This is a genomic window from Variovorax nitratireducens (genome assembly GCF_051216545.1).
In the GTDB taxonomy this organism is placed as follows: Bacteria; Pseudomonadota; Gammaproteobacteria; order Burkholderiales; family Burkholderiaceae_C; genus Variovorax.
In genome coordinates this window covers 111204-164370 of the sequence record NZ_JBPJZO010000006.1, presented here as the reverse complement: position 1 = coordinate 164370, position 53167 = coordinate 111204, and the positions used below count along the sequence as shown (strand labels likewise).

60 protein-coding genes and 1 tRNA gene (2 of these 61 only partly in view) are annotated in these 53167 nt (G+C 67.2%); 32 read left to right on the top strand and 29 right to left on the bottom strand.

Annotation, left to right across the window (positions count from 1 at the left end; genetic code table 11):
• On the bottom strand, window positions 1-532 hold the 5' portion of the coding sequence (locus ACSFA8_RS16800; protein ID WP_435480636.1) for a crotonase/enoyl-CoA hydratase family protein. Its footprint begins 242 nt before the window's first position; the window shows 532 of its 774 coding nt (coding positions 1-532); it begins with the start codon at window positions 530-532; its stop codon lies beyond the left edge, outside the window.
• 102 nt (window positions 533-634) lie between these two features.
• Between ACSFA8_RS16800 and ACSFA8_RS16795 the strand changes: the two genes are divergently transcribed.
• Entirely contained in the window at window positions 635-1507 is an 873-nt protein-coding gene (locus tag ACSFA8_RS16795; RefSeq protein ID WP_435480635.1) for an amidohydrolase family protein, read from the top strand.
• A gap of 606 nt (window positions 1508-2113) precedes the next feature.
• On the opposite strand, the gene kefC is transcribed toward ACSFA8_RS16795, so the two are convergent.
• Window positions 2114-3961: a glutathione-regulated potassium-efflux system protein KefC gene (kefC, locus tag ACSFA8_RS16790; RefSeq protein ID WP_435480634.1), complete on the bottom strand. Its 1848-nt coding sequence runs from the start codon at window positions 3959-3961 to the stop codon at window positions 2114-2116.
• Window positions 3962-3963: 2 nt separating this feature from the next.
• Complete coding sequence (gene kefF, locus ACSFA8_RS16785) at window positions 3964-4695, bottom strand: glutathione-regulated potassium-efflux system oxidoreductase KefF (RefSeq protein WP_435480633.1); 732 nt, start codon at window positions 4693-4695, stop codon at window positions 3964-3966.
• Between the two features lie 72 nt (window positions 4696-4767).
• Here kefF and ACSFA8_RS16780 point away from each other — a divergent pair, with 72 nt between their 5' ends.
• Together ACSFA8_RS16780 and ACSFA8_RS16775 are read left to right on the top strand one after the other, a co-directional pair.
• On the top strand, window positions 4768-5388 hold the full coding sequence (locus ACSFA8_RS16780) for a ParA family protein (protein WP_435480632.1): 621 nt from the start codon (window positions 4768-4770) through the stop codon (window positions 5386-5388).
• A 67-nt stretch (window positions 5389-5455) separates the two neighbouring features.
• Window positions 5456-5911, top strand: a complete 456-nt coding sequence (locus ACSFA8_RS16775; RefSeq protein WP_435480631.1) for a MaoC family dehydratase — start codon at window positions 5456-5458, stop codon at window positions 5909-5911.
• Between the two features lie 70 nt (window positions 5912-5981).
• Here ACSFA8_RS16775 and ACSFA8_RS16770 read toward each other — a convergent pair whose 3' ends face one another.
• Window positions 5982-6272, bottom strand: coding sequence for a DUF4148 domain-containing protein (locus ACSFA8_RS16770; RefSeq protein WP_435480630.1), 291 nt, complete (start codon window positions 6270-6272; stop codon window positions 5982-5984).
• A 161-nt stretch (window positions 6273-6433) separates the two neighbouring features.
• Here ACSFA8_RS16770 and ACSFA8_RS16765 point away from each other — a divergent pair, with 161 nt between their 5' ends.
• The gene (locus ACSFA8_RS16765; protein WP_435480629.1) at window positions 6434-7363 is read left to right on the top strand and encodes a LysR family transcriptional regulator; all 930 of its coding nucleotides are present in this window, start codon (window positions 6434-6436) and stop codon (window positions 7361-7363) included.
• On the opposite strand, the gene ACSFA8_RS16760 is transcribed toward ACSFA8_RS16765, so the two are convergent.
• The gene (locus ACSFA8_RS16760) at window positions 7356-7817 is read right to left on the bottom strand and encodes a tRNA (cytidine(34)-2'-O)-methyltransferase (RefSeq protein ID WP_435480628.1); all 462 of its coding nucleotides are present in this window, start codon (window positions 7815-7817) and stop codon (window positions 7356-7358) included. The genes ACSFA8_RS16765 and ACSFA8_RS16760 overlap by 8 nt on opposite strands.
• Window positions 7818-7839: 22 nt before the next feature.
• Window positions 7840-8559: a ComF family protein gene (locus ACSFA8_RS16755; protein ID WP_435480627.1), complete on the bottom strand. Its 720-nt coding sequence runs from the start codon at window positions 8557-8559 to the stop codon at window positions 7840-7842.
• Between the two features lie 21 nt (window positions 8560-8580).
• Between ACSFA8_RS16755 and ACSFA8_RS16750 the strand changes: the two genes are divergently transcribed.
• The 8 genes from ACSFA8_RS16750 (at window position 8581) to ACSFA8_RS16715 (ending at window position 15099) form a co-directional block, all read left to right on the top strand.
• Window positions 8581-9486 (top strand): biotin synthase, encoded by a 906-nt coding sequence (locus tag ACSFA8_RS16750; protein ID WP_435480626.1) that lies wholly within the window; start codon window positions 8581-8583, stop codon window positions 9484-9486.
• A 216-nt stretch (window positions 9487-9702) separates the two neighbouring features.
• Window positions 9703-10179, top strand: a complete 477-nt coding sequence (locus tag ACSFA8_RS16745; protein ID WP_286539288.1) for a DUF2244 domain-containing protein — start codon at window positions 9703-9705, stop codon at window positions 10177-10179.
• Between the two features lie 69 nt (window positions 10180-10248).
• Window positions 10249-11427 carry a cytochrome c oxidase subunit II gene (gene coxB / locus ACSFA8_RS16740; RefSeq protein ID WP_435480625.1) on the top strand — a complete coding sequence of 393 codons (1179 nt, stop codon included), beginning with the start codon at window positions 10249-10251 and terminating at the stop codon, window positions 11425-11427.
• A gap of 31 nt (window positions 11428-11458) precedes the next feature.
• The gene (ctaD, locus tag ACSFA8_RS16735; RefSeq protein ID WP_286539284.1) at window positions 11459-13096 is read left to right on the top strand and encodes a cytochrome c oxidase subunit I; all 1638 of its coding nucleotides are present in this window, start codon (window positions 11459-11461) and stop codon (window positions 13094-13096) included.
• A gap of 13 nt (window positions 13097-13109) precedes the next feature.
• Window positions 13110-13220: a cytochrome oxidase small assembly protein gene (locus ACSFA8_RS16730; protein WP_435480624.1), complete on the top strand. Its 111-nt coding sequence runs from the start codon at window positions 13110-13112 to the stop codon at window positions 13218-13220.
• 122 nt (window positions 13221-13342) lie between these two features.
• On the top strand, window positions 13343-13963 hold the full coding sequence (locus ACSFA8_RS16725; protein WP_435480623.1) for a cytochrome c oxidase assembly protein: 621 nt from the start codon (window positions 13343-13345) through the stop codon (window positions 13961-13963).
• The gene (locus tag ACSFA8_RS16720; RefSeq protein WP_435480622.1) at window positions 13960-14175 is read left to right on the top strand and encodes a DUF2970 domain-containing protein; all 216 of its coding nucleotides are present in this window, start codon (window positions 13960-13962) and stop codon (window positions 14173-14175) included. Before ACSFA8_RS16725 ends, ACSFA8_RS16720 begins: the two co-directional genes overlap by 4 nt.
• Window positions 14176-14217: 42 nt before the next feature.
• Complete coding sequence (locus ACSFA8_RS16715) at window positions 14218-15099, top strand: cytochrome c oxidase subunit 3 (protein WP_435480621.1); 882 nt, start codon at window positions 14218-14220, stop codon at window positions 15097-15099.
• A 77-nt stretch (window positions 15100-15176) separates the two neighbouring features.
• Here ACSFA8_RS16715 and ACSFA8_RS16710 read toward each other — a convergent pair whose 3' ends face one another.
• Window positions 15177-15398: a twin transmembrane helix small protein gene (locus ACSFA8_RS16710; protein ID WP_286539273.1), complete on the bottom strand. Its 222-nt coding sequence runs from the start codon at window positions 15396-15398 to the stop codon at window positions 15177-15179.
• A 36-nt stretch (window positions 15399-15434) separates the two neighbouring features.
• On the opposite strand from ACSFA8_RS16710, the gene ACSFA8_RS16705 reads away from it, so the two are divergent.
• Genes ACSFA8_RS16705 through ACSFA8_RS16685 form a run of 5 tightly spaced genes read left to right on the top strand, consistent with a single transcriptional unit; the run spans window position 15435 to window position 19662 of the window.
• On the top strand, window positions 15435-16223 hold the full coding sequence (locus ACSFA8_RS16705) for an SURF1 family protein (protein WP_435480620.1): 789 nt from the start codon (window positions 15435-15437) through the stop codon (window positions 16221-16223).
• The gene (locus ACSFA8_RS16700) at window positions 16174-16887 is read left to right on the top strand and encodes an SCO family protein (RefSeq protein ID WP_435480619.1); all 714 of its coding nucleotides are present in this window, start codon (window positions 16174-16176) and stop codon (window positions 16885-16887) included. Before ACSFA8_RS16705 ends, ACSFA8_RS16700 begins: the two co-directional genes overlap by 50 nt.
• Entirely contained in the window at window positions 16884-18128 is a 1245-nt protein-coding gene (locus ACSFA8_RS16695) for a COX15/CtaA family protein (protein WP_435480618.1), read from the top strand. Before ACSFA8_RS16700 ends, ACSFA8_RS16695 begins: the two co-directional genes overlap by 4 nt.
• On the top strand, window positions 18125-19033 hold the full coding sequence (gene cyoE, locus ACSFA8_RS16690) for a heme o synthase (protein WP_435480617.1): 909 nt from the start codon (window positions 18125-18127) through the stop codon (window positions 19031-19033). The genes ACSFA8_RS16695 and cyoE overlap by 4 nt, the downstream gene beginning before the upstream one ends.
• Window positions 19034-19044: 11 nt before the next feature.
• Window positions 19045-19662 carry an SCO family protein gene (locus tag ACSFA8_RS16685; RefSeq protein WP_435480616.1) on the top strand — a complete coding sequence of 206 codons (618 nt, stop codon included), beginning with the start codon at window positions 19045-19047 and terminating at the stop codon, window positions 19660-19662.
• Window positions 19663-19719: 57 nt separating this feature from the next.
• Here ACSFA8_RS16685 and ACSFA8_RS16680 read toward each other — a convergent pair whose 3' ends face one another.
• Window positions 19720-20706, bottom strand: coding sequence for a Bug family tripartite tricarboxylate transporter substrate binding protein (locus ACSFA8_RS16680; RefSeq protein ID WP_435480615.1), 987 nt, complete (start codon window positions 20704-20706; stop codon window positions 19720-19722).
• Window positions 20707-20799: 93 nt separating this feature from the next.
• Window positions 20800-21741 carry an RNA polymerase sigma factor RpoH gene (rpoH, locus tag ACSFA8_RS16675; protein WP_286539261.1) on the bottom strand — a complete coding sequence of 314 codons (942 nt, stop codon included), beginning with the start codon at window positions 21739-21741 and terminating at the stop codon, window positions 20800-20802.
• 257 nt (window positions 21742-21998) lie between these two features.
• Between rpoH and ACSFA8_RS16670 the strand changes: the two genes are divergently transcribed.
• A complete protein-coding gene (locus tag ACSFA8_RS16670) occupies window positions 21999-22334 on the top strand; it encodes an FHA domain-containing protein (protein WP_435480614.1) in 336 nt (111 codons plus the stop codon).
• Window positions 22335-22340: 6 nt separating this feature from the next.
• Here the strand turns inward: ACSFA8_RS16670 and ACSFA8_RS16665 are convergent, their stop codons facing one another.
• A complete protein-coding gene (locus tag ACSFA8_RS16665; protein ID WP_435480613.1) occupies window positions 22341-22802 on the bottom strand; it encodes an Mpo1 family 2-hydroxy fatty acid dioxygenase in 462 nt (153 codons plus the stop codon).
• Between the two features lie 64 nt (window positions 22803-22866).
• Window positions 22867-23985 (bottom strand): signal recognition particle-docking protein FtsY, encoded by a 1119-nt coding sequence (gene ftsY, locus ACSFA8_RS16660; RefSeq protein WP_435480612.1) that lies wholly within the window; start codon window positions 23983-23985, stop codon window positions 22867-22869.
• Window positions 23986-24014: 29 nt separating this feature from the next.
• On the opposite strand from ftsY, the gene ACSFA8_RS16655 reads away from it, so the two are divergent.
• The 8 genes from ACSFA8_RS16655 (at window position 24015) to ACSFA8_RS16620 (ending at window position 31090) form a co-directional block, all read left to right on the top strand.
• Window positions 24015-25451 (top strand): M16 family metallopeptidase, encoded by a 1437-nt coding sequence (locus tag ACSFA8_RS16655; protein WP_435480611.1) that lies wholly within the window; start codon window positions 24015-24017, stop codon window positions 25449-25451.
• Window positions 25452-25465: 14 nt separating this feature from the next.
• Window positions 25466-26824: a M16 family metallopeptidase gene (locus ACSFA8_RS16650; RefSeq protein ID WP_435480610.1), complete on the top strand. Its 1359-nt coding sequence runs from the start codon at window positions 25466-25468 to the stop codon at window positions 26822-26824.
• 37 nt (window positions 26825-26861) lie between these two features.
• A complete protein-coding gene (locus tag ACSFA8_RS16645) occupies window positions 26862-27521 on the top strand; it encodes an RsmD family RNA methyltransferase (protein WP_435480609.1) in 660 nt (219 codons plus the stop codon).
• Window positions 27522-27562: 41 nt separating this feature from the next.
• Window positions 27563-28063, top strand: a complete 501-nt coding sequence (coaD, locus tag ACSFA8_RS16640) for a pantetheine-phosphate adenylyltransferase (RefSeq protein ID WP_435480608.1) — start codon at window positions 27563-27565, stop codon at window positions 28061-28063.
• The gene (gene pxpB / locus ACSFA8_RS16635; protein ID WP_435480607.1) at window positions 28060-28722 is read left to right on the top strand and encodes a 5-oxoprolinase subunit PxpB; all 663 of its coding nucleotides are present in this window, start codon (window positions 28060-28062) and stop codon (window positions 28720-28722) included. Before coaD ends, pxpB begins: the two co-directional genes overlap by 4 nt.
• Window positions 28719-29717, top strand: a complete 999-nt coding sequence (locus tag ACSFA8_RS16630; RefSeq protein ID WP_435480606.1) for a 5-oxoprolinase subunit C family protein — start codon at window positions 28719-28721, stop codon at window positions 29715-29717. The genes pxpB and ACSFA8_RS16630 overlap by 4 nt, the downstream gene beginning before the upstream one ends.
• 43 nt (window positions 29718-29760) lie before the next feature.
• The gene (gene pxpA / locus ACSFA8_RS16625) at window positions 29761-30501 is read left to right on the top strand and encodes a 5-oxoprolinase subunit PxpA (protein WP_435480605.1); all 741 of its coding nucleotides are present in this window, start codon (window positions 29761-29763) and stop codon (window positions 30499-30501) included.
• Window positions 30502-30688: 187 nt separating this feature from the next.
• Window positions 30689-31090 (top strand): RNA recognition motif domain-containing protein, encoded by a 402-nt coding sequence (locus ACSFA8_RS16620; RefSeq protein WP_435480604.1) that lies wholly within the window; start codon window positions 30689-30691, stop codon window positions 31088-31090.
• 76 nt (window positions 31091-31166) lie between these two features.
• Here the strand turns inward: ACSFA8_RS16620 and ACSFA8_RS16615 are convergent, their stop codons facing one another.
• Window positions 31167-31871, bottom strand: coding sequence for an alpha/beta fold hydrolase (locus ACSFA8_RS16615; RefSeq protein ID WP_435480603.1), 705 nt, complete (start codon window positions 31869-31871; stop codon window positions 31167-31169).
• 66 nt (window positions 31872-31937) lie between these two features.
• Here ACSFA8_RS16615 and ACSFA8_RS16610 point away from each other — a divergent pair, with 66 nt between their 5' ends.
• On the top strand, window positions 31938-32618 hold the full coding sequence (locus tag ACSFA8_RS16610; RefSeq protein ID WP_435480602.1) for a histidine phosphatase family protein: 681 nt from the start codon (window positions 31938-31940) through the stop codon (window positions 32616-32618).
• Window positions 32619-32809: 191 nt separating this feature from the next.
• On the opposite strand, the gene ACSFA8_RS16605 is transcribed toward ACSFA8_RS16610, so the two are convergent.
• Both ACSFA8_RS16605 and ACSFA8_RS16600 read right to left on the bottom strand, forming a co-directional pair.
• Window positions 32810-34159, bottom strand: a complete 1350-nt coding sequence (locus ACSFA8_RS16605; protein ID WP_435480601.1) for a tetratricopeptide repeat protein — start codon at window positions 34157-34159, stop codon at window positions 32810-32812.
• A 29-nt stretch (window positions 34160-34188) separates the two neighbouring features.
• Window positions 34189-34587 (bottom strand): tautomerase family protein, encoded by a 399-nt coding sequence (locus ACSFA8_RS16600; protein ID WP_435480600.1) that lies wholly within the window; start codon window positions 34585-34587, stop codon window positions 34189-34191.
• Window positions 34588-34697: 110 nt separating this feature from the next.
• On the opposite strand from ACSFA8_RS16600, the gene ACSFA8_RS16595 reads away from it, so the two are divergent.
• On the top strand, window positions 34698-35564 hold the full coding sequence (locus ACSFA8_RS16595; protein ID WP_435480599.1) for a LysR family transcriptional regulator: 867 nt from the start codon (window positions 34698-34700) through the stop codon (window positions 35562-35564).
• Window positions 35565-35611: 47 nt separating this feature from the next.
• Here ACSFA8_RS16595 and ACSFA8_RS16590 read toward each other — a convergent pair whose 3' ends face one another.
• From ACSFA8_RS16590 to ACSFA8_RS16560, 7 genes are all read right to left on the bottom strand, one after another.
• Window positions 35612-35839 carry a hypothetical protein gene (locus ACSFA8_RS16590; RefSeq protein ID WP_435480598.1) on the bottom strand — a complete coding sequence of 76 codons (228 nt, stop codon included), beginning with the start codon at window positions 35837-35839 and terminating at the stop codon, window positions 35612-35614.
• Between the two features lie 127 nt (window positions 35840-35966).
• Window positions 35967-37376 (bottom strand): amidase, encoded by a 1410-nt coding sequence (locus ACSFA8_RS16585; protein WP_435480597.1) that lies wholly within the window; start codon window positions 37374-37376, stop codon window positions 35967-35969.
• Window positions 37373-38857, bottom strand: coding sequence for an ABC transporter substrate-binding protein (locus ACSFA8_RS16580; RefSeq protein WP_435480596.1), 1485 nt, complete (start codon window positions 38855-38857; stop codon window positions 37373-37375). Before ACSFA8_RS16580 ends, ACSFA8_RS16585 begins: the two co-directional genes overlap by 4 nt.
• A 32-nt stretch (window positions 38858-38889) precedes the next feature.
• Window positions 38890-39702 carry an ATP-binding cassette domain-containing protein gene (locus ACSFA8_RS16575; protein ID WP_435480595.1) on the bottom strand — a complete coding sequence of 271 codons (813 nt, stop codon included), beginning with the start codon at window positions 39700-39702 and terminating at the stop codon, window positions 38890-38892.
• A 61-nt stretch (window positions 39703-39763) separates the two neighbouring features.
• Window positions 39764-40753, bottom strand: coding sequence for an ABC transporter ATP-binding protein (locus tag ACSFA8_RS16570; protein WP_435480594.1), 990 nt, complete (start codon window positions 40751-40753; stop codon window positions 39764-39766).
• A gap of 5 nt (window positions 40754-40758) precedes the next feature.
• Entirely contained in the window at window positions 40759-41634 is an 876-nt protein-coding gene (locus ACSFA8_RS16565) for an ABC transporter permease (RefSeq protein WP_435480593.1), read from the bottom strand.
• Entirely contained in the window at window positions 41631-42581 is a 951-nt protein-coding gene (locus tag ACSFA8_RS16560; RefSeq protein ID WP_435480592.1) for an ABC transporter permease, read from the bottom strand. Before ACSFA8_RS16560 ends, ACSFA8_RS16565 begins: the two co-directional genes overlap by 4 nt.
• Before the next feature lie 74 nt (window positions 42582-42655).
• Between ACSFA8_RS16560 and ACSFA8_RS16555 the strand changes: the two genes are divergently transcribed.
• Entirely contained in the window at window positions 42656-42952 is a 297-nt protein-coding gene (locus tag ACSFA8_RS16555; RefSeq protein ID WP_435480591.1) for a YfhL family 4Fe-4S dicluster ferredoxin, read from the top strand.
• On the opposite strand, the gene ACSFA8_RS16550 is transcribed toward ACSFA8_RS16555, so the two are convergent.
• The 8 genes from ACSFA8_RS16550 to ACSFA8_RS16515 all read right to left on the bottom strand — a co-directional run bounded on the left by ACSFA8_RS16550 (window position 42939) and on the right by ACSFA8_RS16515 (window position 49287).
• Complete coding sequence (locus tag ACSFA8_RS16550; RefSeq protein ID WP_435480590.1) at window positions 42939-43349, bottom strand: hypothetical protein; 411 nt, start codon at window positions 43347-43349, stop codon at window positions 42939-42941. The genes ACSFA8_RS16555 and ACSFA8_RS16550 overlap by 14 nt on opposite strands.
• Before the next feature lie 36 nt (window positions 43350-43385).
• Complete coding sequence (pth, locus tag ACSFA8_RS16545; RefSeq protein WP_435480589.1) at window positions 43386-44036, bottom strand: aminoacyl-tRNA hydrolase; 651 nt, start codon at window positions 44034-44036, stop codon at window positions 43386-43388.
• A gap of 75 nt (window positions 44037-44111) precedes the next feature.
• Window positions 44112-44819 (bottom strand): 50S ribosomal protein L25/general stress protein Ctc, encoded by a 708-nt coding sequence (locus tag ACSFA8_RS16540; protein ID WP_435480588.1) that lies wholly within the window; start codon window positions 44817-44819, stop codon window positions 44112-44114.
• An 80-nt stretch (window positions 44820-44899) separates the two neighbouring features.
• The gene (locus ACSFA8_RS16535; RefSeq protein ID WP_435480587.1) at window positions 44900-45874 is read right to left on the bottom strand and encodes a ribose-phosphate pyrophosphokinase; all 975 of its coding nucleotides are present in this window, start codon (window positions 45872-45874) and stop codon (window positions 44900-44902) included.
• Window positions 45875-45965: 91 nt separating this feature from the next.
• A tRNA-Gln gene (locus ACSFA8_RS16530) sits at window positions 45966-46042 on the bottom strand.
• Window positions 46043-46085: 43 nt separating this feature from the next.
• Entirely contained in the window at window positions 46086-46955 is an 870-nt protein-coding gene (gene ispE / locus ACSFA8_RS16525; RefSeq protein ID WP_435480586.1) for a 4-(cytidine 5'-diphospho)-2-C-methyl-D-erythritol kinase, read from the bottom strand.
• Window positions 46952-47452: a lipoprotein insertase outer membrane protein LolB gene (locus ACSFA8_RS16520; RefSeq protein WP_435480585.1), complete on the bottom strand. Its 501-nt coding sequence runs from the start codon at window positions 47450-47452 to the stop codon at window positions 46952-46954. Before ACSFA8_RS16520 ends, ispE begins: the two co-directional genes overlap by 4 nt.
• On the bottom strand, window positions 47449-49287 hold the full coding sequence (locus ACSFA8_RS16515) for a tetratricopeptide repeat protein (protein ID WP_435480584.1): 1839 nt from the start codon (window positions 49285-49287) through the stop codon (window positions 47449-47451). Before ACSFA8_RS16515 ends, ACSFA8_RS16520 begins: the two co-directional genes overlap by 4 nt.
• Before the next feature lie 84 nt (window positions 49288-49371).
• On the opposite strand from ACSFA8_RS16515, the gene mutM reads away from it, so the two are divergent.
• The 3 genes from mutM to mutY form a co-directional block, all read left to right on the top strand.
• Entirely contained in the window at window positions 49372-50187 is an 816-nt protein-coding gene (gene mutM, locus ACSFA8_RS16510; RefSeq protein ID WP_435480583.1) for a bifunctional DNA-formamidopyrimidine glycosylase/DNA-(apurinic or apyrimidinic site) lyase, read from the top strand.
• An 85-nt stretch (window positions 50188-50272) separates the two neighbouring features.
• Window positions 50273-52228: a dynamin family protein gene (locus tag ACSFA8_RS16505; RefSeq protein ID WP_435480582.1), complete on the top strand. Its 1956-nt coding sequence runs from the start codon at window positions 50273-50275 to the stop codon at window positions 52226-52228.
• Window positions 52218-53167 carry the 5' portion of an A/G-specific adenine glycosylase gene (gene mutY / locus ACSFA8_RS16500; RefSeq protein WP_435480581.1) on the top strand. 118 nt of this gene lie beyond the right edge of the window, so 950 of the gene's 1068 nt are visible here — the first part of the coding sequence; its start codon is at window positions 52218-52220; the stop codon falls past the right edge of the window. Before ACSFA8_RS16505 ends, mutY begins: the two co-directional genes overlap by 11 nt.

Below are 53167 nucleotides of genomic sequence, written 5' to 3'. Positions count from 1 at the left end.
ACTGCGCGAAGCCGGCGCGCTCGCCATCTTCCGCGTTGTAGACCCGGCCGGTGAGCATCATGTCGGTCATGCGTGCGGCGCCGATGAGCTTCGGGATGCGCACCGAGCCGCCACCGCCCACGAAGATGCCGCGCGAGCCTTCGGGCAGCGCATAGAAGGTCGACGCATCGGCCACCCGGATGTGGCAGGCGCTCGCCAGTTCGAGCCCGCCGCCAACCACGGCGCCGTGCAGCGCTGCGATCACCGGCACCGGGCCGTACTGCACGCGCTCCAGCGCGGCATGCCACAGGCGCGAATGGTGCAGGCCCTGGCCGGCGTCGCGCTCCTTCAGCTCGCTCAGATCGAGCCCGGCGCAGAAGTGGGGGCCTTCGCCATCGACGACGGCGGCACGCACGGTGTCGGGCAGGTTGTCGAAAGCGTCGCGCAGCGCCAGGATCAGCCCGTCCGACAGCGCATTGCGTTTGGCGCCGCGGGTCAGGCGGATGACGGCGACGGTGTCGCGAAGCTCGATGTGGAGGTCGGGGTGGTTCATGATTGCATTCCGGTGTGGCTTCGATTATGGTTATGAAAAATAACCAATTCAAGGCCGCGCAGGGCGGTCGATCTCAGTACTTACCCGAATCTGGAGACAGCCATGGACTACGAAAACCTGATCGCGATCGATACCCACACGCACGCCGAGGTGAGCTGCTGGAATCCGTTCGACAACTACGGCGAGGAGTACGACCGCGCGGCGGACAAGTACTTCAGGTCAAGCCGCCGCCCGACCATCCAGGAAAGCATCGATTACTACCGCGAACGCAAGATCGGCCTGGTGATGTTCATGGTCGACGCGGAGTCGAACATGGGCCGGCGCCGCATCCCGAACGAGGAGATCGCCGAGGCCGCGCAAAAGAACAGCGACATCATGATCGCCTTCGCGAGCATCGATCCGCACAAGGGCAAGATGGGCGCGCGCGAGGCGCGGCGCCTGATCGAGGAGTACGGCGTGAAGGGCTTCAAGTTTCACCCGACGGTGCAGGGCTACCACCCGTACGACAAGATGGCCTGGCCGATCTACGAGGTGATCGCCGAGTACAAGCTGCCGGCCGTTTTCCACACCGGCCACAGCGGCATCGGATCCGGCATGCGCTGCGGTGGCGGCCTCCGGCTGGAGTACAGCAACCCGATGCACCTGGACGACGTGGCGATCGACTTTCCCGACATGCAGATCGTGATGGCGCATCCGAGCTTTCCGTGGCAGGACGAGGCGCTGTCGGTAGCCACGCACAAGCCCAATGTGTGGATCGATCTGTCGGGCTGGAGTCCGAAGTACTTTCCGAAGCAGTTGGTGCAGTACGCCAACACGCTGCTGAAAGACCGCGTGCTGTTCGCGAGCGACTACCCGCTGATCACGCCGGATCGGTGGCTGAAGGATTTCGAGGATGCGGGGTTCAAGCCGGAGGTAGTGCCGGGGATTCTGAAGGGGAATGCGGTGCGGCTGCTGGGGTTGGACAAGACAGCCTGATTTGCCGATAGCCGATAGCCGATAGCCGATAGCCGATAGCAGTTGCAGGTTGCAGGTTGCGCGCGGTGGATGCAGCGCCCGGTGAGCGGTACGGGCTGTCCGACCCTGCTGCGCCGGCCGCTTCGCGGCTGCCCTGCGGTGCTCGCGTTTTGCGGGGTCTCGCAGAACTCGCCTGCGGCTCAAACAGCTGCGAGCCCTGATCCGCAAAACGCTGCGCTCCTCGGCGGCGCAGAAGGGATCGGCCAGCCCGTACCGCTCACCGGGCTTGGTGGTGGTTCGACGGTCTGGCCTTCCGGATACAACCCCAAGGTGTCCACGTCGGTGGGTGGTATGCGCTGGGGCGGCCGTTGAGGCACCGCCGAGCAGCACAGCGGCAGGCGGATCAGGGCCGCGTGCTGTTTGAGCCGCAGGCGAGTTCACGCGGACCCCGCCTGCCGCGAGCAGCGCAGGGCAGCCCGAAGGGCCGGTGACGTCGGCCGCCCCAGCGCATACCACCGCCGACGCACCCGCCGACGCACCCGCCGACGCACCCGCCGACGCACCCGCCGACGCACCCGCCGACGCACCCGCCGACGCACCCGCCGACGCACCCCGGACGAAGTCAGTTCACGGCGCCTGCTCTTCCGCCGCTTCCTCTTCCCACCCCCGCCCCGAACGTTCCTTGCGCAGGGCACGTTCGCGCGCCATCTGCTGCTCGAACTGCTGGCGCCCCTCCTTGGCCACCGCGATCACCTTGGCGCGATCCTTGTAGTGGGGGTAGGTCTCGCTCGTGATCTGTTCGTTGCCGCGGCGAAAGCGCATCGCGGCTTCGCGGGCTTCGTGCGCGGGCCAGCCCAACACCTCGAGCACCGAGCGGCCACTGCGCAGCGACGACTCGAACAACTCGCGTTCGATGTACGCCACATTGCGGTCGCGCAACTTGTAGAGGTGGGTGATGTTGCGGGCCCGCGCAATGACCTGTGCCTGCGGAAAGTGCTCGCGCACCAGATCGACGATCTCCAGCGACTGCTCGATGTCGTCGACCGCCACCACGATCGCCTTTGCCGTGGCTCCGCCGGCCACGCGCAGCAGGTCGAGCCGGGTCGCATCGCCGTAGAACACGCGAAAGCCGAACTGGCGCAGGCCTTCCACCGTATCGGCATCGTGGTCAAGCACCGTCACGGCCTTGCCTTGCGACATCAGCAGCCGGCCGACGATCTGGCCATAGCGGCCGAAGCCGCAGATCAGCACCTTGGCGTCCTGTTGTTCCGAGATTTCGTCCAGCGCCGGGCCGTTCGCCCGGTCGTAGCGCGGCAGGAGCAGCTTGTCGATCGCCACCAGCAGCAGCGGCGACACCAGCATCGACAAGGCCACCGCGCCGATCAGCAGCGACGTGACCTCGGGCGGAAGCACGTTCGGCCCGGCGGCCTGGAACACCACGAACGCGAATTCGCCGCCTTGCGCCAGCAGCAGCGTGAAGACTGGCCGCTGCTGGTAAGAGATGCCCATCGCTTTACCCAGCGCGTAAATCACGCCGAGCTTGATCACCATGAAGCCAACCACCAGCAGCAGCATCAGGCCCGGCTGCTTGATCAGCACGCCGAAGTCGATGCTCATGCCCACGGCGATGAAAAAGAGACCGAGCAGCAGGCCCTTGAAGGGCTCGATGTCGGTTTCGAGTTCGCGCCGGTATTCGCTTTCCGCCAGCAGCACGCCGGCCAGGAAGGCACCCAGCGCCATCGACAGGCCGATGAACTGCATCAGCGCCGCGATCGCCACCACCAGCAGCAGCGAGGCGGCGGTGAAGATCTCGGGCGTGTTGCTGCGCGCAATCCAGCGCAGCAGCGGGCGCAACGCGAGCCGGCCGCCCAGGATGATGCCGCCGATCACGCCGATGATCTTCAGCCCTTCGAGCAACCGGTCGAGGCCGCTCATCGATGCCTCGGCAGCGGTGCCGACCGCCAGCAGCGGCAGCAGGGCGAGGATGGGGATCGCGGCCACGTCCTGGAACAGCAGGATCGAGAAGCCGGCCTGGCCGCTCGCGGTCTTCAGCAGGTTGCGCTCGCCGAACACCTGCAGCGCGATGGCGGTGGACGACAGCGCCAGGCCGAGCGCTGCCACCAGCGCCACGCGCCAGCTGGCGCCCGCGGCCCAGCCGGCCGCGAACAGCACCGCGGCACAGCTGAGCACCTGTGCCGCGCCCCAGCCGAAGATCGGGCGGCGCAGGTTCCACAGTCGCTTGGGCTCGAGTTCGAGGCCGACCAAGAACAGCATCAGCACCACGCCGAACTCGGCAAAGTGCAGGATGTCCTCGACGTTGCTCACCAGGCCCAGGCCCCAGGGCCCGATCGCGATGCCGGCCACGAGGTAGCCGATGATCGAGCCGAGCCCGAGCGCCTTCGAAAGCGGCACCACGAACACTGCGGCGCCGAGGTAGATGAGGGAGTTGACCAGCCAGGCGGGTGCGTGCTCCATGGTCAGGCGGCCCCGGCGTTGCTGTTGCTGCTGGTGGAAGAGGCGCGTGCGAGTGCGTCTTTCACCGCGCTCTGCAGGGTGGCGGCGCCGACCTTGGCGAAGTCGTCGACCTCGACCGGCCGGTCGGTCTCGGGCACCACGCAGGCCGGGCAGGCGTCGATTTCGTCCATCTCGGGCCAGTTCGGATAGCTCGCGAGGCGCTCCTTGAACACGTCGAGGTGCGCGACCACGTCCTCGTGCGACGCGCTGCGCGCGCCGTGGAACAGCAGCGGTGGCAGGAAGCGCATGCCGCAGAGCGCTGCGGTCTGCTCGTAGGGCGGCAGGAAGGCGTCGAAGAAATAGCGGTTGTAGCTGTGCGGGTGGTAGCTCGACTCCGGCCCGCCCGTGGTCGCCACCAGCCAGCAGTCCTTGCCCTGCAGCGCGCTGCCGCCTGGGCCGTAGGCCCAGCCCCAGGCCAGCACCTCGTCGAACCAGAGCTTTTGCAGCGGTGGCATGGAGTACCACTGGATCGGATGGAGCAGCACCAGCAGGTCGGCCTGCGCGACGCGGGCCTGTTCGGCTTCGATGTCGATCGCGTAGTCGGGGTAGCTGCTGTAGAGGTCGTTCACGTCCACGTCCGGCAGCGCCTGCGCCGCCTGCATGAGCTGGCGGTTGACGCGCGAATCGCGCCAGTGCGGATGCGCGGCGATCACATAGATGCGCGGCGGAGTGTCCAGGGGTGTTGGTGTCGGCATGCCGCGAACATAGCGCAATCGCGGGCCCGACACGGCTACGATGGCGCGTCTTCCGTACCCAAGGAGCATCCCATGCCGGTGGTTCTGGTCGCCAACCCCAAGGGTGGCGTCGGCAAATCCACGCTTGCGACCAACATCGCGGGCTATTTCGCCAACCGCGGCCACGCGGTGATGCTGGGCGACGTCGACCGCCAGCAGTCGTCCGGGCTCTGGCTGGGGCTGCGGCCACCGAAGGCTGCGCCGATCGCGACCTGGGAGGCCAGCGGCGATGGCAATGTGGTTCGCCCGCCGCGCGGCACCACGCACGCCGTGCTCGACACGCCTGCCGGCCTGCACGGCTGGCGCTTCAAGGAAGTGCTGGCCATGGCCGACCAGATCCTGGTGCCTTTGCAGCCCAGCATCTTCGACATCTACGCGACGCGCGATTTCCTGGATCGCCTGATGGCGCAACGCCAGGCCGGCAAGGCGCGGATCGGGCTGGTCGGCATGCGGGTCGGCGCCCATACGCTGTCGGGCGACCGGCTGCGCGAGTTCGTGTCCCAGCTCGGCGTGCCGATGGTGGCGGAGCTGCGCGACACGCAGAACTACGTGCAGCTCGCGGCGCGCGGGCTCACGCTGTTCGACATCGCGCCGGGCCGCGTCCAGCGTGATCTGGAGCAGTGGCAGCCGGTTCTGCGCTGGCTCGATCAGTGAATCCCCGGGGTGCCGTTGTCGCCGCTGCTACAGGCGGGCAACCCGGCACGCGACTAGAGTCCGCTCCATGAAAACTTTTCAAACCCTTCAGGACATGGCCGCCTGCGTCGGCCAGGAGGTCGCGCAAAGCGACTGGATCACCGTGACCCAGGAGCAGGTGAACCAGTTCGCCGAAGCGACGGGCGACCACCAGTGGATCCACGTCGACGTGGAGCGCGCCAAGGCCGGCCCGTTCGGTGCGCCGATCGCGCACGGCTTTCTGACACTGTCGCTGCTGCCCAGGATCTTCGAGACGGCGGTCGAGGTGGTGGAGTCACGCATGGGCGTCAACTACGGCCTGAACCGGGTGCGTTTCATGTCGCCGGTGCCGGTCGGCAGCCGGCTGCGGGGCCGCATGAAGCTGCTGGCCAGCGAGCCGATCGACAACAACGGCGTGCAGATGGTGTGGGAAACCACCATCGAGCTCGAAGGTGTCTCCAAGCCGGCCTGCGTGGCCGAGTCCGTGGTGCGGCGCTACCCCTGAGCCCCGGGTTCGCTCGAAAGGAAAAGCCGCCCCCGGGCGGCTTTTTCCATGGCGGTGGCGGGGCGGTCGATCACATGCGGCGGTCGGTCACTTCGCCGTAGGTGGCGGCGCCGGCGCGCGTGATCGACCGGGCGCTTGCCCGCACCGCCGCGCGATCCGTCGACGTGTCTCGGCTGGCCATGACGCCGGTGCCGCCGTTGCTGATCTTCACCGGCGTGCGCGCTTCGGCCTGCACGGTGCTGCGATCCAGGGTCGACTGGAACGGCTGCGGCGGCAGCGGGTTTTGCTCGCCTTGGAAGGCCTGCGCGCCGAAAGCGGCAAAACCGGAGAGGGCGGCGATGGCGATGAGCTTGGTGTTCATGGTGAGGACTCCTGGAAAAACGTTGAAAGGCGGGCTGCGATTCGATGCCGGCAAGGGAATCGCTGCATCGATGGCTGAAATGTAGACTTGTAAGTATTAAAAATAAACTGCATAGTCTTCAATTGAACATTTCAGTAATAGCAATGATCAAGGGGTATTGAATGGACAGATTGCTCTCGATGCGTGTTTTCCAGCGGGTGATCGACGACGGCGGGTTCGCTGCGGCGGCGCGGGCGCTGGAGCTGTCCCCGGCCGCCGTGACCCGGTTGATCGGCGATCTCGAAACTCATCTCGGGGCCCGCCTGATCCAGCGCACCACCCGCAAGATCAGCCTGACCGAGGCCGGCGAGCGCTACCTCGAACGGCTGCGCGCCATCCTGCGCGAGATCGACGATGCCGAATCGGCGGCGGTTGCCAGCACCCGGGAGCTGCAGGGCACGCTGCACATCCTGTCGACACCGGTGCTCGCCACCCACCTGCTGGCGCCGCGCATCGCGCGCTGGCGGGCGCTGCATCCGGGCGTGGCGCTCGACATCGTGGTCGACCCGTTCCCGCAACACCGGGTCGAGGCCTTCGACCTGAGCTTTCTGCTGCTGGAAGACGGCATCGACCTCAACGTGGTGGTGCGGCCGCTGGCCCGCACCGACATGATCGTCTGCGCCGCGCCTTCCTATCTGCAGCGCGCCGGCACGCCGACCCTTCCCGAGGAGCTGGCGCACCACCAGTACCTGAAGTTTCCCTGGCAGCAGACCACCGGCCACAGTGCCCGGCGGTTTCGGCTGCAGCGGCGCGACGGGCAGGGCGGGCCGGTCGAGGTCGACATGCCGGTGGCGGTGCAATCGGCCAGCTTCGACGTGCTCTACCGCGCGGCGCTCGAGGGTGCGGGCGTCGCCGCGCTGTCGACCGCGCTGGTGGCGCCGCATATCGAAAGCGGGGCGCTTGTGCAGTTGCTGCCCGACTGGATCTTCGGGCGCTTCACCATCTACGCGGCGTTGCCGAGCCGCAAGCTGTTGCCGGCGCGCACGCGCGCCTTTCTGGATTTCATGGGCGAGCCGGCGCCGCAGCGGCGGGCGCGCGGCGCCGTCACCTGAAGCCGTTCTGCCGCCAAGCCTCGAACACTGTCACCGCCACCGCGTTCGACAGGTTGAGGCTGCGCTGCCCCGCACGCATCGGCAGGCGAAGCCGCTGCGCCGGCGCAAAACTTTCGCGCAACTCGGGGGCCAGGCCGCGCGTCTCGGCGCCGAACACCAGCCAGTCGCCCGGGGCGAACGCGGCCTCGTGCACGAACCGCGTGCCGCGCGTGGTCAGCGCGAAAAGCCGGTCGGCCGGCGGATGCTCGGCCTCGAGCAGCGCCTGCCAGCTCGCATGGCGGCGCACCTCGGCGTACTCGTGGTAGTCGAGCCCGGCCCGCCGCAGCAGCCGGTCGTCCATCGAAAATCCCAGCGGCTCCACCAAGTGCAGCGTGCAGCCGGTGTTGGCGGCGAGGCGGATCACGTTGCCGGTGTTGGGGGGGATCTCGGGCTCGACCAGGACGATATGGAACATTGCAGGGCTGACGAAGGGTGCCCTATTGTTGCGGAGCGTCGGTGCGGGCCAGCACGAGCGCGGTGATGTGGGCGGCGCCGGCGCTGCGCAACACCTCGGCCGCAGCGAAAACCGAGGCGCCGCTGGTCATCACGTCGTCCACCAGCACGACGCGGCGCCCGTGCACCTCGGCCGCCCGCAGCGGCTCGATCGCGAAGGCGCCGCGCAGGTTGCGCAGCCGCTCGGCGCGCGTCAGGCCGCTCTGGGCCGGGGTTTCGCGGGTGCGCAGCAGCAGCGTCGCGTCGGTTTTGTCCGGTGCCAGGCGCCGCGACAGCTCCAGCGCCTGGTTGAAGCCGCGCTCGCGCAGCCGCGCCGGCGCCAGCGGCATCGGCAAGGCCAGGTCGCATTGCTCCAGCGCCGGTTCGACCCAGGGCGCGCTGCGCAGCAGCGTCGCCAACGGCGCTGCCCAGCCCGCGTCGCCACGGAACTTGAACTGTGCGATGCAGTCGGGCCAGGGCCATTCGTAGGCGCAGGCCGCCAGGCAGGCGTCGAGCGGTGGCGGGTGCAGCAGGCAGTCGCCGCACCCGGCAACCCCGGCCGGCACCGGCAGCGCGCAGGTGCCGCAGCGCAAGGCCGGCGGCGCGAAGCGCGCCACGCAGGCGTCGCAAATCGGGCGCGCCGGCCAGACACGGCACACCGCGCACTGGCTGGGTATCGCGTCGAGCAGTGCGGTGAAGCGGCGTGAAGTTCGGAGGCCGGGCATGGCTCAATATACTGGCCGCCCATGGCCACCGATCCCGCCCAGCGCCCGCCCACCATCGACGCCGCTGCGGCAGCCCGCTGGTCGCGCCTCGCCCCTGCCGAGGGCTCGCCCTGGCTGCACGAGGAAATCGGCCGGCGCATGGAAGACCGGCTGCAATGGATCAAGGCGCGGCCCGAAAGCTGGGCCGACTGGTCGCCCCTGAAGGGCGGGCTCGAAGCCCATGCGCTGGTGGCGCGGCGCTATCCGGCGGCCGCGCAGTACGTGATCGAGCCCGATGCCGCGCTCGCCGCGCGCACGGCCGGCGTGCTGGGCGCGCCCTGGTGGAGCGCCCGGCGCTGGCAGGGCGCGCAGGCGCGCTTCGACGCGACGCCCGAGGACGGCGTCGACCTGCTCTGGGCCAACATGGCGCTGCACATGGCGGCCGACCCGCAGGCGCTGATCGGCCGCTGGCACCGCACGGTCGCGACCGATGGCTTCCTGATGTTTTCCGCCCTGGGCCCCGATACGGTGCGCGAGTTGCGCGCGCTCCATGCCCGGCTCGGCTGGCCACCGGCCGGCCACGAGTTCACCGACATGCACGACTGGGGCGACATGCTGGTGCACGCCGGCTTCGCCGAACCCGTGATGGACATGGAGCGCGTGGTCTTGACCTGGCCCACGCCGGAGGCCGCGCTGGCCGAACTGCGCACGCTGGGCCGCAACCTGCATCCGGCCCGCTTCGGCGGGCTGCGCGGGCGGGGCTGGCGCAACACACTCGGCGCCGCGCTGGCCGCCACCGCGGCGCCGGAGCGAAACGACGGCCGCATCGCGCTCAGCTTCGAAATCATCTACGGCCATGCCTTCAAGCCTGCGCCGCGCGTCGCCCTGGCCGCCGAGAGCGCCGTCTCCCTGCGCGAAATGCGCGCCATGCTCCAAAAGGGGCGATAAGTCGGGAACACCATGGAACCGGCTTTGCCGGGCCATCGGTATTGCCCCCGGAAGGGGGTTGGCGCAGCGGACACGCAGTGCCGCGCAGCCTGGGGGTGAGACGAATTCCCCCGCTACAATCCGCCGTTGCGTGAACTCGCGGGTATGGTCCCGCGATCGCGGCCTGTCAAACCCCGGTTCGGCGGCTGTCGGCGCACCGATTTGCTGAACTCGCCCGTGTCGAATTCCGTGTTTCGTTTTGCCACCGTCTCAGGCCAGAGCATCCACTGGTTCCTGAAGCGCAATTGCTCGGTCACGCCGAGCCAGCTTGGCTGGCTCTACGCGTCGTTGTGCGTGGTGTCGCTCGGCATCGGCAGCGTGTTCTGGTGGCATGGTGCACGGCTGGTGTTGCCGTTCGCCTGGCTCGAACTGGCCGCGGTCGGCTTTGCGTTCATGCTGTATGCGCGGCATGCGACGGACGGCGAAAAGATCGCGCTGCAGGAGGGTCGCCTGGTGGTGGAGCTGGAAAACGGCGGCCACTACGAGCGCACGGAGTTTTTGCCGCATCAGGTGCGGGTCGAGCCGCAGGACAGCGACCGTTCGCTGATCGAGGTTTCGGGGCAGGGTCGTTCGGTGAGGGTGGGGCGCTATGTGCGCCCCGAATTGCGTGCGGCACTGGCGCGCGAGATTCGCATGGCACTGCGCAGCGCCTGAGCGGCGCGCAGCGCCGGCATCGACGATGACGGGCCGATGGGTTAACTGGTAATTGAAGAAGCAAACACGATGAAGAGCATTTGGCGCAACAAGAACTGGCCGGCAAACCTGCTGCTGGCAGCCGGCGCGACGATTGGCGGTGCAGCGCACGCAGTCAGCGATCTGCCGGGCGGCCCGTCGGTTCGTCAATTGAACATGCCCTTCGGCGTGACCAAGATCGCCCAGGAGCAGCATTTCCTGCACACGGTCATGATGATCCTCTGCACGGTGATCTTCATCGCCGTCTTCGCGGTCATGTTCTATTCGATCTGGAAGCACCGCAAGTCGGTCGGCCACAAGGCGGCCAACTTCCATGAGTCGGTGGTTGTCGAGGTCATCTGGACCATCGTGCCCTTCATCATCGTGATCCTGATGGCGCTGCCTGCGACCAAGGTGCTGGTCGCGCAGAAGGACACCACCAACGCCGACCTCACGGTCAAGACCACCGGCTACCAGTGGAAGTGGGGTTACGACTACATCAAGGGCGAAGGCGAGGGCCTGGCCTTCATCTCCACGCTCGACAGCAGCCAGCGCGCGATGTCCGACGCCGGCGCCAAGGGCGAGATGCCGGTCGATTACCTGTTCAAGGTCGACAATCCGCTGGTCGTTCCGGTCAACAAGAAGATCCGGGTGATCACCACGGCCAACGACGTGATCCATGCGTTCGCCGTGCCGCAGCTCGGCGTCAAGCAGGACGCGATTCCGGGCTTCGTGCGCGACACCTGGTTCCGTGCCGAGCAGGTCGGCGACTACTACGGCCAGTGCCAGGAACTGTGCGGCAAGGAACACGCCTACATGCCGATCCACGTGAAGGTGGTTTCGGCCGCCGACTACACCGCCTGGGTCGACACCAAGAAGAAGGAAGCCGCTGCCAAGCTCGACGACCCCACCAAGGTCTGGGCCCTGCCGGAAATGCTCGCACGCGGCGAGAAGGTCTACGCAGCCAATTGCGCCGCCTGCCACCAGGCCAACGGCAAGGGCGCCGGCCCGATCAAGCCGCTCGACGGCGCTGCGATCGTGCTCGACGCCGACCATGCCAAGCAGATCCAGGTGCTCCTGAAGGGACAGAACAACGGCGCGATGCCGTCGTGGAAGCAGCTCAGCGACACGGATCTCGCGGCCGTGGCGAGCTTCACGAAGAACAGCTGGTCGAACAAGACGGGCCAACTCATCCAGCCCGCCGAAGTGCTCGCGCAGCGCGGCAAGTAAGCCGCCGCCCCCGATACCCGAAGGAAGATTCATGAGCGCAGTTCTCGACCCCCACGGCCACGCACACGGTCACGATGACCACAGTCACGACGAGCATCACGGCGCCCCGGCCGGCTGGCGCCGCTGGGTGTTCGCAACCAACCACAAGGACATCGGCACGCTGTACCTGCTGTTCAGCTTCACCATGCTGATGGTCGGCGGCATCCTGGCCCTGCTGATCCGCGCCGAGCTGTTCCAGCCCGGCCTGCAGCTGGTGAACCCCGAACTCTTCAACCAGTTCACCACGATGCACGGGCTGATCATGGTGTTCGGCGCCATCATGCCGGCCTTCGTGGGCTTCGCGAACTGGATGGTTCCGCTGCAGATCGGCGCGTCCGACATGGCGTTCGCGCGCATGAACAACTTCAGCTTCTGGCTGCTGATCCCGGCGGCGCTGATGCTGGTGGGTTCGTTCTTCATGCCCGGCGGCGCACCTGCCGCGGGCTGGACGCTCTACGCGCCGCTGACGCTGCAGATGGGCCCCTCGATGGACGCCGGCATCTTCGCGATGCACATCATGGGCGCCTCGTCGATCATGGGCTCGATCAACATCATCGTCACCATCCTCAACATGCGCGCCCCCGGCATGACGCTGATGAAGATGCCGATGTTCTGCTGGACCTGGCTCATCACCGCCTACCTGCTGATCGCCGTGATGCCGGTGCTGGCCGGCGCCATCACGATGACGCTGACCGACCGCCACTTCGGCACCAGTTTCTTCAACCCCGCCGGCGGCGGCGATCCGGTGATGTACCAGCACATCTTCTGGTTCTTCGGCCACCCCGAGGTCTACATCATGATCTTGCCGGCCTTCGGCATCATCAGCCAGGTCGTGCCCGCGTTCGCGCGCAAGCGCCTGTTCGGCTACGCCTCGATGGTGTACGCCACCTCGTCGATCGCCATCTTGTCGTTCATCGTGTGGGCGCACCACATGTTCACGACCGGCATGCCGCTCACCGGCCAGCTGTTCTTCATGTACGCGACCATGCTGATCGCAGTGCCCACGGCCGTGAAGATCTTCAACTGGATCGCGACCATGTGGCAGGGCTCGATGACCTTCGAGACCCCGATGCTGTTCGCCGTCGGCTTCATCTTCGTGTTCACCATGGGCGGCTTCACCGGGCTCATCCTGGCCGTTGCGCCGGTCGACACGCAATTGCAGGACACCTATTACGTCGTGGCCCACTTCCACTATGTGCTGGTCGCAGGCTCGCTGTTCGCCATGTTCTCGGGCTTCTACTACTGGGCGCCCAAATGGACCGGCGTGATGTACAGCGAAACGCGCGGCAAGGTGCACTTCTGGTGGTCGCTGATCTCGTTCAACATCACCTTCTTCCCGATGCACTTCCTGGGCCTCGCGGGCATGCCGCGACGCTATGCCGACTACCCGATGCAGTTTGCCGACTTCAACGCGGTGGCGTCGATCGGTGCGTTCTTCTTCGGCTTCGCGCAGGTCTACTTCTTCCTGTTTATCGTGCTGCCCGCCATGCTTGGCAAGGGCGAGAAGGCCACGCAAAAGCCGTGGGAAGCTGCCGAAGGCCTCGAGTGGGAAGTGCCTTCGCCGGCTCCGTTCCACACTTTCGAAACGCCGCCGCGCCTGGATGCCACGGCGACCCGGGTGATCGGCTGACCGGTTGCACACGATGACACCGGAACAGAAGAGGAACAACCGACGCATGGGGCTCACGCTGGCCTCGATCGCGGTGCTGTTCTTCATCGGTTTCATCATCCGCATGGTCTGGATCGGGCGCTGATATATGCTGCTCCCCCCCAGTCTTCGCGCACTTCGTGTCGCTTCGCCAACCCCCTGCCGGGGGCAACGCCAGCGGACCGGCAAAGCCGGTTCCGCGGCGTTCCGCGCTCATGGAGAGCGTTCATGAGTTTGGGTGCACGAATCCGCCGGGCCAACGTCAAGATGGTGGGCAAGCTCGCCGTGGTGGCCTGCGGCATGTTCGCGTTCGGCTACGCGCTGGTGCCGCTTTACCGCGCGATCTGCGAAATGACCGGCATCAACGTGCTGGCGCTTTCCGAACTGCAGGTGCCGGGTGGCGCTGCGGGCGGCAAGGACGTGAAACTGCCGGCCAACACGCAGGTCGACACGAGCCGCACCATCACGGTCGAGTTCGATGCCAATGTGCGCGGCCTCTGGGACTTCAAGCCGGCGCAGAGCTCGATGCAGGTGCATCCGGGCGAGTTGCATACCGTGATGTACGAGTTCCAGAACGTGCAGAACCGCCGCATGGCCGCGCAGGCCATTCCGAGCTATGCGCCGCAACAGGCCGCACCGTACTTCAACAAACTCGAGTGCTTCTGCTTCAACCAGTACACGCTCGACGCGGGCGAAAAGAAGCAGTGGCCGGTCGCGTTCGTGATCGATCCGAAGATCTCGAAGGACGTGAAGACCATTACCCTGTCGTACACTTTTTTCGAGGTCGGCGGCAGGACACCGGCGGCGCCGACCGCGGCGGCCCCAATCCAGACGGAGCCACGCTCATGAGCGCCGCCGATGAAGCCGGTGCCCGCAAGGGCTCGCTGCTTCGCACCGTCAAGGCGGTGGGCTGGGGCTTCTTCGGCGTGCGCAAGGACAGCGACTACCAGGAAGACATCGCGAAGCTCACGCCGCTGCACATCATTGCCGTCGGGCTGGTGGCGGCCATGTTGTTCGTCGGCGGCCTGATACTGCTGGTCAAGTTCGTGGTCGCGCCCTGACCCCCAAGATTCGAATCGAGAGAAGAAAGCCAGGACCCTGATATGAGTTCAACCACCCACGGCACCACGCCCTACTACTTCGTGCCCGGCCCGTCGGCCTATCCGGTCATGGCCGCGACCGGCCTGCTCTTCGTGATCCTGGGCGCCGCCCAGTGGATCAATGGCCACGAGTGGGGCGCCTGGTCGCTGCTGCTCGGCATGGTGGCCTGGCTCGGCACGCTGTTCGTCTGGTTCCGGCAGGCCATCGGCGAAAGCGAAAGCGGCCAGTACGGCCACAAGGTCGATCTGTCGTTCCGCTGGAGCATGAGCTGGTTCATCTTCTCGGAGGTGATGTTCTTCGGCGCGTTCTTTACTGCGCTCTGGTGGACGCGTACCCATGCATTGCCCTCGCTCGGCAGTCTCGACAACGCCTTGCTCTGGCCCGGCTTCAAGGCGGTGTGGCCCACTGTCGCGGCCGGTGTGACCGGGTCGCCGGCCGGCATCGTCGAGCCGTTCCAGACCGTCGGCCCGTTCTGGCTGCCGACCATCAACACCGCGCTGCTGCTGAGCTCGGGCGTCACTCTCACCTTCGCCCACCATGCGCTGCGTGCCGGCCACCGTGCCCAGTGCATCCGCTTCATGTGGGTCACGGTGCTGCTCGGCATGTTGTTCCTCGGCGTGCAGGGCTACGAATATCACCACCTCTACACCGAATTGAACCTCAAGCTGAGTTCGGGTGCGTACGGCTCGACGTTCTTCATGCTGACCGGCTTCCACGGCCTGCACGTGTTCATCGGCATGTTGATGCTGCTGTTCATCACCATCCGCCTCATGAACGGCAACTTCACGTCCGAGCGCCACTTCGGCTTTGAAGGCGCCGCCTGGTACTGGCATTTCGTCGACGTCGTGTGGCTCGGCCTCTACCTGCTGGTTTACTGGCTTTGAGGGATTTGGACGGCACAACAAAAAAGCGCCGCAAGGCGCTTTTTTCATGGCTGGCCGGCGATGCCGCGCGGCCCGATCTACTTGCCGACCGGAAGGCCCCCTGGCTGGATGTAGCCGAGTTTCCAGGCAATCAAAACGCACAGGAACAAAAGCACCGACAGGCCGATCCGAACCGTGAGCGCGCGCGCCATGCCACCGGTTTTGGCGCGCCCGTCGCGCCCGTCCTTCAGCATGTAGAACAACGCAAATCCGAGGCTCGCCAGAATGCCGACAAAGGCGAGGGCGACAACGTATTTCATGATGCCCATTATCGGCCGCCGCAGCCGTCCCGTCCCTTGACCCCCACACCCATTCCGAGCCCTCGATCCGCACGCCGCGGCGGTTTCTGGCTGGTCACGATCGCTGCCGTGCTCACGCTCGCGGCCACCGCGTCGCTGGGCCGCTGGCAGCTGTCGCGCGCTGCGCAAAAAGAGGCGCTGCAGGCCGAGATCGAACTGCAGAAAAACCAGCCGCCGCTCGACCAGCAAGCCTTTCTCCTGCTGACGCGGCCGACCGAGGCCATGCACCGATCGGTGCGGCTGCGCGGGCTCTGGCTCACGCCGCAAACGGTTTACCTCGACAACCGGCAGATGCACGGTGTGCCTGGCTTCTATGTGCTGACGCCGTTCGCGATCGAAGGCAGCGAGCAGACCGTGATGGTGCAGCGCGGCTGGGTCCAGCGCAACTTCGAGAACCGCACGCAGCTGCAGGCCGTTCAGACCCCCGCCGGGCTGGTCGAGATCGAGGGCCGCATCGAGCCTCCGCCGTCGCATCTGCTCGAGCTGGCCAAGGCCGCCGCGCCGGCCGCCGGAGCGCAGGATGCAGTGGGGTCTTCGCCCATCCGGCAAAATCTCGACCTCGAAGCATTCCGCACCGAAACCGGACTGCCATTGCGGGCCGATGTGTCGCTGCAGCAAACCGACGCGGCCTCCGAAGGCTTGCAGCGTGACTGGCCGGCGCCGGCACTCGGCATCGAAAAGCATTACGGCTACGCGTTTCAGTGGTTCGGCCTCGCGGCCCTCGTCACCATCCTCTATGTCTGGTTCCAAATCGTTGCCCCGCTCCGGCGTGCCCGCCGTGGCTGACGAGCCGCTCGGGCTCACCGTGCATTCGATGCCGTCGCCGCAGGCGCTCGGTGACGCATCGGGTCGCCGCACGGTCATGGGCCGCTGGAAGATGGTCGCGGTGCTGCTGATGTGTGCGGCACCGGTCATCGCCTCCTACTTCACCTACTACGTCATTCGACCTGAAGGCCGCCGCGTGTACGGCGAACTGATCGAGCCACAACGTCCGCTGCCGGCGTGGACGGTCGCCACGCGCGATGGCGCGCCGGTTCCGCTGGCCTCGCTCAAGGGGCAATGGCTGCTGGTCGCCGTCGGCGACGCCGCCTGTGACAAGTTGTGCGAGCAGCAGCTCTATCTGCAGCGCCAGTTGCGCGAAAGCCTCGGGCGCGAAAAGGACCGGATGGATCGCGTCTGGCTCGTCAGCGACGCCAATCCGCCGCCCGCACGTCTGGACAACGGCCTGCATGGCGCGACGGTGCTGCGCGTGCCGGCAGCGCAGCTGTCGCAATGGCTCGCGCCCGAAGCCGGCCACACGCTGGCCGAGCACCTTTACGTGGTCGACCCGATGGGCAACTGGATGATGCGTTTTCCGGCGCGCATGGACGCCGCGGGCGCGGCCAGGGCCAAGAACGACATCAACCGGCTGCTGCGCGCCTCCGCGTCCTGGGACGAACCCGGAAGATGAACACCCCCGCGCCCTACGACCTCGCGCCGATCGCATGGCTGATGGGCATGGGTGTGCTGATCGCGCTCGGTCCGCTGGTGTGGGTCTGGCGCCGCAATGCGGGCCATGGCGCGGCGCGGCGCCTGCATGCGCTGACCGTGCTCGTGCTGTTCCTGACCTTCGACCTCACGCTGTTCGGAGCCTTCACGCGCCTGACCGATTCAGGCCTCGGCTGCCCCGACTGGCCCGGCTGCTACGGCAACGCGAGCCCGCTGGGCGCGCGGCATGAGATCGCGATGGCGCAAGCCGCGCAGCCGACCGGCCCGGTGACGCACGGCAAGGCGTGGATCGAGATGGTGCACCGCTACCTGGCCACCGGCGTCGGCGTGCTGATCGTCGTGTTGGCGATCGCCACTTTCGTCGCCTGGCGTCGGCAACGGCGGTCGCCGGCCATTGCCGCGCCGCAGGTCGCGCTCAAGCCCTGGTGGCCGCTGGTCACGCTGGTCTGGGTCTGCCTGCAGGGCGCCTTTGGCGCGCTGACCGTGACCATGAAGCTCTACCCCGCGATCGTCACGCTGCACCTGCTCGGCGCCGTCGTGCTGCTCGCGCTGCTCTGCATGCAGGCGGTGCGCTACCAGCAAGCCGCGAGCGAGCGGCTGCCCACCGCCTTGCCCGGTGGGTTGCGCAGCCTGCTGGTGGCCACGAGCCTGCTGCTCGGGTTGCAGATTGCGCTGGGCGGTTGGGTCAGCACCAACTATGCGGTGCTGGCCTGCACCCAGTTTCCGACCTGCCAGGACAGTTGGTGGCCGCCGATGAACTTTGCGCAGGGGTTCGAGATCTGGCGCGCCCTCGGCGTCACCTCGGCCGGCAACCCGGTCGACTTCTCGGCGCTGACCGCGATTCACTACGTGCACCGGCTGATGGCCTATGTCGTGTTCGTGGCGATCGGTGTGCTGGCCTGGCGGCTGCTTCGCGTCGCGCCCCTGCGCCTGCAGGCGAAATGGCTGGCCGGCCTGGCGCTGCTGCAGCTCGCCACCGGCCTCGGCAACGTGTTGCTCGGTTGGCCGCTGCTGGCGGCCGTGCTGCACACCGGGGGCGCCGCGGCGCTGGCCGTGGTGCTGGTCTGGACGCTGTGCGAAACCAGGCGCAGCCCCAGTCTCCGCGCACTTCGTGTCGCTATGCCACCCCCCTTGCAGGGGGTAACACCAGTGGCCGGGCAAAGCCCGTTCCGCGGTGTTTCTGCAAAGATGCGAAAGACATGAGCACGCCCTTGCCCGTCACCGAAGCCACCAGCACCGCCAACGTGCTGCGCCAGTTCTATGCGCTGACCAAGCCGCGCGTGGTGCAGCTCATCGTGTTCTGCGCGCTGATCGGCATGGTGCTGGCGGTGCCCGGTGTGCCGGGCTGGGCCGACCTGCAGCGCGGCCTGCTCGCCTGCATCGGCATCTGGCTCGTGGCCGGCGCGGCCGCGGCATTCAACTGCCTGGTCGAAAAGGGCATCGACGCGAAGATGAAGCGCACGGCGTGGCGCCCCACCGCGCGCGGACAGCTGAGCGACAGGCAGGCGCTGATCTTCTCGGGGATGCTCTGCGCGGCCGGCTCGGCACTGCTGTGGTTCACGGTGAATCCACTCACGATGTGGCTCACCTTCGCCACCTTCGTCGGTTACGCGGTCGTCTACACCGTCATCCTGAAACCGCTGACGCCGCAGAACATCGTGATCGGCGGCGCCTCAGGCGCGATGCCGCCGGTGCTCGGCTGGGCCGCGATGACCGACAACGTCGGGCCTGAAGCGCTGATCCTGTTCCTGATCATCTTCCTGTGGACGCCGCCGCATTTCTGGGCGCTCGCGCTGTACCGCGTCGAGGATTACCGCAAGGCCGGCCTGCCGATGCTGCCCGTGACCCACGGCAATGAATTCACGCGGCTGCAGGTGTTGCTCTACACCTTCATCCTGTTCGCGGCCTGCCTGATGCCGTTCATCTACGGCATGAGCGGCTGGCTCTACCTGGCGGTGGCGGTGGCGGTGAGCATCGGCTTCACCGGCTATGCGTTCGCGCTCTGGCGTCACTACTCCGACACGCTGGCGCGCAAGACCTTCCGTTTTTCGCTGATCCACCTGAGCGTGCTGTTCGCGGCGCTGCTGGTCGACCATTACCTGTTTTGAGAACCTTTGCGATGAACAAGCGAAATGCTATTAAATTGATAGCGGGAAGCGCAGGATGGGTAGCCGCTGCAGCCGCTATGGGTTTGAATCTTTCAGGGTGTACCGAGGCCCGGCAGAGCTTCAATGCGGTCGACCTCACCGGCGCCGACTACGCCAGGGACTTCTCGCTGGCCGACACCGACGGCAAGGTGCGCACGCTGGCCGACTTCAAGGGCAAGGTGGTCGTGCTGTTCTTCGGCTATGCGCAGTGCCCCGATGTCTGCCCGACCACGATGACCGAGATGGCCCAGGTCAAGCAGCAGCTCGGCGCCGACGGCGACAAGCTGCAGGTGGTGTTCATCACCGTCGACCCGGCGCGCGATACGCCGACCGTGCTGAAGGCCTACATGGGCGCGTTCGATCCGGGCTTCGTGGCCTTGATCCCGACGCCCGAACAACTGGCCGCCACCGCCAAAGACTTCAGGGTCTACTACAAGAAGGTCGACGGCTCGACACCGACCAGCTATTCGATGGATCACTCGGCCGCCAGCTACATCTACGACCCCTCGGGCCGGCTGCGGCTGTATGCGCGCTACGGCGCGGGCGCCGCGCCGATGCTGGCTGACGTCAAGGCGCTGCTGAAGTCCTGATTCCGTCGTGGCCGGCTCCGTCGAGCACCTGAAGCGCCGCAAAGGGCCTGACGGCAATCACTCGTTCTTGATTCCGCGCGCCCTGATCACGCCGCCGAGCTGCGCCGTGTCGGCCTTGATGCGGTTGGCCAGCCCTTCGGACGACGAGCCCACCGCCTGCCAGCCCTGCTGGAACAGCTTGGCGCGCACCTCCGGCGAGCGCACGATCTCGCTTACCAGCGCCGACAGTTTCGCGACGATCGGCTTCGGCATCGAGGCTGGGGCCGCCACCGCGTTCCAGATCTCGAGCTGGAAGCCCGGCAGGCCGAGCTCGGCCAGGCTCGGGTACTCGGGCACCAGCGTGCTGCGACCGGTGCTGGTCACGCCGATCACCTTGAGCTTGCCGGCGCGCGCCTGCGCACCCGCCAAAGCCGGCGGCAGCAGCGCCCACTGCAGCTGGCCGCCGATCATCCCGTTGATCACCTGCGGGTAGCCGGGGTAGGGCACGTGCACCGACTGGGTCTTGAGCTGCGCGTTGAGCAGCTCCATGCCCAGATGCCCCACAGTGCCCACGCCCGGGGTGCCATAGCTCCAGCTGTTGCCGGATGCGCGTGCGGCCTTCAGCAACTCCTGTGGCATGTTGCCCGGCGTGGCAGCCGGCACGGCCAGCACCAGCGGCGCCGTGCCCACCAGGCTAACGGGCTGCAGATCGGTCAACGGGTCGTAGCCAAGCTTGCTGTTGAGCAGCTTCGCGATCGTCATGTTGCCGTTGATCATCACGCTGATCGTGTGGTTGTCGGTCGCGTGCGCCACCACTTCGCCGGCGATGTTGCCGCCGGCGCCGACGCGGTTTTCCACGATCACCGGCTGGCCGAGCGCCTTCGACAGCGGCTCGGCGATCGTGCGGGCCGACAGGTCGGGCGTCGAGCCGCCCGGAAACCCCACCACGATGCGCAGCGGCTTGTTCGGCCAGCCGTCGAGCGGCGAGGCCGCGATGGCGGGGCCAGCGGCGAGCAGTGCGGCGGCCAGTGCGGTGAACGAGCGGCGCGAGCGTGAAGCGATCATGTGGTGTTGTTCCGGTGAGTTCGGCGGACGCAAAGCCGACGAGTATAAAAAAGCCCGGCACGCGGCCGGGCTGTTCCTGGAGTGCAGCGGACTTCAGGCGAAGGTTGCGAGCGACTTCTTCATCTTCTTCATCGCCGCCACTTCGATCTGGCGGATGCGCTCGGCGCTCACGCCGTACACCGCTGCCAGGTCGTGCAGCGTCATGCCGCCCGAGCCGTCGTCGTTCACCTTCAGCCAACGCTCTTCCACGATGCGTCGGCTGCGCTCGTCCAGCGCCTCCAGCGCGGTCGAGATGCCGTCGCTCGAGAGGCGGTCGCGGGCGCGCGATTCAAGTTGCGCGGTCGGCTCCTGCGTGGCGTCGGCCAGGTAGGCGATCGGGCCGAACGATTCTTCGCCGTCGTCCGACGGGCTCGGATCGAGCAGGATGTCGCCACCCGACAAGCGGGTTTCCATCTCGAGCACTTCTTCGGGCTTCACGTTCAGCCGGGCCGCGACCTGGCCGACCTCGTCGGGGCTCAGCGTGTCGCGGTGCGTGCCTTCGTCCAGCGCGGCGGACTCGGCCTTGAAGCCCTGCTTCATGGACCGCAGGTTGAAGAACAGCTTGCGCTGCGCCTTGGTGGTCGCCACCTTGACCATGCGCCAGTTCTTCAGGATGTACTCGTGAATCTCGGCCTTGATCCAGTGCATGGCGTAGCTCACCAGCCGCACGCCCTGGTCGGGGTCGAAGCGCTTCACGGCCTTCATCAGGCCGACATTGCCTTCCTGGATCAGGTCGCCGTGCGGCAGCCCGTAGCCCAGGTACTGGCGGGAAATGGAAACGACCAGGCGCAAGTGCGACAGCACGAGCGCGCCGGCGGCCTCGAGGTCATTGTGGTCGCGCAGCCTGCGGGCAAAGCCCTGCTCTTCTTCGAGCGTGAGCAGCGGCAGCCGGTTGGCGACCGAAATGTAGGCGTCCAGATTGCCCAACGGCGGCACGACCGACCACGGATTGGCCACAGCCAGTTGGTTGGCAGAGACTCCAGACAGGGTTGTCATTGACGAAACTCCTTTGGTTCGGATCATATTAGCACTCGGTTAGAGGGAGTGCTAAGGTCAGGGTTCCCCCTTATTTCAATCGCCGCGATAGCGTTTGGCTGTCAGCCGGCAACGGGATCGCGCGTGCCTTATGCACGGAGTCGGCACTTTATGAGGCCAGAATGAATAACAAAGGATTACATGCCAACTAGTTGCTAGGGCGAACTGTGGGCCGGGCGCACATTGACATCGGCATCTCGCCGAGGAGAACAAGAACCATGGCCCGCCTGATCCTGTTGACGAAAACCACCGCCCCCAAAGTGATCGACCTTGCCGCCGATCGAACCTCGATCGGGCGAGAGGTGGACAACGACGTGCAGATCGTGCGCCCGCGCGTCAGCCGGCACCATGCCGAACTGAGCGTGGAAGACGACGGCACCTGGCTGCGGGATCTGGGCAGCAGCAACGGCACCTTCGTCAACGGCCGCCAGGTGCAACGCCAGGAGTTGCACCATGGCGACGTGATCCGCGTCGGCGATTGCGACATCCGCTACCTGACGCGCAACAGCAGCACCAACTTCGGATTGCTCTCGGAGCTGGGCCTGGTCGGCTGAGGGCACCTACCAGCGCACGCCCAGCCTGGCGTACAGCTGCGTCACCACGAACAGCGGCCCGACCCACAGGTACTGGATGTCTTCGAAGAACGAGGGCTTCTTGCCTTCGATCTTGTGGCCGACGAACTGGAAGATCCAGGCGACCACGAACACCACGGCCGACACCGGTACGAGATAGGCGCCAAGCGCATGAACCAGCGCCAGCAGTGCGACGGTGCCGACCGCCATGGTCGCGAGCAGCACCGGCGAGCGGAGCGACGCGTAATAGACGAGGCTGGCCGCCACGAAAGCATAGGCCACCCAGGGATGCAGCGCGAACAGCAGGCCCACGATGCTGAGCATGATCGCGGGGATGGCGACGAAGTGGATCAGTTCGTTGGTCGGGTTGCGATGGCTCTCGCCGTAGTGGGCGAGCAGGCGGTCGACCTTGCGGTCGGTGCCGGGAAGGGGTGCTTGGGCGGTGTGCATGTCAGTCTCCGGAGCGCCGTGCGATGCGGCGATCCGGCCATGATGCCAGAGCACCCCCGCCGTGTCAGCCGAGCAGCGCCTGCGCGAACTCGCGCGCGCTGAAGGTCTCGAGGTCTTCCAGCTTCTCGCCGACGCCGACGAAGTACACGGGAATCGGCCGCTCGCGCGCGATCGCGGCCAGCACGCCGCCCTTGGCGGTGCCGTCGAGCTTGGTCACGATCAGGCCGGTCAGTCCCAGCGTGTCGTCGAAGGCCTTGACCTGCGCCACCGCGTTCTGGCCGGTGTTGCCGTCGATCACCAGCAGGATCTCGTGCGGCGCGGTCGCGTCGGCCTTCGTCACCACGCGTTTGATCTTCTTGAGCTCGTCCATCAGATGGAGCTGCGTTGGCAGCCGGCCGGCCGTGTCGACCAGCACCACGTCCTTGCCGCGTGCCTTGCCGGCCTTGACCGCGTCGAAGCTCACGGACGAGGGGTCGCCACCCTCGTTGCTCACGATCTCGACCGTGTTGCGATCGGCCCAGACCAGCAGTTGCTCGCGCGCCGCGGCGCGGAAGGTGTCGGCCGCGGCCAGCAGCACCGAGCAGCCTTCGTCGGCCAGGTGCTTGGTGAGCTTGCCGATCGAGGTGGTCTTGCCGGCGCCGTTGACGCCCGCGACCATGATCACCGTCGGTGCGTGCTTGCCGATGACGAGCGGCTTTTCGAGCGGCTTGAGCAGATCGGTCAGCACATCGGCCAGCAGCACGCGCACCTGCGCGGCGTTGCTGGGCATCGTGCTTTTGACGCGGCGGCGCAGTTCCTCCAGCATCGACTCGGTGGCCTTGACGCCGGTGTCGGCCATCAGCAGCGCGGTTTCGAGCTCTTCGTAGAGCGCCTCGTCGATCTGCGCATTGACGAAAACGGCCGTGATGCCGGTGCCGGTCTTGCGCAGGCCGGTCTTGAGCTTGTCGATCCAGCCGGCGCGCTCAGGCTCGATCGCCGCCACGGGCGGCGGCGCAGCGCGGTAGGGCGAGACCTTCGGGGGCGGCGGTGGAGGTGGCGGCGCGGGGGGCAGGTTGCGCAAGAATGCCGGCACCTCCTGGGGCACCGTCGGGGGTGCCGCAGCCGGGGGAGGCGGCGGTGGCGGAGGAGGGGGCGCCGGCGGCAGCTCTGCCTCGGGCTTTTTTTTCTTGAAGAAACTGAACATCAGGGGTTTTTTACAATCCGACCCATTCTATGAAACGCCCCTCGCCACGCCGCGCTGCGTCCGGTGCGGTGCTGGCCACGGCGCTCCTCGCGCTCTGGGCCATGCCCGTCGCTGCCCAAAGCCCACCCGCCGCTTCTTCCTCCACATCGTCCACCCGGGCGCAGCAATTCACGCTCGCCAACGGCATGACCCTCATCGTCCAGCCGGATCGCCGCGCGCCCACTGCGGTGCAGATGATCTGGGTTCGCGTCGGCTCGATGGACGAGGTCGACGGCACTTCGGGCGTGGCCCATGCACTCGAGCACATGATGTTCAAGGGCACCAAGGACCTGAAGCCCGGCGAGTTCTCGCGGCGCGTGGCCGCGCTCGGCGGGCGCGAAAACGCCTTCACCACGCGTGACTACACCGGCTACTACCAGCAGATCCCGATGGGCAAGCTGGAAGACGTCATGAAGCTGGAGTCCGACCGCTTCGCCCACAACCAATGGGCCGACGACGAGTTCAAGCGCGAGATCGAGGTGGTCAAGGAAGAGCGCCGCATGCGCACCGAAGACCAGCCGCGCGCGCTGCTCGGCGAGCAGCAGACCGCGGCCGTGTTCATCGCCTCGCCCTACCACCGCCCGGTGGTCGGCTGGATGAGCGACCTCGACGCGATGACGCCGCAGGACGTGCGCGACTTCCACCAGCGCTGGTACGTGCCGGCCAATGCCGCGATCGTGGTCGCCGGCGACGTCGACGTCGCGCAGGTGCGCAAGCTGGCCGAAAAATACTATGGCGGCATCCCGAACCGCGCCGTGCCGCCGCGCAAGCCGCGCACCGAGCCCGAGCAGCGCGGCATCCGCCGCATCGAGTTCAAGGCGCCGGCCGAGCAGTCGTACGTGTCGCTGGCCTTTCGCACGCCCAAGCTGGAGAGCTTGGACGGGGAAAGCGATGCCTGGGCGCTGGTGGTGCTCTCCGCCGTGCTCGACGGCTACGCCGGCTCGCGGCTGGATCGCGCGCTGACCCAGGGCCCGGATCGGGTGGCCGACTCGGCCGGCTCTTATTCGGGCTTCATCGGCCGTGGGCCACAGCTGTTCGGCCTCGATGGCGTGCCGGCTGCCGGCAAGACGCCCGAGCAGGTCGAGGCTGCGTTGCGCGCCGAGGTGGCCCGCGTGGCGAAGGAGGGCATCGGGGCGGCCGAACTCGCCCGCGTCAAGACGCAATGGGTGGCCAGCGAAACCTACAAGCTCGACTCCGTCATGGCGCAGGCGCGCGAACTCGGCAGCAACTGGGTTCAGGGACTGCCGCTGGACGCGAGCGGCAAGGTCATTGCCAAGCTGCAGGCCGTCACGGCCGAACAGGTGCAGGCGGTTGCTGCCAGGTACTTCGGCGACGACCAGCTCACGGTCGCCATCCTGCGGCCGCTGCCGCCCGAAAAGAACCGCCGGCCGCGTGGCTTCGCGGCGCCCGTCGGCGACCTGCGCTGAAAGATCGAATCCTCATGTCTGCTACGAAAAAGATGGCGCCTTGCGCACTGCTGGCTGGTGCGCTGGCCCTATTCGGCTTGAACGTTCAGGCTGCCGTGCCCATCCAGCACTGGACGCTGCCGAACGGCGCGCAGGTCTGGCTGTCGAGCGTGGACACGCTGCCGATCCTGGATCTCCAGCTTGACTTCGACGCCGGCAGCCGGCGCGATCCGGCACCGCAGGCCGGCCTGGCCAGTGTCACGGCCGGCATGGTCGAAAAAGGCGTTCGCGCGGCGCCGGACTCCGGCCCCTATCCGCAGTCGATGGATCAGAACGCACTGGGCGAGGCCTGGGCCGACCTCGGCGCCAACTTCGACGCCGGCGCCAGTTCCGAGCGCACCAGCTTCACGCTGCGCACGCTGTCTGATCCGGCGCTGTCGGGCAAGGCCGTCGCGCTGGCAGCACGCCAGATCGGCGAGCCATCGTTCCCCGAAGACATCTGGCAGCGCGAGCGCGAGCGCATCGGCGCGGCCATCAAGGAGGCCAACACCAAGCCGGCCACCGCCGCGTCGCGCGCTTTCGGGCAGGCCGTCTACGGCAACCATCCCTACGGTCAGGAAGCGACCGAAGCCACGCTGGCACGCATCGACACCGCCGCGATGCGCGCGCTCTACGAGAAACTGATCGTGCCGTGCCGGGCCAGGCTCAGCATCGTCGGCAACGTCACGCGGCCGCAGGCCGAGACGATTGCGATGACGCTGCTGTCGCGCTTGCCGGCCCAGCCGGCTGGCTGCGCGGCCCTGCCGCCGGTAGCGGAGATTGCAGCGCTGACGGCGCCGAAGGAAGAGCGCATTCCGTTCGATTCGGCCCAGGCGCACGTCTTTATCGGCGAGCCGGGCTACCAGCGCAGCGACCCCGATCACTTCGCGCTCACTCTCGGCAACTACGTGCTCGGCGGCGGCGGTTTCGTCTCGCGGCTGACCGACGAGGTGCGCGAGAAGCGTGGCCTGACGTACAGCATCTACAGCGGCTTCTCGCCCGGCCTGCATGCGGGCGCGTTCCGCATCGGCTTTCAGACCCGGCCCGACCAGGCGGCCGAGGCGGTGAAGGTGTCGCGCGAAGTGCTCGCTAAGTTCGTCGCCGAAGGCCCGACCGAGGTCGAACTCAAGGCCGCCAAGGACAACCTGATCGGTGGCTTCCCGCTCCTGCTCGACAGCAACCGCAAACTGCTCGGCAACGTGGCCAACATCGCCTGGTACGGCCTGCCGCTCGACTACCTCGACACCTGGACGGCTCGCATGAACGCGGTGACCGCAGCCGACATCAAGGCCGCGTTCGCGCGCAAGCTGCAGCCCGAGCGCATGGTGACCGTCATCGTCGGCGGCGCGCAATGACCGCCTCCCAGCGGCGGCCGCAGTTAAGCTCGGCTGCATGAGGAAAGACCCCGCACCCAAGCCCGCCGCCAGCAAGCCCGCCCGCGTGCCCCGCCACAAGGCGCCGCTGCCGCGCCAGATCCGCATCATTGGCGGGCTGTGGAAGCGAACCCGGCTGGCCGTGGCCGACAAGCCCGGCCTGCGGCCGACGCCTGATCGCGTGCGCGAAACCCTGTTCAACTGGCTCGCCAGCCTGGCCGGTGTCGGCGGCGGCGAATTGCCGGGTTGGCATTGCCTCGATGCCTTTGCCGGCACCGGCGCGCTCGGGCTGGAAGCCGCGTCGCGCGGGGCCGCCAGCGTGCTGTCGTGCGAGCAGGATGCAGAACTCGTTGCGCAACTGCTGGCGATCAAGACTCGGCTGGGCGCGCAGGCGCTGCGCGTCGAGCGCGGCAATGGCGTCACCGCGCTGGAGCGTGTGCCGGCCGGCAGCCTGCACGCGGTGTTTCTCGATCCACCGTTCGAACAGCCTGCGTTGTACGAGCCCGCACTGCGCGCGGCGGCCCGCGCGCTGCATGCCGATGGTGCGGTGTACCTCGAGGCGCCGCGGCGCTGGACGGACGAAGAACTGGCCCCGCTGGGGCTCATCGGCTTCCGCTACCTGAAGGCCGGCGCGGTGCATGCGCACCTGCTGCGGCCGCTTGCTGCCGCGACGGCATAATCCGCCGACCCAGGCCGAACCGGCCGACGAGGAGGAAGACGATGTCCAACGTGATCGCGGTATACCCCGGGACATTCGATCCCATGACGCTGGGCCATGAAGACGTGGTGCGGCGCGCCACGCAGCTCTTTTCGCATGTGATCGTGGCGGTGGCTGCAGGCCACCACAAGAAGGCGCTGTTCTCGCTGCAGGAACGCATCGAGATGGCGCGGGAAGTGGCGGAGCCGTTCAAGGACCAGGTCACGGTCGAGAGCTTTTCCGGCCTGCTGCGCGACTTCGTGGTCGCGCGCAACGGCAAGGCCATGGTGCGCGGCCTGCGCGCCGTGACCGACTTCGACTACGAGTTCCAGCTGGCCGGCATGAACCGCTCGCTGATGCCGAACGTCGAGACCGTGTTCCTCACGCCGAGCGACAAATACCAGTTCATCTCCAGCACTTTCGTGCGTGAGATCGCGATGCTCGGTGGCGAGGTCGACAAGTTCGTGTCGCGCGGCGTGCAGCAGAAGCTGGCTGCCAAGGTGCGCAGCCTTGGACGTGAGTGACTGAAGCCTCGCCGCCCAGGCTGCATCCCCTCGGCGACGCCGCGCTGCTGTTCGAGCTGCCGGCGCCGGCACGGCTCGACGTTCAGCAGAAGATCTGGGCGCTCGCCGCCGAGGCCGCGGCATGGCCCGGCGTCGGCGAGATGTTGCCCGGCATGAACAACCTCACGCTGATGTTCGACCCCGCGCAGACCGATGCCGAAGCGCTGGGCGCGCGCGTGCTGGCGCTCTGGCCCAAGCTCGGGCCGACCGCGATTGCCGGACGCGAAGTGCGCATTCCGGTGGCCTATGGCGGCGAGGATGGCCCCGATCTGGGGGACGTCGCGGCCCACACCGGCCTGACCCCGATGGAAGTGGTTCGCCGCCACTGTGCCGGCGAATACATCGTCTATCTGCTTGGCTTTCTGCCGGGCTTTGCGTTTCTCGGCGGCCTGGCGCCCGAGCTCGCCACGCCGCGCCGTGCCGAACCCCGCACCGCCGTGCCGGCACGCTCGGTCGGCATCGGCGGCGAGCAGACCGGTGTCTATCCGCTGGTGTCGCCGGGCGGCTGGCAACTGATCGGGCGCACGCCGCTCGAGATGTTCGACCCGGCCGCCAAGGAGCCGACCTTGCTGCGCCCCGGCGACCGCGTGCGCTTTGTCGCCGAGAGCATCAGGACGTGATCACAGTCATCCGGCCCGGCATGCTGGCTTCGGTGCAGGACTTGGGCCGGCACGGGCACCGTCACCTGGGCATCTGCCCCGGTGGTGCGCTTGACCCGCTGGCGCTGGCGCTGGCAAATCGCCTGGTCGGCAACCCCGATGGCGCGGCCGGCCTCGAATTCACGATGGGGGGCTGCGAGTTGCGTTTCGGCCGTGCCACGCGCATCGCCCTGGCCGGCGACGACTTCGGCGCGCGTCTCGACGGCCAGCCGATCTGGCCCTGCTGGAGCGTGCCGGTTGCGGCCGGGCAAACACTCAGGCTCGCCGACGCCAACGTTTCGGGCGGCAAACCCGGTCTGCGCACCTGGCTCGCGGTCGACGGCGGCATCGACGTGGCCCCGGTGCTCGGCTCGCGCAGCACCGATCTCAAGGCCGGCTTCGGTGGCCACGGGGGCCGTGCACTGCGAAAAAACGACAAGCTGCCGCTCGGCGCTTCGTCGCTCAGCGCGGCACAACGCGACCGCCGTGCCTTCGGCCTGCGCCCACCGGCCTGGGACGCGGGCGAGGGCACGACCGGCGCGATCTCGCTGCGCGTGATGCCGGGTCCCGAATACGAGCAGTTCACCGTCGCGGCGCGCGCCGGGCTCTGGGGCGATGGCTGGCGCATCACACCGCAAAGCAACCGCATGGGCAGCCGGCTGGCCGGGCCCGAACTCAAGCGACGGCGCAGCGTCGACATCCTGTCGTCGGGCGTGATCCCGGGCACGATCCAGGTGCCGCCCTCGGGCCAGCCGATCATCCTGATGGGCGATGCGCAGACCACCGGCGGCTATCCGCGCATCGGCGTGGTGATCCGTGCCGATCTCTGGAAGCTCGCGCAGGCGCCACTCAACGGGCGGCTGCGGCTGGTCGAAGTCGATGCCGCCGCGGCGGGTGCCGCGTGGGATGCGCAGCAGCGCCACCTGGCACAGGTTGCCCACGGGCTGGCGGCCATGGGCTGGCCCGTTGCGGCGTAGACTCGTCGGGGAACGCCGCGGAACCGGCTAGGGGCGAGTAACCATGTTTATTGACCTGAACGCCGACCTCGGCGAAGGCTGCGACAACGACGAAGCGCTGCTGGCGCTGGTGAGTTCGGCCAACATTGCCTGCGGCTGGCACGCGGGCGACGCAAAGACCATGCGCCAGTGCGTGCGCTGGGCCATGCAGAACGGCGTGGCGATCGGCGCGCATCCGAGCTTTCCCGATCGCGAGAACTTCGGCCGCAGCGAAATGAACCTGCCGGCCGACGAGGTCATCGCCGGCATGCTCTACCAGATCGGCGCGCTGGCCGCGATCGTCAAGGCCGAGGGCGGCCGGCTTGCCCACGTCAAGCCGCACGGCGCGCTCTACAACCAGGCGGTCAAAGACCCGGTGCTGGCCGATGCGCTGTGCGAGGCGGTCAAGCGCTTCGACCCATCGCTCAAGTTCTTCGGGCTGGCCGGCAGCGGCATGATCGAGGCCGCCAACCGCGCCGGCCTGCAGCCGGTGGAAGAGGTGTTCGCCGACCGCGCCTACAACGCCGACGGCAGTCTGGTCAGCCGCAAGCTGCCCGGCGCGCTGATCGAAAGCGACGCCGAGGCCATTGCGCAGACGCTTTCGCTGGTGCGCGACCACCGCGTAACAGCCATCGACGGCAGCATTGTTTCGGTCAATGCCCAGAGCGTCTGCCTGCATGGCGACGGCGCCCATGCCCTCGAATTCGCCCAGTGCATCCGGGAAAAGCTGGCCACCGAGGGCATCGCGGTTCGCGCGACGGCCTGAGCCGGGCGGATCTTTTTTTTGGATTTCCGCACAAGCGGGCGCTTTCGCCGATAATGCGGGGGCTTTCCTGCGGTTTTCTGCGGGCAGGCGTTGACGGTGATAGGTCGGTTTCGCGCCACAGCGGGTTTTGTTTGTTGTGATTCTGGGACTCCATCGCTTTTGTTTCTTGTTTTGTTAGGAGTCCCAAATGGGCAAAAAACTGTACGTGGGCAATCTGTCCTACTCGATTCGCGACAATGATCTGGAACAGGCCTTCGGCCAGTACGGCTCTGTCAGCAGCGCCAAGGTCATGATGGAGCGCGACACCGGTCGTTCCAAGGGTTTCGGCTTTGTCGAAATGGGTACCGACGCAGAAGCGCTGGCAGCCATCGAAGGCATGAACGGCCACGCACTTGACGGCCGTAGCCTGACGGTCAACGAAGCCCGTCCGATGGAACCCCGCCCTGCTGGCGGCGGCTTCGGCGGCGGCGGCGGTCGCAGTGGTGGCGGCGGCGGTGGTGGCTACAACGGCGGCGGCGCCGGCGGTGGCCGCAGCGGTGGCGGCGGCTACGGTGGTGGCGGCGGCGGCGGCAGCCGTGGCGGCTACTGAGCACACCCTGCTCTGAATCAAAAAAGGCTCCCTTGGGAGCCTTTTTTGCGTCTGGGGGCAACCGCGTCGTGTGGGCTCAGGCGTCAAGCCGGGCCAGCCAGGCCCCCAGCGTCGTGTTGACATGTGCCGGCTTTTCCATCGTCAGCATGTGGCCGCAGTCCGCCACCCACACCAGTTCGGCGGCCGGCGCCAGCGCGGCGATATCGCGGGAGCAGTCGGGTGGCGTTAGCCGGTCGGTGTCGCCGCACATCACGAGCACCGGGCAGCGGAGGCCCGGCAGTTGTTCGCGCGCATCGGGCCGTTGCATCAGCGCCCGGTTTTGCCGGATCAACTGTTCGGCGCCGGCGTCGAGCATCATCTGCAGATAGGCATCGACCAGTTGCGCATCGGCCGCCTGCGCCGGGTGAAACGCAAACGCCACGTTCGGCCCGATCACTCCGGCGATATCGCCGCGTTCAAAGAGCTCGATGGCGGCTTGGCGCAGTTCACGCATGTCGGGTGTTTCGGGCCGCGGGTTGGTGCCGAGCAGTGCGAGCCCCTCGATGCGCGCGGGCGCCTGCCGCGCCGCTTCCATCGCGATCATGCCGCCCATCGAGGCGCCGCACAGCACCAGGGGGCCTTCGTGCTCGCGCAGCAGCGCGGCCGCCATGTCCTGGATGGTGGCGTGGCGCATGTGCACGTCGCTCACGGAGGGTGCCATGCTGGCCGGCAGCACCGGCCACTGGGCCTGCCAGAGACGGTCGTCGCAGGCGAGGCCGGGAATCAGAACGAGTTGGGGCATAGCGCTCGATTCTGGCATCGCGTCAAGGCTCCGACATTGCGCGATGGGACAATGGCAGCACCCACCATGCCCATTGCCACCGAACTGATTCTGATCCGCCACGGCGAAACCGACTGGAACCGCGAACTGCGCTTTCAGGGCCACGTCGATGTACCCCTCAACGACATCGGCCACGAGCAGGCGCGCCGCCTCGGTCTGCGCCTGGCCGGCGAGCCGGTGCAGCAGGTGGTGAGCAGCGACCTGATGCGTGCGCAACAGACCGCGACACCGGCGGCGCAGCAGCTCAAGCTCCCGATCGTCACCACCGTCGGCCTGCGCGAGCAGCACTTCGGCGTGGCCGAGGGTCTGCGCGCCGAGGAAATCCGCGAACTGCATCCGCGTGCCTGGGAAGACTGGCTCCTGTTTCGCGAAGACCATGCCGCCATGCCCGAAGGCGAATCGCCACGCGCGTTCCATGCACGCATCCTCGATGCGCTCGGCCGCATCGTTGCGGCGCATGCGGGCCAGAACGTGCTGGTGGTCACCCACGGCGGCGTGCTCGACATGGTGTGGCGCACCGCGCAGGGCCTGAGCCTCGGCGGCCCGCGCCAGAGCGAGATCCCGAACGCCGGCTTCAACCGCATCCGCATTGCCGACGCGGCCGATCCGGCGCGCATCCAGATCCTCGATTGGGCCGACACCGGCCATCTCGCCGACCTGCCGCCGCAGCCCACCTACGACCAGAAACGGCACCTGGAGCCACGCTGAACGCAAGCGGTCTGGGCCGTCGGCAACGGCAACGGCAACGGCGACGGCAACAGCGACGGCAACAGCGAACGGCTACGGCAACAGCGAACGGCTACGGCAAACGCTAACCCGGCAGCGGGCCAGGCTCAGGGTGCACAACGCCGGCTATACCTTCAACGACGAGATCGCGCCGAGAACCGCGAGCTACCGGGTCACGCCGGTGCAGGCGCACCTGAAGTAGCCGGGAGGCCGAGCGCCCGGTAGACCGCCGCGTTCTGCCGGCGCAAGCGCAGGGATTCCGGCTGTCCGTTGAGTTGTTGCTGCAGGATGCCCTGCGCGCCGGCCAGCGCGGTTCCGGTGCCGCGGCGCACCAGGGCGTCGAGGTACACCTGCTCGAACAGGTCGCGTTGCGCATGGCTGCCGCCGATCTCGATCAGGCGCGGCAGTGCCTGGCCCAGGCCTGCGATCGCGCCCGCGTGGTCGCCGCGCGCGTGGGCGCGCAGGCCGTGCGCGGCCGGCACGCCCACGTGCTGCCACGCAGCGCGCGTCGAGGCGGGCGCCCGCGGTGCGAAGGCTTCTATGTTGTGCAGCAGCGTGTCGGCCTCGGGCCGGCCGGCGCGCGCCAGGCCGTACAGGTATTGCAAGTCCAGGAACGGCAACACATGGTCGTCCAGCCGCTGCACAAGATGGTCGGCCAGATCCTGCCAGCGCTCGCCCACGTCGATGCCCGCCAGTTCGAAGCGCGCGAGCAGCGAGGCCGCCCCGATCTGGTCTTGCGAATACGCCTTGACCACGCCCCAGACCTCGTCGTCGTAGACCGCCAGCGCCTCGGCATCGCGGCCCAGGTCGATCAGGAACAGCGCCACATGCCACCAGTTGTGCGTGACCATGAAGGAGTTGAGATCCGTCCAGGTGTCGCTCACGCCCTGCATGAAGGCCAGGCCTTCGCCGAGACGCCCTTCGGTCAGCATCACGTGCGCGAGGCCATGGTGGGCCCACGGTTCCTTGCGGCACATCGCGATGGCCCGGCGGGCGCTCGTCTCGGCTTCCCGCATCAGATGGCACTGCTCGTAGCCGAACGCGGCCATGCCGTGCACGTACGGCACATCGGCCGCGGCCGGCAGCACCGCCAGCGCCAGGCGCAGCATGCCGGGGCAGTCGCCGGTGTTGAAGCAGTGGTACTGCCCGAGCTTGAGAGACGCCAGGTCGCGCGGAAACTCGCGCGCCTGCTCCTGGTGCAGGTGGATCGCCTGCGCGATATCGCCGGCCACCCAGGCCGCCACGGCTGCGATGAAGCGGCGCTCGCGAGGCGTGGCGCGTGCCGCACCCGACTGCGCGCGTGCAATGAAGGGGCGCGCATTGGCCACCGCATCACGCGATTCGGCAAACATGTGCAAGGCGGCGCAATACGCCTGGACGATCGGGCTGGTGTCCTGCGCGGCCGACAGCACATTTGCCGCGCGCGCCTCGCAGGCGATGAAGCCCATCACGAAATCGTCGAGCAACCGCACGCTGGCGGCATCACCCACGCTGACCGGATTGCCGAGGCTGTCTGTGTGCATCGCCTCATTTTGCCGTCGCCGGGTGCCGCTCAGACGCCCGCTTGCTGGTGCCGGTATTCCTGTGTGCGGCCGCCGTAGCCGTAGGCTGCCGCGCGCGCATCGATCACATGCACATAGCTCACTTCGTGCAGGTTTGGCAGCAGCTTTGCAAAGGCGGCGTGCACCTCGCGAAGGTAGCGTGCCTTCTCGGCCTTGGTGTTGGTTTCGTCGGTCACACTGATGTCGAGGTGGAACGCGTTCCGGCCCAACTCGGCCAGCGAGGCGCCGCCGATGAACCAGCTCTCGGCCGGGATGAACTGTACGGTGGTGGCAATCACCGGCAACTGCTTGCCGAGCACGGACTGGGTGAGTTCGGCCACGGCGTCCACGACGCGCTTTGCGAGCGCTGCATCGGGCGGGCCGGACAGGTGGATGACGGTATGGGGCATGGCGGTTCTCCTGTGAGAGGTGGTGGAATGCCCTCATTGTGGGAATCTGCTTGCCATTTGAAAAGCGGGAATGGATGATGCTATCCATCGGATAACCAGATGGATAGAGCATGCAGCATTTCGATCTCGACCAACTCGCAACGTTCGTCGCCGTGGTGGAGGCTGGCAGCTTCACGGCGGGCGCCCCGCGCGTGTTTCTGTCGCAGTCGGCGGTCAGCGAGCAGGTGCGCAAGCTGGAAGAGCGGGCCGGCCAACCGCTGCTGTTGCGCGCCAAGGCCGGCGTGTCGACCACGGCGGCCGGTGACAGGCTGCTGGCCCATGCGCGCCGCCTGTTGGCGCTCAGCGAGGAGGCCTACCGCGATCTGCATGGCGTGACGCTCCAGGGCGAGTTGCGGCTGGCGGTGACCGACTATTTTCGCCCGCTGGAGTTGACGCGGTTGCTCGCACGGCTCGGCGAGCAGCATCCGCAGGTGCGGCTCAACGTGTCGGTGCTCAAGAGCGGCGCGATCGAGGCCGGTTATGCGCGCGGAGCGTTCGATGTCGGTCTGTCGATGCGGCTGGCCCATGCCGGGGCCGGCACGCTGGAGCGCGGCAGCCGGGTGCTGCGACGCGAAACCTTGCAATGGATGGCGGCGCCCGGAGTGCGGCCGGTGCGTGGCGAACCACTGCGGCTGCTCGCGTTGCCCGATACCTGCTCGCTGCACCAGTTCACCGTCGGCCTGCTGGTGCGCCGCAAGGTGGCATTCAGCGTGGTGCATATTGCTTCCGGCGTGGCCGGCCTGCAGTCGGCGCTGGCGGCGGGCTTGGGTGTGGCTTGCCTCAACGAATCGTCACTGGCGCCGGGGGTGGTGCGGCTGGCGGAGCCCCATGGCCTGCCGTCGCTGCCGCGTGCGGACTTCCATGTGCTGCCGGAACGGCCGGGTGAGGACGCTTTTGTCACCCGGGCGCGTGCACTGCTGGCATCTCAATTTGCGTGACGCCGCAGCGCGGCTGCCGCGTCGTCGTCGGCGCGAGGCCTCAGGCCTCAGGCGTGCGCGCCCGAAGACAGCCGCCGGAGCATGGCGAGCTGCCGGACTTCTTCCGCGTCCCTGAGGCTTTTGGCCGCGCGCGCGGCGGCGTAGGCGACGTACAGGTTTTCGACGGCCCGAACCCAACTGCTCGCGCCCGTCTGCAGGTCGGCGTCCGGCGGCGAGGCGGGAACCTCGATGCCCGCCTTTCGGAGAATGATGGCTTTGTGGCTGGTGGTGAGCATGGCGGCTTTCCTTGGAAACTGAAGCCAGCGTAGCCGCGTTGGGGTGGCGCCACCATCGGCCGCAAGTCGTATGCGGATGTAAGCGGTTGCCGACTAATTCCGGTTTTGGCCGATTTCTTTGTCCGGCTCACCCGCCGGACGGTGGCTCCGGCCAGGGGCGCTGCGCTTCGCGAATCAACTCGAAGGCTCGTGCGACGCGCAGCACGCCCAGGTCGTCGAAGCGCTGGCCCGCGATCTGCAGGCCGATCGGCAGATCGTCGGCGCTGTAGCCACAGTTGATCGACGCTGCCGGCTGCTCCGACATGTTGTAGGGCACGGTAAAGCCGATGTGCTCCAGCGGCCGCATCGGGTCGCCGGTGGGCGAGGCTGCTTCGGCCGCGGCCGGCATGTTGGGCGACACGGGTGAGATCACGTAGTCGAACTTGGTGCACGCCGCGACCGATGCGACGCGCGTGGCGTGGAACTGGCTGAAGGCGCGAAACACGTGCTCGCCGCCGAATCCGGCGGCACTCTCGGCCCATTCACGGATGTAGGGCAGCACTTGCGCGCGCTGGTCGGGTCGCAGCGCCTGCATGTCGACATGGGAGCGCATGCGCCACAGGTGATCCATGCCGTCGAGCATGGCTTGCGACATGAAAGGTTGCATCGTTTCGACGATGGCGCCGGCCTGCTCGAACAGGCGTGCGGCCTGCTCGACCGCGGCACGGATCTCGGGCTCGACCGCGAGGCCGCAGCCGGCGTCGAGCAGCAGGCCGATGCGCAGGCCGCGCAGGTGCTCGGCGTCGACGTCGTAGCCGGCCCAGTCGATGTCCTGCGGTGGCAGGTTCATGCTGTCGCGCGCATCGGGCCGGCTCAGCACCTGCATCATCAGCGCGGCGTCGCCCACGGTGCGCGTCATCGGGCCGGCGGCGCGGCCCATGTACGGCGGGTCGATCGGAATGCGGCCCAGGCTGGGCTTGAGCGTGAAGATGCCGCACCAGCTGGCCGGCAAGCGCAGCGAGCCGCCGATGTCGGTGCCGATGTGCAGCGGGCCGTAGCCGGCAGCGGCCGCCGCCCCGGCACCGGCGCTGGAGCCACCGGGCGTGCGGGTCAGATCCCACGGATTGCGCGCCAGCGTGTGGAAGCTCGACAGGCCCGACGACAACATGCCGTAGTCGGGCATGGTGGTCTTGCTGAAGATGACCGCGCCGGTTTCCTTCAGGCGTGCGGCCGGCGGTGCGTCGGCCGCCGCGGGTTTCAGGTCCACCGCTGCGGTGCCGGCCGGCAGCGGGTCGCCGCGCGTGGCGATGTTTTCCTTGATGGTGGCGGGCACGCCGTCGAGCGGGCCGAGCGGCGCGCCGTTGCGCCAGCGCGCCTCCGAGGCGCGCGCCTGGTCGAGCGCCGCGTCGGGGCGCAGCAGCCAGGTCGCCTGCAGGTGCGGCTCCCAGCGCGCGACGTGCGCCAGCACGTCCTGCGTGACCTCGACCGGCGAGAGCGTGCCCTCGCGGTAGGCTGCAACCAGTTCCTGCGCGCTCAGTTCATGCAGCGCCGTGCTCATCCCCAGGAAAGCGCAGACAGGTCATTGCAGAAGATCGGCATGTCCTTCCACAGCCCCTTCACGCCCTTCTTGGCGACGGTCGGGAACTGCGGCTGATACAGGAAGCCGTTGGCGGCGTCGGTGGCCAGCAGCTTCTGTGCATCACCCAGCAGCTTGTTGCGTTCGACCGTGTTGCCGGTGGCCTTGATCTTGTCGAACAGTGCAACGAACGCCTTCGAGTCGTAGCCCCAGTAGTACTCGGGCTTGGCGTAGTTGCCGAGGTCGAAGGGCTCGACGTGCGAAACGATCGTCAAGTCGTAGTTGTGGGGGCCGCCATAGGTGTTGCTGAGCCACTGCGCCCATTCGACGTTCTGCACCTTCACGGTGATGCCGATCTTGGCGAGCTGCGCCACGATCACCTCGCCGCCCTGCCGCGCGTAGGGCGGCGGCGGCAGTGTCATCGTGAGTTCGAGCGGGGTCTTGACGCCGGCCTCGGCCAGCAGCTTCTTGGCCTTCTCGATGTCGAAGGGATTGACGCCCGTAGTGTCCACGAAGCCGGGCGCACCCGGCACGTAGTGGCTGCCGATCGGCACGCCGAGGCCGTCGGCCGCGCCTTCGATGACGGCCTTGCGGTCGATCGCGGCCAGGATCGCACGGCGCACGCGCACGTCGTCGAGCGGCTTCTTCTTGCTGTTCAGGGCGAGGATGGTCTTGGCACGCGAGCCGCCCAGGATCACCTGGAACTGCGGGTTGGCCTTGAACTGCGGTACCACGCGCGTGCCGATGCGCTGGAACGCATCGACGTCGCCCGCAAGCATGGCGGCTGCCTGCGCGGCCGTGTCGGCGATGAAGCGGAAAGTCACCTTCTTGAGCTTGGCCTGCGCAGGGTTGCGGAAGCCGTCCCACTTGGTCAGCACCAGCGACGAGCCCTTGGCCCAGCTTTCGAGCTGGTAGGGCCCGGTGCCGACCGGCTTGGTGGCGTTGGTGTCAGCGCTCTTGGGCTCGACGATGACGGCGGTGGCCTGGCCGAGCACGAAGGGCAGGTCGGGGTCGATCTCCTTGTTGATCAGCACCACGGTGGCATCGTCCACCACCTGCGTGCTGAGGTTCGCGAAGGTGCGTTTGTCCTTGTTGGTGCTCTTCTCACCACCGGCGCGGTCGAAGCTGAACTTGACGGTCTGGGCATTGAAGGGCTCGCCGTTCTGGAACTTGACGCCGCGCTTGAGCTTGAAGGTGTAGGTCTTCAGGTCGGGCGAAACCTCCCAGCTTTCGGCCAGCAGCGGCGCCACGCTGCCGTCGGCGTTGATCTTGGTCAGCGTTTCCAGAATGTTGTACTGCACGACCTCGGCAATGGCGGCGGCGGCACCGGCGGTCGGATCGAGACCCGGCGGCTCGAGCGCCATGCCGAGCACCATCGCGTCTTTGCGACTCTGGGCGAATGCGAATTGCGGCAGGCTGGCGGCCAGTGCTGCGGAGGTGAGGACTGTGCGGCGATTCAACATGGTCAAGCTCCAGGACAAGAAGAAAGATAACGTTACATCATCCTGCGCGCCGGCGGTTCGGCGCGCGGAACGGCGGCCAGCAGGGCCTGCGTGTATGGATGCTGGGCCTGCGCAAAAAGCTGCTGCGGCGCTCCCCGCTCCACCACCAGGCCACGGTGCAGCACACAGACCTCGTCGCAGAGGTGGTTGACCACGGCGAGGTCGTGGCTGATCAGCAGGTAGCTGATGCCGAACTGCAGCTGCAAGTCCTGCATCAGGTTCAGCACCTGGGCCTGCACCGAGACGTCGAGCGCGCTGACCGGCTCGTCGGCCACGATCAGCTTGGGCCGGGTGATGAGGGCGCGCGCGATCGCAATGCGCTGGCGCTGGCCGCCTGAAAACTCGTGCGGGTACTTGTCGAGGTCGCTGGCGCGCAGGCCCACGGCCGCGAGCGACTCGCCGGCGCGCTCGCGCTGCACGGCGCGGCTGGTTTCGTCCAGGGCTTCGAGCGGTTCGGCCACGATGCGCGCGACGGTCTGGCGCGGGTCGAGCGAGCCATACGGATCCTGAAACACCATCTGCACGTCGCGCCGCGCCGCGCGCAACTCGGCGCGCGGCAGCGCATGCAGGTCGCGGCCCTGCAGCTTGACGCTGCCCGAGTTGGGGCGATCGAGTGCCATCACGAGCCGCGCGATGGTCGACTTGCCCGAGCCCGATTCGCCGACGATGCCGAGGCTGCGGCCCGGCTGCACGGCGAAGCTCACGCCGTTGAGCGCCTTCACCAGCGGCGGCGCGCCGAACAGCTTTTCGCGCGGCAGTTCGTAGTGGCGAACCAGGTCGGTGACTTCGAGCAGAGGCGCGCTCACAGGAAAACCTCCGCGCTTCGCGCTGCGGTGCGAGCTTGCTTGGGGCGGCCCGGCGCGGCGCTCATGCGGCCACTCCCGTGGCGGCCGCCACTTCGTCGAGCCGGATGCAGCGTACCTCGTGACCGTGCGGCAGCAGCGTGGCCGGCGGCGGCGTGGTGCGGCAGGCGTCGACCGTGAAGCTGCAGCGCCCGGCGAACGGGCAGCCCGGCGGCAGGTCGACCAGTTCGGGCACGCTGCCCTTGATGGTGGCGAGCCGCACGCCGCGCGGCGCACCCAGCGCCGGCCGCGCTGCAAACAGGCCCTGCGTGTACGGATGCAGGCGCGCGTCGAACACGGTTGCGGTCGGGCCGCTTTCGACCACGCTGCCGCCGTACATCACGAGCATCTTCGACACCGTCTGCGCGATCACGCCGAGGTCGTGCGAAATCAGGATCAGCGCCATGCCGCGCTCGGCCACCAGGCCCTGGATCAGGTCGAGGATCTGCTTCTGGATCGTCACGTCGAGCGCGGTGGTGGGCTCGTCGGCAATCAGCAGGTCGGGCCCGCAGGCGAGCGCCATCGCAATGCCGATGCGCTGGCGCTGGCCGCCCGAGAACTGGTGCGGATAGGCATCGAGCCGCGACGCCGCATCGGGGATGCCGACGCGGTCGAGCAGCGCGAGCGCTTCCTTGCGGGCGTCGGCACCCGAGAGGCCGCGGTGCAGGCGCAGCGGTTCGCCGACCTGGCGCGCGATGGTGTGCACCGGGTTCAGCGCGGTCATCGGCTCCTGGAAGATCATCCCGATGCGGTTGCCGCGGATTGCGCACATGCCGCGCTCGTCCATGCCGACAAGTTCCTGGCCATCGAAGCGGATGCTCCCGGTGATTTTGGCGCTGGCGGGCAGCAGGCCCATCAGCGACTGCACCGTGATCGACTTGCCGCAGCCCGACTCGCCCACGATGCCCAGCGTTTCGCCCCGCTCCAGCGAGAAGCCGATGCCGCGCACGGCCTCGGCCGGGCCGCGCTGGGTCTGCAGGCCGATGTGGAGGTCGTTGACTTCGAGCAGTGCCATCGTCGTTACCGTGCGCGTGCCAGGCGCGGGTCGAGCAAATCGCGCAGACCATCGCCGAGCAGGTTGAGGCCGAGCACCGCCAGGGCGATCGCCATGCCCGGGAACACCGCGAGCAACGGCGACTGGAACATCATGGTCTGCGCCTCGCTCAGCATGCGACCCCACGAAGGCTGCGGCGGCTGCGTGCCGAGGCCGAGGTAGGAGAGGGCGGCCTCGGCCAGGATCGCGATGGCGAACCGGATCGTGATCTGCACGATCAGCACGGCGGAAATGTTGGGCAGCACATGCTGCATGGTGATGGCGAACGCGCCCTTGCCGCAGGCGCGCGCGGCCGCGATGTACTCGCGCGACCAGATCGCGTTGGCCGAGGCGCGCGTGATGCGCGCGAAGGTCGGGATGTTGTAGATGCCGATCGCGACGATGGCGTTGACGATGCCGGCGCCGAACACCGCAGTCATCATGATGGCCGAAAGGATCGCGGGGAACGCCAGCGAGAAATCGGTGAACCGCATGATGGCTTCTTCGACCCAGCCGCGCTTCGCCGCAGCCAGCAGGCCCAGCGCGGTGCCGATCGTCAGGCCGATGCCGACGGCGATCATGCCGACCAGGATCGAGGCGCGCGCGCCGACCAGCAGCAGCGACGCGACGTCGCGGCCATAGGTATCGGTGCCGAGCCAGTGCGCGGCCGAGGGCGGCTGCAGCTTGCTCGGCAGATCCATCTCGTAGGGCGACCACGGCGTCCAGGCCAGCGACACCGCGGCCGCAACCAGCAGCAGCAACGTGAGCACGCCGCCGAGCACGAAGCTGCGATGCTGCAAGGCACGGCGCCAGAAGCCCGGCACCTTGAGCGCGGCAGCGCTCGGGACTGCGGCGCTGCTCATATGTCGGAAGCCTTGATGCGCGGGTCGATCACGGCGTACAGCACGTCAACCACGAAATTCACGATGACGACCATCGCCGCCAGCAGCATCACGCAGTTGCGCACCACGATCAGGTCGCGGTTGCTGATGGCCTGGAAAATCAGCCGGCCGAGGCCCGGCAGATAGAACACGTTCTCGACCACGATGGTGCCGGCCAGCAGCTCAGAGAACTGCATGCCCATCACCGTGACCACCGGAATCATCGCGTTGCGCAGCACATGCGTCCAGAGCACCGCGCGCTGGCTCACGCCCTTGGCGCGGGCGGTGCGCACGAAGTCTTCGCGCATCACCTCCAGCACGGCCGAACGCGTGATGCGCGCAAGGATCGCGGCCTGCACCACGGCCAGCGAAAGCGCCGGCAGCAGCAGCGATTTGAGGCCGGCGAAGATGCCTTCGTCCCACCCGTCGAAGCCGCCGGCCGAGAACCACTGCAACTGCACCGAGAACACCAGGATCAGCAGGATCGCGAACCAGAAATTGGGAATGGCGATGCCCACCTGCGTCAGCCCCATCAGGCCCACGTCACCGAGCTTGTTGTGGCGCGCCGCCGCGGTCACGCCGACCAACAGCGCGAGCACCGTGGTGAAGGCCATCGCCAGCAGCGCCAGCGGTACCGTCAGCGCCAGCCGCTCCAGGATGAGTTCCAGCACCGGCGAGCTGTATGCATAGCTGTCGCCCAGGTTGCCGGTGAGCATGCCGCCGATCCAGTGCCAGTAGCGCGTCCAGGCCGGCTGGTCGAGACCGAGCTTGGCGGCCAGGGCGGCCACGGCTTCGGGCGCAGCGTCGGGGCCCATCAGCAACTGCGCGGCGTTGCCAGGCAGGATCTCCAGCACCAGGAAAACGATGACCGAGGCCCCCATCAACGTGGCGATCAGGGTCAAGATGCGCTTGAAAAGAAACAGACTCATGGGGCGGGGCGCAGCATAACCCGGCGATGCAATGAACGTACCAAGGCTTTTGCGACGCGACGGATAATTGCGCCATGGCCCTCATGATCACCGACGAATGCATCAACTGCGATGTGTGCGAGCCCGAGTGCCCGAACGACGCGATCTACATGGGCGTGGAGATCTACGAGATCGACCCGCACAAATGCACCGAATGCGTCGGCCATTTCGACGAGCCGCAGTGCGTGCAGGTGTGTCCGGTGGCGTGCATTCCGGTGAACCCGGCGCATGTGGAAACGCGCGAGACGCTGTTCCAGAAGTTCGAGCGCCTGGCCGTCGCCAAGGCCACCCAGGCGGCCCCCAACGGCGCGGCCGGACTCACGCTCCCTTGAACTTCATGGTCGACTTGCGCGGTTCGCGATCCAGCTTGCGGATGCGCGCGCGCTCGAGCCGCTCGGCCGACGCGATGCGGCGTTCGGCCAGAGCATTGCGCTGGGCTTCGGCAGCGGCCTTGCGGTCGCGGTCGGCCGCGTCTTTTTCCTGCTTGAGCCGGGTGCGCTCCAGTTCGACACTGCGCACTTCGGCACGGCGTGTGGCGGCATCGGACGCGCGGCGATCGGCCTCGCTGCGGCTGTCGTCCACCTCCACCGCCTTGCCGCCTTTGCAGGGCTGGTCGGTGTAGGTGTTGCCGCAGCGCCAGGTTTCAGCGGCATGTGCGTCTGTGACGCCCGTCAGATGGGCGCAGATTGCTATCAAAAAAATAGCAACCGAGGTGGATGGCTTTGCCATTTCTGTTTTCTCTCCCTGTCTTTGGCGGCGACTTCGCTAGTCCGGAGCCGGTGCGCCGCCGTCACCGCCTCCGCCATTTTCATCCGGCTCGCGCCGAGGCGGTTTGGGCCGCGGCGGTTTGCTGGTGTGAATCTGCATCGTGGCCTTTTCCATCTCGCCAGCCACCAGCGCAGGCGCCGCATGCAGGGTGCGTGCGATCGCATCCTCGATTGCCTCGCGCTGCTCCTTGAGCGGCTTCTTGAGCACCCAGTTGACCACTTCGGCCTTGACGCCCGGATGCCCGATGCCAAGCCGCAGGCGCCAGTAGTCGCCGGTGCCGAGCTGTGCATGGATGTCGCGCAGGCCGTTGTGGCCCGCGTGGCTGCCGCCGAACTTGAGCTTGGCCTGTCCTGGCACCACGTCGAGCTCGTCGTGCACGACGAGGATCTCGTCCGGGGCGATCTTGAAGAAGCGCGCCAGCGCGCCGACCGATTTGCCCGACAGGTTCATGAAGGTCTGCGGCTCGAGCAGCCAGACGCTTTGGCCGGCGATGTTCGCGCGGGCTACGAGGCCGTGATAGCTGCGATCCGGCACCAGCGAAAGCTTCCAGTCGCGTGCCAGCGCATCGACCCACCAGAAGCCAGCGTTGTGCCGCGTGGCTTCGTATTCCGGGCCCGGATTGCCGAGGCCGACGAACAACTTGATCATGGTTCGGATTATCCCGCCCCCAAAGAAACGGCCCGCACGAGGCGGGCCGTTGATCTGCAGACGGGAAGAAGTGGATTACTTCTTGGCAGCCGGGGTCTTGGCGGCGGGCGTCTTTGCAGCGGGGGTCTTGGCAGCAGGCGCTGCCTTGCCACCCTTGCCGGCCGGCGCCGCAGCTGCACCGGCAGCTTCGGCACCTTCGGCGGCCGGAGCTTCTTCTTCATCGGCAGCCGGGGCCGTGGCCGAAGCCAGCACCGGGTTGACCTTGCCGTGGCTGACCCACTTCACGCCGCGCGGCAGCTTGATGTCCTTCAGCGTGACGGTGCCGTTCTTCTTCAGGCCCGACAGGTCGACTTCGATGAACTCTGGCAGTTCGGCCGGGAGGCAGTTCACTTCGAGTTCGGTCAAGACGTGGTTGACCAGGTTTTGCTCGAGCTTGACGGCGTCGGACTCTTCTTCACCCTTGAAGTGAAGCGGCACCTTCATGGTCATGCGGGTCTTGGCATCGACGCGCTGGAAGTCGATGTGTTGCACCAGCTGGCGGAACGGGTGGTACTGCACGTCGCGCAGCAGCACCTTGCTGACGGTGCCGCCGAGTTCCATTTCGAGGATGGAGGCGTGGAACGCTTCCTTCTTGAGGGCGTGCCAGAGCGCGTTGTGATCGATTTCGATCAGTTGCGGCTGGGTGTCGCCACCGTAGACGATACCGGGCGTCTTGCCCGAGATGCGGAGACGGCGGCTCGCACCCGTGCCCTGCAGTGCGCGCTCAAAAGCGACGAATTTCATAACTAACTCCTGTGGGAGTCCACCGCGACCAGTGCGACTCCATTGCAAAAAGGCTCACCCGAAGGGAGCCCGCCTTTTGTTCAGAACAAGTTCTCTTGATCCGAAAACAAACTCATCACCGACTCGCCCTTGGCAATGCGCTGGATCGTCTCGGCGATCAGCGGTGCCACGGACAGCTGGCGGATCTTTCCGCAGGCCAGCGCCGTGTCGGAAAGAGGAATGGTGTTGGTGACGACCACTTCGTCGAGCGCCGAGCCCTGCGTGATGCGCTCGATCGCCGGGCCCGAAAAAATCGGGTGCGTGCAGTACGCGTACACCTTCTTGGCGCCGCGCTCCTTGAGCACCTCGGCGGCTTTGACCAGCGTGCCGGCCGTGTCGATCATGTCGTCCATGATCACGCAGTTGCGGCCGTCGATTTCGCCGATCACGTGCATGACCTCGCTCACGTTGGCGCGTGGACGGCGCTTGTCGATGATCGCGAGATCGCAATTGAGTTGCTTGGCCAGCGCACGGGCGCGCACCACGCCGCCAACGTCGGGCGAGACCACGATCAGGTCTTCGTAGTTTTGCAACCGCAGGTCGCCCAGCAGCACCGGGGACGCATAGATGTTGTCGACCGGAATGTCGAAGAAGCCCTGGATCTGGTCGGCATGCAGATCCATCGTCAGCACGCGCGCCACGCCCACCGTTTCCAGCAGGTTGGCCACCACCTTGGCCGAGATCGGCACCCGGCTCGAGCGCGGGCGGCGATCCTGACGCGCGTAGCCGTAGTAGGGAATCACGGCGCTGATGCGCTCGGCCGAAGCCCGCTTGAGCGCGTCGACCATGATGAGCAGCTCCATCAGGTTCTCGTTGGTCGGCGCGCAGGTTGACTGCACTACGAACACATCGCGCGCCCGGACGTTCTGGTTGATTTCGACCGTGACTTCGCCATCGGAGAAACGGCCCACACGGGCCGCGCCGAGCGAAGTGCCCAGGTTGTGCGCAATCTCGGCTGCGAGGCCCGGATTGGCATTGCCGGTGAAAACCATGAAATCAGGGTGCTGAACCTGCATGAGTGCGTTCCGGCAATTCGAAAAAGCCCTCCGAAGAGGGCCGCCAAGGGTCTTGAAATCCCCCGCAGCCGGCCGGCTACGGGTAAATGTTTGGCAGGGGAAGAAGGATTCGAACCTTCGCATGCTGGAATCAAAATCCAGTGCCTTAACCAGCTTGGCGACTCCCCTACACGGGTCGATGAAAGGTCTCTTGTGGAGACAGACCACCAACCTATGAAATGTCGCTGGCTGCCCACCCGGCCAGGGGATGAACAGCCATGTTGCTGCACTGGCGAACCAGCCAGCCCGGGGGGGCATCGGCCAGATCCGCTTCATGCGGCATCGTTGCGAACACGGCACTTCCGGAGCCGGTCATCCGGCCTTGCAAGTCATGCGACCCCAGCCATTCGATGGCTTGGGTCACCGCCGGGCAAAGCCTTTGGGCAACCGGCTGCAAGTCGTTGTGCCCGAAATCGAATGCATCGAGATCGTTGGCGCCATGTTTTGCAGCGAAGCCTGCGATTATAGCAGCCGGCGTGGCGCGTTGAAGTTCCGGCGCAGCAAAAATGAGACGTGTGTCGAGCCCCTCGGGCGGTTTCACCACACAAAAGCGGGCTGGCGCCAGCGCGATCGGCGTGATGCGCTCGCCGATGCCTTCGACCCATGCGTTGCGCCCGCGAAGGAAAAACGGCACGTCGGCGCCGAGCGCCAGGCCGATCTGTTCGAGCCGGGATAGCGGCAGGTTCAAGCCCCAAAGCCGGTTCAGCGCCAGCAGGCAGGTGGCCGCATCCGAAGAGCCGCCGCCCATGCCTGCCTGCACCGGAATGTGCTTGGCGACACCGATGTGCGCGCCCTGATCCGGCTTGGCAAAAGCCTGCAATGCGCGCGCGGCGCGCAGCACCAGGTCTTCCGGCGGCAAGGCCGTCGTCAGGTCTTCGCGCGTCAGCTGGCCATCGTCGCGCAGCTCGATGTGCAGCGTGTCGCACCAGTCGATCAGCATGAAGACCGACTGCAGCAGGTGATAGCCGTCGTCGCGCCGTCCGGTGATGTGCAGGAAAAGATTGAGCTTGGCGGGCGCCGGCAGGTCGTACAGCGCCTTCATGACCGTTCGAAAACGATGCGCAGATCGGCGCCGGGCTGTGGCGATTGCCGCGTCGCCTGCAGCCGTCCGCCGGCAAACTGGCTCAGATCGGCGCGCCAGCCGGGCACGGGCTCGTCGCGTCCGGCCAGCCAGCCGAACAGCGCGCCGACCGGGATCGCCGCGCCGGTTGCGGCCTCGATCAGCGCGTCGACGGATTCATACCGCTTTGTCTGGCTGCCATTTTTCAGCAGCGCCTGGCCCGGCGACCACTGCAGCACGGCCAGCGTATTGCCGATCGGCGTGGTCAGCGTGAGTTCGCCGGCTTGCGGTGTGCCGCGCAGATCGAACACGGCCGAGAAGGTTTGTACTGGCTCGCTGTCGATGCGCAGCGCGAGGCGGCCGCTCCAGGACTCGCTGCTTTGCGAGCCAAGGCGGACTCCAGCACTCGGCGGGCTTGCGCAGCCTGCTATAAAAAAGAGAGCGGCGGGGCTGGCGACGAGTGCCGTGCGGCGGTTCACAACTTGACGCGCAGGCGCTTGAGCGTTTCCTGCAGTGTCTCGTTGTCGGCGTCTGCCAGCGAGGCTTCCTTCCACACAGCCACCGCGCGATCGCGCTTGCCGGCAGCCCAGAGCACTTCGCCCAGATGGGCGGCGATCTCGGGGTCGGGCCGGCGTTTGTAGGCCGCTTCGAGGATGCGCGAGGCCTCTTCCATGTTGCCCAGCCGGTATTCGACCCAGCCGAGGCTGTCGGCGATGAAGGGGTCGTCCGGCGCCAATTGCACCGCCTTCTGGATCAGCGTGCGCGCCTCTTCCAGCCGCACCTTGCGATCGGCCAACGAGTAGCCGAGCGCGTTGTAGGCGTTCTGGTTGTCTGGTTTGAGCTCGATCAGGCGACGCAGCAGGCGCTCCATTTCATCCATGCGGTTGAGCTTCTCGGCAACCATCGCCTGGTCGTACAGCAGGTCACCGTCTTCGGGCGCCGCGGCGCTGGCCTTCAACAGCATGTCGTAAGCCGGCTGGTACTGCTTGGCATCGCGCAGCAGTTGGACTTCTGCCAGGAATTTCTGCTTCTTGTCGTCGGCATTGCGTTCGGGCAGCGCGCGCACCAGGTCGCGCGCCTGCTGCAGCTTGCCCTGGCGCGCCAGCAAGGATGCGCGGCGGGCCTGGGTGCCGACCAGATCGTCGCCGTTGTCGATCTTTGCGAGCCAGTTCTCGGCACCCACGAAGTCCTTGCGGCGTTCTGCGAGTTGTGACAGCAGCAGGTACGCCTGGGTCAATCCGCGCTTGCGCTCGTCGGCGTCGGCCTGGCCATTCGCCAGTTCGACGTAGCGCTTGAGGGAGGTTTCGGCCGCCGCGTCCTGGCGGGCTTGCGCCTGCAGCGAGCCGAGCAGTACCCAGGGGTCGGGCAGATCGGGACGCTCGACGGTGAGCTTGGTGAGTTCGGCGCTCGATTCCGCGAAGCGTCGGCCCTCGGCCAGTGCGCGTGCATAGCCCATGCGGACTTCGGGCTGCGCCTTGGGCGTGGCAAGGTAGCGTTTGACGATGGGCTCGGCCAGCGGCTGGCCCGGATCGATCAGGTCGACCGCGAGGATGGCCGGGCCGTCGGACGCGGGATCGGCTTCCTGGCCCTTGAGTGCGGCGTCGAGCGCGCCGGACGGGTCGCCGGCCACCAGGCGCAGCCGACCGATCGTGGCCCAGGCGAGGCCGGCGGTGGCCGGGTTTTTAATTTCGTCGACCAGCGCGCGCTCCACCACCGAGGCGGCGAGCTTCTTGTCCGTGGCGCGCGCGTAGGTGCGCGCAACAACCGTCATCAGGAACGGGTGTTCGATCCGGGGCGTGGCCGCGAACTCGGCGCGCAGCGGCTCCACCGTGTCGGCCAGTCGATTCAGGGCGATCAGGATCTGCAACTCAATGCGGCGCGCATCGCGCGAGTCGGGTTGAGCCTGCTTCCAGGCGCGGGCGGCGGCCAGAGCCGTATCCCCGGAGCGCGTTTGCAGCGCCAATTCGACGGTGCGCTGGTACAGCCGCGGGTCACGCGTGCGTCGTGCAGCCTCGAGCATCAGCGCGGCACCGTCGGTCGCGTCGCCCGAACGGGCGGTCATTTCGCCGACCAGCACGTTGAAGAACAACTCTGCCGTGAGCGCAGAAGGGGTTGCGTCTGGCTTCGGTTCCGCCTTGGCCGCAGCCGAGTCCGCGGGCGCGCCAGAAGGCTCGACGATCGGTGCCGGGCTGGTCGGCGCGGACGGGTCGCTGGGGGAATTGGGTGCGGGCACGGTCTGCGCATGCGCCGCAAGGGCGAGCAACACGAGAGATGCGGCCGCCGCAAGGCGGAGTCGGCGGGGCAGTGGGGTCATCGGAACCATAATAATCCAAGGTTTTTGTGTGACCAACGCGTGGGCTACAGGTTCCTGCGTGATTTAGTGTCAGCCCTTCTGCCCATGCCGGAACTCCCCGAAGTCGAAGTCACGCGTCTTGGTTTTGCCAACCGTATTGCCGGCGCCCGCGTCGAGGCGGTGCGCGTGGGCAAGCCTTTGCGCTGGGCGCTCGCGGTCGACCCGCTGGCGCTCGTGGGCCGGACGGTGCTCGCGGTGCGACGGCGCGGAAAATATCTGCTGGTCGATCTGGATAAAGGCCTGTTGCTGCTGCACTTGGGCATGTCCGGCAGTCTGCGCTTCAGCCAGGATCCGCCGCCGGCCGGCGCGCATGACCATTTCGACCTGGTCACCAGCCACGGGACGCTGCGGCTCAACGACCCGCGCCGTTTCGGCGCCGTGGTCTACGCGCAGGACGAGGCCGCGCCGCTGGCCGTGAAACTGCTGGGCAAGCTCGGCGTCGAGCCGCTGGGCGATGGTTTCGATCTCGCGCTGTTCCACGCCGGCTTGCAAAAGCGCCAGTCCGCCATCAAGCAGGTACTGCTCGCCGGTGATCTGGTGGTGGGCGTGGGCAACATCTATGCGTCGGAGGCGCTGTTCCTGGCGGCCATCCGGCCGACGCTGGCCGCCTCGCGCATCAGCAGGCCGCGCGCTGCGCGCCTGCACGCCGCGGTGCGTGAAATCCTGGCGCGTGCGGTCGAACGGGGCGGCAGCACGCTGCGGGACTTCACCAACATCGACGGGCAAAGCGGCTATTTCCAACTGGAAGCCACGGTTTACGGGCGAGCCGGCGAGCCGTGTCGGGTGTGCGGAACGTCGATCCGCCAGATTCGTCAGGGCCAGCGGTCGACGTTTTTCTGCCCAAACTGTCAAAAGTATTAGTGAAAGCCCGACAAGCGGCACTGTTGCCTACCCGCGCGGTCGGGCGCCGGTGCTATATTTTGTAAGTTCAAATTTACATTCTGCTTTGAGCCGCTCCTTCAATCAGCAATTCGACCAGCATGGCGCCTGGCGTCGGAATTTCGCGCACCGGCTCAAATGGCTCTCTGGCTGGCTCAACGAAAACGAGCTGCTCGACCAGGCCGTTGCAGAACGGATGCGCGACCTCGAAGCGCAGATGCGCACCAGCAAGGTCATGGTGGCTTTCGTGGCCGAGTTCTCGCGCGGCAAATCGGAACTCATCAACGCAATCTTCTTTGCCGGCTACGGCCGTCGCATCATGCCGGCCAGCGCCGGCCGCACCACGATGTGCCCGACCGAGCTGGGCTATGACCCGGCCACCGTGCCGAGCCTTCGGCTGCTGCCGATCGAAACCCGTCTCGAATCCCATTCGCTCACCCATTGGCGCGAGGACAAGACCCGCTGGACTGAACTGAAGATCGACGTGGACGACGCCGAGCAGCTGGCCGAAGCAATGCACAAGGTTGCCGAGGTCAATTGGGTGTCGCTGGGCGAAGCCCGCGCACTCGGCTTCTGGAGCGACGACGACACCGAAGACAACCCGGTGCCCGACGCCGAAGGCCGCGTCGAGATTCCGCGCTGGCGCCACGCGGTGCTCAACATGCCGCATCCGCTGCTGGAGCAGGGGCTGGTCATTCTCGACACGCCCGGTCTCAACGCGATCGGCGCCGAACCCGAACTGACGGTGAGCCTGATCCCGCAGGCCCATGCGGTGGTGTTCATCCTCGGGGCCGACACCGGCGTGACGCGCTCCGACCTGTCGATCTGGCGCGAACACCTGATCACCGAAGGCGACCCGGGCGAAACGCGCATCGTGGTGCTCAACAAGATCGACACGATGTGGGACATCCTCAGCACGCCGGAACAGATCGACGCGCAGATCGAGCGCCAGCGCACGGGCGCGGCGGAGTTGCTCGGCGTGCCGTTGTCGCAGGTGCTGCCCGTCTCTGCGCAAAAGGGCTTGCAAGCCAAGATTCGCCACGACCCGCCGCTGCTGCAGGCCAGCCGGCTGCCGGCGCTCGAAGCAGTGCTCGGCGAAGGCTTGCTCGGCAAGCGCGAAACCATGCTGCGAGGCGCGGTCGACAACGGCATCGGCGCCCTGCGCACCGAAGCCACGCGCATTCTCAACGTGCGCCAGCGCGATCTGTCGGAGCAGGCGCTCGAACTGCAGGGCTTGCGTGGCAAGAATGTGTCGGTGATCCGGCACATGCGCACCCGCATCGAGCAGGAGCAAAACGAGTTCGAGGGCAGCAACGCGCGCATCCTGGCCTTGCGCTCGGTGCAGGGCAAGCTGCTGCGCGAGGTGTATGCGGTGCTCGGCAGCACGGCGCTCAAGGCCGACATGGGCCGGCTTGCTGCCGCGCTCAAGCGCCCCGGCATCAAGTTCAATGTGCGCAAGGTGTACGGTGAAACTTTCGATGCGCTGCGCAACAACCTGCGCGAGGTGCAGACCACCACGGCCGAAATCCAGGCCATGCTGCATGCCACTTTCCGTCAACTCAATTCAGAGCACGGCTTCACGCTGCTGGCACCGTCCGAGCCTGACCTGATGGAGTTCCAGAAGCAGCTCACCCAGATCGAGAAGAGCCACACGCAGTACCTCGGCGTCGGCAACCTGCTCAAGCTGGCGCAGCCCGAGTTCTGCGACAAACTGGTCCGCGCGCTCGCGAGCCGGCTGCGCGTGGTGAACGAGGCTGCCATGAGCGAGGTCGAGCGCTGGAGCAAGGGCGCCGGCGCCCAGCTCGACGCTCAGCTGAAAGAACGCCGCCGCAACTTCAGCCGACGCATCGAGGCGGTCGACCGGATCCAGCACGCTGCCGGCAACCTCGACGAACGACTCGCCGAACTGGCCGCACAGGAAAACGGCCTGGCCGAACTGCATCGCCGGCTGCGCGAGCTCACCTCGCTGCTGACCAGCAACGAGGCGCCAACCTCCTCGCGCACCGAGCTTCGTGCCGCCTGAGCGGACGGCCGCCGCTTCGGCGGTAGCAGACGGGTTCTCCGAACGCGTGGTGCATTGGCAGCGCAGCCACGGCCGCAGCGAACTGCCCTGGCAAAACACCCGCGACCCCTACCGTGTCTGGCTGTCCGAAGTCATGCTGCAGCAGACGCAGGTGTCGTCCGTGCTCGGCTACTTCGACCGCTTTCTCGCGCGTTTTCCGACCGTGGCCGAATTGGCGGCGGCGGGCGAGGATGAAGTGTTCGGTCTCTGGAGCGGCCTGGGGTACTACAGCCGCGCCCGCAACATGCACCGTTGCGCGCAGGAGGTGATGGCGCGCTTCGGGGGCACGTTTCCGCGGCGGGCCGAGCAGCTTGTCACGCTGCCCGGCATCGGCCGCTCGACCGCGGCGGCGATCGCGGCTTTCTGCTTCGGCGAGCGTGTCGCGATCCTCGACGGCAACGTCAAGCGCGTGTTGACGCGGGTACTTGGATTCGACGCGGATCTGTCGGTCAGCGCCAACGAGCGCACGCTGTGGAACGCGGCGACCGAGCTGTTGCCGCCGGCTGGTGCGCAAGCCGGTGCGATCGAGCGCTACACGCAGGGCCTGATGGATCTTGGCGCCACGGTCTGCCTGCCCCGCAAACCGAGCTGCATGCTCTGCCCGGCCCATGAGATCTGCGTGGCCCGGCAGCAGGGCACGCCCGAAAACTACCCGGTCAGGACGCGCAAGCTCAAGCGCAGCGCGCAATCGCTCTGGCTGCTGCTGGCGCGCGATGGCGCAGGCCGCAGCTGGCTCGAGAAGCGCCCGGCGCGCGGCATCTGGGCGGGCTTGTATTGCCTGCCGGTGTTCGACAGCCATGCCGCGCTGCTCGAAGCCTTGCCCGTGCAACTGCGTGGGTCGGTACGCGATGGGGCGCCGTTTCTGCACGTGCTGACGCACAAGGATCTGCACCTGCATCC

What these genes read in the sequence shown, in the direction of transcription:
- ACSFA8_RS16795 (WP_435480635.1), top strand. Translation starts at nt 635, where the DNA reads ATGGACTACGAAAACCTGATCGCGATCGATACCCACACGCACGCCGAG.
- kefC (WP_435480634.1), bottom strand. Translation starts at nt 3,961, where the DNA reads ATGGAGCACGCACCCGCCTGGCTGGTCAACTCCCTCATCTACCTCGGC.
- kefF (WP_435480633.1), bottom strand. Translation starts at nt 4,695, where the DNA reads ATGCCGACACCAACACCCCTGGACACTCCGCCGCGCATCTATGTGATC.
- ACSFA8_RS16780 (WP_435480632.1), top strand. Translation starts at nt 4,768, where the DNA reads ATGCCGGTGGTTCTGGTCGCCAACCCCAAGGGTGGCGTCGGCAAATCC.
- ACSFA8_RS16775 (WP_435480631.1), top strand. Translation starts at nt 5,456, where the DNA reads ATGAAAACTTTTCAAACCCTTCAGGACATGGCCGCCTGCGTCGGCCAG.
- ACSFA8_RS16770 (WP_435480630.1), bottom strand. Translation starts at nt 6,272, where the DNA reads ATGAACACCAAGCTCATCGCCATCGCCGCCCTCTCCGGTTTTGCCGCT.
- ACSFA8_RS16765 (WP_435480629.1), top strand. Translation starts at nt 6,434, where the DNA reads ATGGACAGATTGCTCTCGATGCGTGTTTTCCAGCGGGTGATCGACGAC.
- ACSFA8_RS16760 (WP_435480628.1), bottom strand. Translation starts at nt 7,817, where the DNA reads ATGTTCCATATCGTCCTGGTCGAGCCCGAGATCCCCCCCAACACCGGC.
- ACSFA8_RS16755 (WP_435480627.1), bottom strand. Translation starts at nt 8,559, where the DNA reads ATGCCCGGCCTCCGAACTTCACGCCGCTTCACCGCACTGCTCGACGCG.
- ACSFA8_RS16750 (WP_435480626.1), top strand. Translation starts at nt 8,581, where the DNA reads ATGGCCACCGATCCCGCCCAGCGCCCGCCCACCATCGACGCCGCTGCG.
- coxB (WP_435480625.1), top strand. Translation starts at nt 10,249, where the DNA reads ATGAAGAGCATTTGGCGCAACAAGAACTGGCCGGCAAACCTGCTGCTG.
- ctaD (WP_286539284.1), top strand. Translation starts at nt 11,459, where the DNA reads ATGAGCGCAGTTCTCGACCCCCACGGCCACGCACACGGTCACGATGAC.
- ACSFA8_RS16730 (WP_435480624.1), top strand. Translation starts at nt 13,110, where the DNA reads ATGACACCGGAACAGAAGAGGAACAACCGACGCATGGGGCTCACGCTG.
- ACSFA8_RS16725 (WP_435480623.1), top strand. Translation starts at nt 13,343, where the DNA reads ATGAGTTTGGGTGCACGAATCCGCCGGGCCAACGTCAAGATGGTGGGC.
- ACSFA8_RS16720 (WP_435480622.1), top strand. Translation starts at nt 13,960, where the DNA reads ATGAGCGCCGCCGATGAAGCCGGTGCCCGCAAGGGCTCGCTGCTTCGC.
- ACSFA8_RS16715 (WP_435480621.1), top strand. Translation starts at nt 14,218, where the DNA reads ATGAGTTCAACCACCCACGGCACCACGCCCTACTACTTCGTGCCCGGC.
- ACSFA8_RS16710 (WP_286539273.1), bottom strand. Translation starts at nt 15,398, where the DNA reads ATGAAATACGTTGTCGCCCTCGCCTTTGTCGGCATTCTGGCGAGCCTC.
- ACSFA8_RS16700 (WP_435480619.1), top strand. Translation starts at nt 16,174, where the DNA reads ATGTCTGGTTCCAAATCGTTGCCCCGCTCCGGCGTGCCCGCCGTGGCT.
- ACSFA8_RS16695 (WP_435480618.1), top strand. Translation starts at nt 16,884, where the DNA reads ATGAACACCCCCGCGCCCTACGACCTCGCGCCGATCGCATGGCTGATG.
- cyoE (WP_435480617.1), top strand. Translation starts at nt 18,125, where the DNA reads ATGAGCACGCCCTTGCCCGTCACCGAAGCCACCAGCACCGCCAACGTG.
- ACSFA8_RS16685 (WP_435480616.1), top strand. Translation starts at nt 19,045, where the DNA reads ATGAACAAGCGAAATGCTATTAAATTGATAGCGGGAAGCGCAGGATGG.
- ACSFA8_RS16680 (WP_435480615.1), bottom strand. Translation starts at nt 20,706, where the DNA reads ATGATCGCTTCACGCTCGCGCCGCTCGTTCACCGCACTGGCCGCCGCA.
- rpoH (WP_286539261.1), bottom strand. Translation starts at nt 21,741, where the DNA reads ATGACAACCCTGTCTGGAGTCTCTGCCAACCAACTGGCTGTGGCCAAT.
- ACSFA8_RS16670 (WP_435480614.1), top strand. Translation starts at nt 21,999, where the DNA reads ATGGCCCGCCTGATCCTGTTGACGAAAACCACCGCCCCCAAAGTGATC.
- ACSFA8_RS16665 (WP_435480613.1), bottom strand. Translation starts at nt 22,802, where the DNA reads ATGCACACCGCCCAAGCACCCCTTCCCGGCACCGACCGCAAGGTCGAC.
- ftsY (WP_435480612.1), bottom strand. Translation starts at nt 23,985, where the DNA reads ATGTTCAGTTTCTTCAAGAAAAAAAAGCCCGAGGCAGAGCTGCCGCCG.
- ACSFA8_RS16655 (WP_435480611.1), top strand. Translation starts at nt 24,015, where the DNA reads ATGAAACGCCCCTCGCCACGCCGCGCTGCGTCCGGTGCGGTGCTGGCC.
- ACSFA8_RS16650 (WP_435480610.1), top strand. Translation starts at nt 25,466, where the DNA reads ATGTCTGCTACGAAAAAGATGGCGCCTTGCGCACTGCTGGCTGGTGCG.
- ACSFA8_RS16645 (WP_435480609.1), top strand. Translation starts at nt 26,862, where the DNA reads ATGAGGAAAGACCCCGCACCCAAGCCCGCCGCCAGCAAGCCCGCCCGC.
- coaD (WP_435480608.1), top strand. Translation starts at nt 27,563, where the DNA reads ATGTCCAACGTGATCGCGGTATACCCCGGGACATTCGATCCCATGACG.
- pxpA (WP_435480605.1), top strand. Translation starts at nt 29,761, where the DNA reads ATGTTTATTGACCTGAACGCCGACCTCGGCGAAGGCTGCGACAACGAC.
- ACSFA8_RS16620 (WP_435480604.1), top strand. Translation starts at nt 30,689, where the DNA reads ATGGGCAAAAAACTGTACGTGGGCAATCTGTCCTACTCGATTCGCGAC.
- ACSFA8_RS16615 (WP_435480603.1), bottom strand. Translation starts at nt 31,871, where the DNA reads ATGCCCCAACTCGTTCTGATTCCCGGCCTCGCCTGCGACGACCGTCTC.
- ACSFA8_RS16610 (WP_435480602.1), top strand. Translation starts at nt 31,938, where the DNA reads ATGCCCATTGCCACCGAACTGATTCTGATCCGCCACGGCGAAACCGAC.
- ACSFA8_RS16605 (WP_435480601.1), bottom strand. Translation starts at nt 34,159, where the DNA reads ATGCACACAGACAGCCTCGGCAATCCGGTCAGCGTGGGTGATGCCGCC.
- ACSFA8_RS16600 (WP_435480600.1), bottom strand. Translation starts at nt 34,587, where the DNA reads ATGCCCCATACCGTCATCCACCTGTCCGGCCCGCCCGATGCAGCGCTC.
- ACSFA8_RS16595 (WP_435480599.1), top strand. Translation starts at nt 34,698, where the DNA reads ATGCAGCATTTCGATCTCGACCAACTCGCAACGTTCGTCGCCGTGGTG.
- ACSFA8_RS16590 (WP_435480598.1), bottom strand. Translation starts at nt 35,839, where the DNA reads ATGCTCACCACCAGCCACAAAGCCATCATTCTCCGAAAGGCGGGCATC.
- ACSFA8_RS16585 (WP_435480597.1), bottom strand. Translation starts at nt 37,376, where the DNA reads ATGAGCACGGCGCTGCATGAACTGAGCGCGCAGGAACTGGTTGCAGCC.
- ACSFA8_RS16580 (WP_435480596.1), bottom strand. Translation starts at nt 38,857, where the DNA reads ATGTTGAATCGCCGCACAGTCCTCACCTCCGCAGCACTGGCCGCCAGC.
- ACSFA8_RS16570 (WP_435480594.1), bottom strand. Translation starts at nt 40,753, where the DNA reads ATGGCACTGCTCGAAGTCAACGACCTCCACATCGGCCTGCAGACCCAG.
- ACSFA8_RS16565 (WP_435480593.1), bottom strand. Translation starts at nt 41,634, where the DNA reads ATGAGCAGCGCCGCAGTCCCGAGCGCTGCCGCGCTCAAGGTGCCGGGC.
- ACSFA8_RS16560 (WP_435480592.1), bottom strand. Translation starts at nt 42,581, where the DNA reads ATGAGTCTGTTTCTTTTCAAGCGCATCTTGACCCTGATCGCCACGTTG.
- ACSFA8_RS16555 (WP_435480591.1), top strand. Translation starts at nt 42,656, where the DNA reads ATGGCCCTCATGATCACCGACGAATGCATCAACTGCGATGTGTGCGAG.
- ACSFA8_RS16550 (WP_435480590.1), bottom strand. Translation starts at nt 43,349, where the DNA reads ATGGCAAAGCCATCCACCTCGGTTGCTATTTTTTTGATAGCAATCTGC.
- pth (WP_435480589.1), bottom strand. Translation starts at nt 44,036, where the DNA reads ATGATCAAGTTGTTCGTCGGCCTCGGCAATCCGGGCCCGGAATACGAA.
- ACSFA8_RS16540 (WP_435480588.1), bottom strand. Translation starts at nt 44,819, where the DNA reads ATGAAATTCGTCGCTTTTGAGCGCGCACTGCAGGGCACGGGTGCGAGC.
- ACSFA8_RS16535 (WP_435480587.1), bottom strand. Translation starts at nt 45,874, where the DNA reads ATGCAGGTTCAGCACCCTGATTTCATGGTTTTCACCGGCAATGCCAAT.
- ispE (WP_435480586.1), bottom strand. Translation starts at nt 46,955, where the DNA reads ATGAAGGCGCTGTACGACCTGCCGGCGCCCGCCAAGCTCAATCTTTTC.
- ACSFA8_RS16515 (WP_435480584.1), bottom strand. Translation starts at nt 49,287, where the DNA reads ATGACCCCACTGCCCCGCCGACTCCGCCTTGCGGCGGCCGCATCTCTC.
- mutM (WP_435480583.1), top strand. Translation starts at nt 49,372, where the DNA reads ATGCCGGAACTCCCCGAAGTCGAAGTCACGCGTCTTGGTTTTGCCAAC.